Origin of the sequence: Streptomyces sp. NPDC050264, from assembly GCF_040655895.1 — a bacterium.
GTDB lineage: Bacteria > Actinomycetota > Actinomycetes > Streptomycetales > Streptomycetaceae > Streptomyces.
The window spans coordinates 57672-113461 of record NZ_JBFAKV010000029.1 but is presented as its reverse complement, the minus strand read 5'-3'; the positions used below and the strand labels follow the sequence as shown (position 1 = coordinate 113461).

Genomic DNA, 55790 nt, shown 5'->3' with positions numbered 1-55790 from the left:
AGGACAGCCCGGCGAGCAGCAGGATCGCGCCGCCGACGTCCAGCATGGCGAGGACGAGCAGCGAGCCGGCGACGCCGGGCACCAGGTCCACAAGGATCGAGCGGACCGAGCCGACTCCGGCGAGCCGGTTGGCGTGCACGAAGTCCGACTCGCGCAGCGAGAGCACGGTGGAGCGCACGGTGCGGGCGTATCCGGGCCACCAGACGAGAGCGCCCGCGAGGACGGAGTTGGGCAGGGACGGGCCGAGCGAGGCGGCCACGGCCATCGCCAGGATGATCACCGGGAAGGCGAAGACGACGTCGGTGATCCGCATCAGGACCTCGTCGACCCAGCCGCCGAAGAAGCCGGCGACGAGGCCGACGACCGTGCCGATCACGGCGGTCGCCGTGATGAGCAGCAGGCCGACCGGGACGGACAGCCGGGCGCCGTACAGGACGCGGGAGAGCACGTCGCGCCCGGCGGGATCGGTGCCGAACCAGTGCGCGGACGACGCGCCTTCGAGGGGCGCGGCGTTCTGGTCGAGCGGGTCGTACGGAGCGAGCACGGGGGCGAGGAGGATGACGATCAGCCACAGGAGCAGTACGCCGACGGCGATGCCCTGTGCGGGGTTGCGGCGTGCCCAGCGCCAGGCGCCGGCCACCCGTCCCGTACGGCGGCCCGGCGCGGTGACCGGGGTGAGAGTGGCGGTCATGACAGGCGGATCCTCGGGTCGAAGGCGGCGTACAGCAGGTCGGCGGCCAGGTTGACCACGACGAAGACCAGGGCGATGAGGATGGACACGCCCATCACGGCGGGCAGGTCGAGGTTGGTCGAGCTGCGGAACGCGTACTGGCCGATGCCGTTCCAGGAGAACTGCTGCTCGATGTAGACGGTCGCCGCGAGCAGCAGGCTGAAGGAGAGGGTGGTGGCGGTGATCAGCTGGCCGGAGGCCGAGCGCACCGCGTAGCCCCACAGGACGCCGCGTGAGCGAAGTCCCTTGGCGCGCCCCGCCTTCACGAAGTCGGAGGAGAGCGCTTCGAGTACGGCGCTGCGGGTGAAGCGCAGCACCATGCCGATGACGGACAGGGCGAGGACCGAGGCGGGCAGGACGAGATGGGCGGCGGCCGAGGCGAAGGCGTCCAGGTCGCCGGCCAGGAGCGCGTCGGCCGTGTAGAAGCCGGTGATCCGGGCCGGTGGATCGAGGGCGGGGGCGAGCCGCCCGGACCCGGGCAGGATGCCGAGGTTCTTGACGAACAGCACGGCGGCGACCATGCCGATCCAGAAGGTCGGCAGGGAGACCCCGGTGAGCGACAGGGTGCGGGAGATCCGGTCGAGGCGGCCGCCGCGCCCCTTCGCGGCGAGTACGCCGAACAGCACACCGATGACGATGGCCATCACGGTGGCGACGACGACCAGTTCGAGGGTGGCGGGCAGCTTCTCGGCGAGGTCGTCGAGGACCGGGCGCTGCGTCTGCTGCGAGGTACCCAGGTCTCCGGTGAGCAGGTTGCCGAGGTAGGAGGCGTACTGCACCGGAAGCGACCGGTCGAGGCCCTGATCGGCGCGGTAGCGGGCGACGATCTCGGGATCGTCGAGGGCGCGCTGGCCGAGGTTGGCGGTGGCCGGGTCCGCCGGGACGACGGAGCTGAGCAGGAAGGTCACCAGGGTGACACCGAAGACGATCAGCACCGAGGACGCGATGCGGCGCAGTGCGTACGCCAGCAGGGGAGGCATCCTGCGGCGGGCACGGGGCGTGTCCTTCGCAGAGCCCGGGGGACCCGCCGGCGCGGGAGCCGGTCCGGCGAGGGCCGTGCCGGAGGCGGTATCGGTCATGAGTTCACCCCTCCGAGCGGCCGAGAGAGGCCAGATCGAGGTAGTAGAGCGGGTTGCGGACAAGTCCGGTGACCTCGGACGAGGCGACGGTCACGAAGTTCGGCTCCAGCAACGGGACGAAGGGGCCGTCCTCGTTCATCGCCCGGTTCCACGCCGTGTAGGCGGTGAGCCGGTCCTGCTCGTCGACCGCGCCGTACGCCTTCTTCGTGAGGGCGGCGAGGCCGGGATCGGCCTTCGCCGGCCAGTGCACCCGCTTGGAGAGGAAGTCGCCGGGCGCGAAGCCGAGGACGTTCTGCGGGTCGAGGTAGTCCGGCGGGTAGGACCACAGGGCGAGCTGCGTCTTGCCGTCCACGTACCGCTGCAGGGAGGTCGACGTCGGCGAGGGGCGGAGCGTGACGGTGATCCCGATCTTCCCCAGGTCGCTCTGGACGCGCTGGGCCATGACGCCGTAATCGAGGCCGGCCAGCCGGTGGTAGTCACTGGCGTAGTCGAGGGTCAGCTCGATCTTCTTCAGGCCCTGTTCCTTCTTGGCCTTCTCGACGAGGGCGCGGGCGGCGCTTGGGTCGTAGGCCGCGGCGTCCGCCTTGCCGAGACCCCCGGTGAAGACGGTCGGCAGGATGCCGGTGGCCTGGGTGGAGCCGGGCCCGGCGACCTCGACGAGGCCCTCGTAGTCGATGCCGAGCCGGATGGCCTTGCGCACGTCGTCGGAGGCGGTGGAGAGGTTCTTCGCGCGGCTGACCGCGAGATAGAGCACCTCGGCCGCCCGGCTGTTGTCGATGGTGAGGTTGTCGCCGTGCAGGCCCTTGGTCTGCAGCGCCGAGATGTCGAGGGCGATCTGCGCGTCGCCGGACTGCACCCCGAGCAGCTGCTGCTGCGCCGAGGGTACGTTCCGGATGATCACCCTGGGGTAGGCCGGTGCGTCGCCGGCGTACTCCGGGTTGGTCTCCAGGACGATCTGCGAGGAGTTGCTGTAACTCTTCAGCCGGTACGGACCGGAGCCCGCCGACGCCGTGTTCAGCCAGGACTCGGCCGAGTCCTCGGAGGCCGCGTTCTTCGCGTCGGTGCCGCCGTGCGCGCGTACCGCGTCGGCGTTGAGCACCCCGAACTGCGGGGTGACCAGCAGGGCGGGGACATCGGCGCGGGGGGTCTCGGTGGTGAGGACGACGGTCCGCGCGTCCTTGGCCTCGACGGAGATCCCGGCCATCAGATAGGCGGGGCTGGCGTCGACGTGGCGCAGCCGGTCGAAGGAGAACACGACGTCGCTCGCCTCGACGGGGGTGCCGTCGGAGAAGCGGGCGTTCTTCCGGAGGGTGAACGTCCAGGACTGCCCGTCCTCGGAGCTGGACCACGACGAGGCCAGCCCGGGCACCGGGGTGCGGAGGTCGTCGCCCCGGTAGGTGGTCAGCGTCTCGTACAGGGCGTGGTCGACGAGGTAGTCGGTGGGCTGGTAGACGCGGGCCGGGTCGATGGACTTGGCGTTGAAGGCGGTGTCGACGACGAGGGTGTGGCGCGCGGCTTCGACGGACACCCCCGCGGTCGCGCAGGAGGTGAGCGAGGCCGTCAGGGCGGCGGCCAGGGCGAGGGCGGCGAGGGTACGCCGCCGGGGCCGGGGCCGGGGCGGCAGGGCGCCCGCCGGTGGACTGGGGCGGTGGGTCATCGGGGTCTCCGCTCGGAGAGACGGGAAGGGAGGAGGCGGGGAAGTCACTCCTGGGTGGCGTCCCGGGGCGGGGCTCGCACCGGGGTGCGTCCGGCGGATGGCGGGTGCCCTCGGCGTGTGGGCCCGGGGCGGCCCGGCGAGGGACGGGTGGTCCGCCGCCGGGCCGGGCGGTCAGGCCGAGGCGGTCACGGGTACGGCCGGCGGGCCGCCCTGGAGGTTCACGTCGATGGTCTGCCGGTACAGGCGCAGCCAGTTGCCGCCGCACAGCTTCTCGACCTCGGCGGAGCAGAAGCCGGCCTTGGCCAGCCCGTCGGGGATGTTGCCGAACTGGGCCGCCGTCTCGAACCACTCCGGGTCCGGGACGACCGGCGACTGGCCGGGCTTGCCCGCCCCGTACTCGGGGCCGCGCGTCCAGTGGCCCTTGCGCATCTCCACCATGTGCTCCTCGGTGAGGAAGCGCCCGAGGTCGGAGCCGACACCGACATGGTCGACACCGATCCGCTCCACGGTGCGGGCGACCAGCTCGCACCAGCTCTCGACGGTCTCGCACCACTCGCCGGCGATGTTCGGGTACATCGTCAGGCCGAGCACCCCGCCCCGTTCCGCGAGTGCGTCGATGACCTCGGGCCGCTTGTTGCGGGCGTGGTCGAAGAACTCGCGCGGATTGGCGTGGTTGACCGCCACCGGGACGGCCGACGCGTGGATCGCGTCGTACGAGGTCCGGTCACCCACATGGGAGCAGTCGACGAGGATGCCGCAGCGGTTCATCTCCTCGACGGCGTTGCGGCCGAAGCGGGTCAGGCCGGCGTCGGTGGTCTCGTAGCAGCTCGCGCCCAGGGTGTTCTGGATGTTGTAGGTGAGCTGCATGACCCGCAGGCCCATGCGGGCGAACAGCTCGATGTAGTCCAGCCGGTCCTCGATCGGGGACGCGTTCTGGGTTCCCATGAGGACGGCGGTGCGGCCCTCGGCCGCCGCCGCCTCGATGTCGGCCGTGGAGTACGCGATCCGGATGAGATCGGCGTTATGGCGCTCCATGCCGTACCAGTCGGCGAGGGCCTGCATGGTCTCCGCCGCGTTCTCCCAGAACGCGATGGTGTTGGTCACGCAGTCCACGCGCCCGCCGCGCAGCTCCTCGAAGACCGTCCGGTTGAAGACGCCGCACTCGAGTCCGTCGATGTTCATCGCTGCTCCTCGTCCTTCTTTGCCGTGCCGCCGACGAAGTCCTCGTCGTCGGTGAGGTCGGGTTCGATCACGCCGTTCTCGTCGACGGCGGTGGCGCCCGCGTGTTGGAGAGAGGTCACCGACTCGGTGGACAGCGCGCGCGCGGAGTCCTCGAACAGTGACCACCACAGGGCGGCTGGGGTCTCCACCCCGGTGCGTACCGCGCGGGCGGCGGGCAGTGAGCCGATGAGCGGCAGCAGACGCAGCAGTTCGGGGTCCTCGGGCAGTTCGGGTGCGCGGCGCTCCATGACGAGGAGTACGCCGTCACCGGCCAGGGCCTCGGGCAGCGGGGGCAGCCCGGCGGCCGGTGCGGCATCCGCGGCGGCGCGCGTCACCGTGAGGACTACCCCCCGGTCGGTGCCCTGGTGTTCCAGCACGGTGGCAAGTGCGGCGTACTCGATGCGGCCGGCCCACAGGGTGACCCGCTCGCCGGGCTCCGACTGGAGCAGGTCGAGCAGTGCGGGGGCGACGACGAGGGCGCTCTGTCCGAGACAGTCGACCACGAGCGCGCCCGGGGCCTCAGCGGCGATCTCCACCCGGCCCGAGCCGTCGCGGTCGGCCTCGCTGAGCCCATCGGAGAGGAACTGGAGGGCGGGCAGCCCGGCGGCCTGGGCGTGCAGCACCAGGTCGCGTACGGCGTGTACGGCGCCGAGCGCCAGGCCCTGGGCCTGGAGGAGCCGCTCGGTGATGAGCCGCAGTTCGCGCAGCGACAGCCGGAGGGTCTCGGCGTCGGAGGCGTTCTGCCAGGTGCGGCCGAGGCGGTCGGCGGCGCCGTCGCTCCCGGGGCCGCTGGTGAGCGTGGCGGAGGTCATCGGGTGGATCCGTTCGAGGAGGCGAGTGCGGGGGCGACAGTGCCGGCGGGGCGCGGCACGGCGGGCCAGAACCACGGGCCGGCGTCGGTGCCGCCCAGGTCGGCCGCGGTGGGAGCGCCCTGGAAGATCACGCCGCGCAGGTCGCGGCCCAGGTAGTCCTTGGTGCGTTCCAGGCCGTAGAGGGCGGCGTTCGCCAGGCGGATGAGCTGCGCGGGCACGAAGGCGGCGTCACGGATGTTGGTGTGCGGGACGGCGTACGCGTGCCCGGCGAGGGACTGGAGGCGCTCGACGGCTCCCCGCAGCTCGGGCCGGCGTGCGAGGAGGCGTCCGACGGGCAGGACGGGGTCCACGGTGGCGAGTACACCGTCGAGGTGCTGGACCATGCCGGGGATGTCCACGGTGAGATCGACGGTGCCCTCGGGCAGTTCGGCGGTGGCGCCGCACCGGGGCTCCTCGGCGGACCGGGACTTGTACCAGGTGTTGGCGACCGCGCCCGGCGCCGTCCGGTCGACGGCGAGAGCCCAGGCGTACCGGTCGGCGAGCAGCGTGCGCAGCTCACCGGCGGCCATCGAGCCGTCCCGGCGGAACGTCTCGTTGACCGTGAGGTCCGCCGCGAGCCGGTCCGACTCCGCCGGATCCAGCTCGGTGAGCACGGAGTTGACCACCTCGGCGGCCTCGTCGCAGATCCCCTCGACGCCCTCGACGCCGTCGACCAGCTCGGCCACCGTCGGCACCCGGCCGTCCGCCCCGGCCGCCGCCGCGCGCACGGGTATCGCGTCGAGGACACGTCGCAGGTCGGCGACGATCCGGGCGGCGGGGGTGAAGCAGGTGTACTCGTTGACGTCCTCGCTCTGGTAGAGAGCGGCCCGCTCCAGCAGGGCGACCAGCGTGTCCGCCACACCGGAACCGGGCGCCGCCGCGAGGCCGCGGGCGTGGGCGAGGGCCTGCTCGCGCAGCGAGATCCAGCGGTCCACCAGCACCGGGTGGTTGCCGACCCACAGGACCAGGCCGAGCGCGGAGCTGTTGCCGACGCCGAGGAAGCGGCGCACCTGCGGATCGAGGGTCACGGCCGTCTCCGAGCGGCGGGCGGCCAGCGCCTCGACCAGGTCCGCGCTCAGCTCGCGCATCATGTACGCGGACAGCAACTGGGCGTGGTACGGCACCGCGAGCGGGTGGTCGTCGCCGTACGCGAGGAACGTACGGGTGCCGAAGGTGCCGTTGCCGTCGAGACCGATGTTGCGCATCAGATAGCCGACGCGGGCGAGCGCGACGGTGTCGGGCTGCTGCCCTGCGGCCAGCGCCTCCACGACGTGCTCGAAGACGCGCAGCGAACGGTTGGCGCGGCACCAGGTGAGCGTGTGCCCGGTGGCGCGGCCGTGGTAGAGGCGCGGCATCTCGTTGCGGGTGTGCTCGACGTCCTCGGCCGTCGCGGGACCGTCAAGGAGGGCGCCCATCATGTCCCAGCCGAGGTCGAAGATGCGCAGGGTGCGCTCCTGCGACGAGGGCGGGAAGGCGAAGGCCACGAAGTCCATCACCCGGTCCGCGGTGTGGATGCGGTAGACGGCCTCGCCGCTGCCGTCCGCCGCGACGGTCAGTGAGCGGCGCTCGACGCGCCAGTCCTCGCGAAGCATCCGGCTGACCAGGGAGCGGGCCGACGAGAGGCGCCCGGCCTGCAGGGAGGAGAGGGCGGCCGAGGTCATGATCTCGGCGGCCGGCCGGCCGGCGGGCCCGGCCAGGCTGGGCTGTGGTGCCACGGATGGTTCCTTTCGTGCGGGTCATGCGGTGCGGTGCCGGTGTTCCGGCTTCCTCGGGGCGACAGAGCGGGGGCAGGCCGAGCGGACAGGGCGTTGGGGCAGCCCGGGGCCAGGCATGCGGATGTACGGAGGGCGCGGCCGCCCAGGGGGTGAGGTCCGGTCGCGAGGTGGTGTGCGGGGTGGCGGCGCGGCGGGGCACGCCCCGGTCAGGGGCGGCGGCGCCGGGGTGCCGCGGCAGGGTCCGGGCGGATGAGGGCCGGGACCGTGCGGTGGGGGGGGAGGGAGGGCGGTGCGTACAGGGGTCCGGGTCAGGGCCCGGTGGTGAGGGAGTGGGGTAGGGCTGTGGCAGTCACCTGCTCCCGGAGACGATCTTGCTGACGCGGGCGGCGCACGCCACGGCGTCACCTGCCGCCGCCTCTGCGTCGAAGCGGACCATCGGGCCGACCACGGACAGCGCCGCCATCACGCGGCGCCTGGCGTCGAAGACCGGGGCCGCCACGGCGACCGTCGGCTCCAGCCGGTTGGGCAGCGAGATCGCGTAGCCAAGGTGCCGGACGTGCTCCAGCTCTGCTTCACCGGCGACGGAGACGCCCGCCTCCCGCAACGCGGCCAGATCGTGCGGCAGCGCCCAGGCGGTGAGCACCCGGCCGGAGGCGGTGTCGGAGATCGGCATCCGCGCCTCGATCCGGGAGTCGACGCGCAGCAGCCGGTCCACCTCGACCCGCTGCACTATCCGCGCCGAGTCGCCGTCGAGGACGGCCAGTGACACCGTCTCGTCGACCAGGGCCGCCAGTTCCTCCATCGCCGCGGTGGCCCGGTGGCCGAGTCCGGCCTGGGCGAACGCGGCGTCGGAGAGCCTGGAGACACGGAGGCTGAGCCGGTAGGTACCGTCCTCCGCCTGCTCGGCCCAGCCACCGGCGCACAGCGTCACCAGCTGCCGGTGCACATAGCCCCGGCTGCCGCCGGTGCGACGGGCCAGCTCGGAGACACCCACACCCTGCGGCTCGTCGGCCAGGGCGGCGAGGACCTCCAGCGTCTTGAGCGAGGAGGTGAGGATCTGAGTGGCCAATGCACTGTCTCCTATATGAGGACACTGTCTCCGATTGAGATGCGTCACTTAAACATCGCGCTCACCGGACCGTCAATGGGCGCCGGAAGAAAAACATCAGACACACCATCAGGTGCGGGTTCACCGGAACATGCCTTGGATTTCACCACCGAGACCCCGCCCGACTTGTGAATGCAAGGCGCAGGCCGGCTCTCACGGGACCGGCGTCCGGCGGCCCGGCACCGCGGCGGGAAGTGCCGCACACGGGCCGGGAGGCGCCGGGCGTAAACGCCCGGCGAACCATCACGGTTACGTGATCACGAGCGGCGGAAGCACTCAACCCCCGCTATTCAACGGCCAGTTGTGGCCACTCGTTGAGAGCGCCGGCGGCGCGGGTTCCCGCTGCGGATATGCGGGCCGAGTCCCGTCAGCACGAAGATGAGACTTCGAGTCCCGCCGCGGTTCCGTCCGTCCTGCCAGCGCGAGCACAGCCGCATAGGGCCGTTCGCCCTCGGCGAGCTCCGCCGCGGTCTTGACGGCCCCGCCGTCGATGAGGTGGTCGGATCCGGTGGTCGCGGCGGCGCGAGGTGAGGCGAGGCAGGTGATGAGGGCGGCGGCTCGTCGGGTTCGATGAGCCGGTTGACGAGCATGCCTGGCGCGGTAGGCAGGTTGGTGTTGAGTTCGGTGCGGGGCTCGTTCATGGCGGCAGTGACGAGTTCGGCGCCGTAGCCGGTGGGGCTTTCCCACATGTCGGTGCGGACCGGCCCGGGGAGACGGTGCGTGGCGGAGGTGCGGCCCTCACCCAGCCACCACAGCTCGATCGCGGTCACGGTGGTTCCGTCCGTCTTCGGCCAGGGCGTCGTCGTCACGGCGCAGCACTCTTGCCTCGCCCCACGCCGGCGGGGCGGCAGCGACTGCCTCGTCCAGCGTCGTGCCGAGCCTCAGCGGAGCCACTCCGCGCGGCGGGTCGCGTACCAAGTCCATCGGTTGCTTCCCACCTCGCGCTCGAGCGATGGGCCAAGGTCATTTGAGAAGGTCGTTCTCCATCGACCAGTTCTTCTTGGTCAGCACGGCCCAGACCACAAGAAGTGGACCAGGGCCTCAACTCGCGTACGCAGCCAGTGTTTTCTCCCTGGTGTCCGAGCCAGGACTACAGGGCTCGTAGACCCTGTAGTCCTTGGGGACAACGGAACCAGACCGGCCTTGCGACGGCCCCGCCCGGGCAGCCCGCACCGCTCAGGTGATGCGCGTCGGCGGCCAGGTGTGGATCTTGTACCCGCGGTCCCTGCAGCGGCGACGCGCGAGCTGCTGCCTGACGTGAGGTCAACTGGCCGATTCGGTCCCTGGCGATTTGCGGCAACTCGAACTCTGATCTGTGAAGTCGCCCACGGCCGGCATCCACGCGCGAACCCGACCGCCTGCCCCGGGCACGACCCGTACGAGACGAGAGGGAGCCACCACAATGACCTCCACCGTGTGCGTGCCTGTCCCCGCGGCGAAGCGCGCTCTCTACCTCACCACCCTCGCCCTGCCGATGGCCGGCTGGGCCGTCCACGCCGTCACTCTGCACCGCAAGCTCTCCACCGCCCGCCTGGACCCGCTCACCGGACTGCACACACGGGACGGATACACCACCCGCTCCCGCTCCTTGACAACCCGTCACCCCAGCGAGGCCCTCGTCGTACTCGTCGACGTCGATCACTTCAAGCAGATCAACGACACGTACGGGCACGCCACCGGCGACCTGGTGCTGTCCGAAACAGCCAACCGGCTGCGCGTCTGGGCGGCAGGCAACCGTGGCATCGCGGGCCGCCTGGGCGGCGACGAGTTCGCACTCACCGTCCGTATCAGCCCCTCCCAGCGCCGCGCGCGCCTGCGGGAACTCACCGCCGCACTCGCGCAGCCCGTTGCCATCGGTGGCCAGTCGGTCGACGTCGCCGTGTCCGTCGGCGCCGCCCCCGCGGACACGCTCGGCACCACCGACCTGTCGCAGCTGCAGCGCGCCGCAGATGCCGCGATGTACGCCGGCAAGCACACCGGCATCGCGATCATCGCCGACCCCTCCCACACCCACGTGCCGTCCATCCACGGGCGCCGCGCCGGCCGATCCGGCGCCGGAATCCTCAGGACCGCCGCATAACCGCGAAGCAGCCGGCACCGGACGGCAGCCGCGAAAGCACGCAGCTATTGCTGCGACTCCCCACCTCACAGACCGGACCAGGAGATCAGCGAATGACCCGTTCAGGCGTCGCCGAGCAGACCGGATTCCTTACCCCCGACCCGCGCTTTCCGTTCCCCCACAGCGAGACTCCTACAAGCTACGCAACCGACCCAGGCCTCTTCGACCTCGACTATGACGAGCGCGGCCGTGAACGGGCCGACATTGACTAGCAGTTGCCAAAGGCCCGTACCGTCTGCGCCGGCTGCCCCCTCGTCACCGAGTGCCTCAAGAGGGCACTCCTCCAAGAAGGAATCACGCGCGTCGGGATCCGGCCAGCCACTGACCCTCGCCAACGCGCCAATTTACGCGAGCGCATCAAAGACCGGCTGGGCCCTGACCGGAAAGATCAGTTGGCCGCACAGGGCCGGGCCCGCCGGGAGCGAACTGCCACGGTGCAGCACCATCTCCCGACCGTCAACGCGGCACGGAACGTTCGCCTGGACCATGCCCTCAACTGCCCCATGCCTGCCAGCCCTTCAATCACCCCCGCACAACACCAACAGCACAACGTCATCCGGCTCCAGGCCGCCCTCGAGGCTGCCTAGACCTGCGACACATCCCGCAAGGGCGTGGGCCCTCTGCGAGACCCCCGCTGGCCCGGGCAGCCGGGTCCGGGGCATCACGATCCGTCAGCCCTGGGCGACCTGCGTCCTCGCCGGGAAGGACGTGGAGAACAGGCCCGCCCCCTGGCTTATGGATAGTTCAGCAATGGTTCATGGGGTCTGATCTGGTGTCTTGCGTGGTGGACATGTCCGTGACGGATTCCCTCCCCACGGGATCTGGTTCTGATGTTGTCTGCCCTGGCACGGAGGCCGGCTGTTCTCGAGTTGGCCCAAAGTCGGGTGACGAGATCCCGGTCATCATGGTGATCGCCGGGGTCTCCGTCGCTTCCGCCGCATGGTTGGAGGCATGAACCGCCGGATGCCACCGCGCGACCTTGCCCGCGCCCCTGAAACCTGGCCCGAAGCCGACCTCACGAACCCCGGTGCCGCCACCGTCCAGCACATCGCCCGCGCCCTGAGAGAGGTGATGAGCGGGCGGCGCCCAGGTGCTCCTGGCGCAACGGCCTCATACTCGGGGCGTTTCCGTGACGCTGTCGTTAAATGTCAGCGCGGCGGCATGGTCATCCTTCTCGGTCGGTTGATGGGGGGGTGTGGGTAGGACGGACCGAGGCGAAGGTTGTGGCGAGCTGGTCGAGCAGGGGCGCTGCGGAGGGGTGGGGGGCACGGCGTGGTGTGATCGCGTAGATGCCACGAGTCGGAGGATCGACGAGAGGCATGGTGGTGACGCCGGTCCGGAGCGCGCCCGTCAGCACGCCGGGTATGAGCGCGATGGCGTGACCGGTTGCGACCAGAGCCAGCTTGCCGGCCAGATCGGCTGCGGTGAGGTCGATGCGGGCGCTTACCCCGGCGCGGGCGGCGTGTTGGCGCAGAAGCGCCGCCGATCCGTCGTTGTCCTCGACCCAGGTCTGGTCGGCCAGCGCCTGCATGTGCACCGGGCCGCGCCCGGCCTGCGGATGGCCGACGGGCAGTGCGACGACCATGTCGTCCAGCCCGAGGAACCGGCGTTCGACCCGGGGGTCATGGGGCAGCCCTGGCGGTGCATCGGTGACAACAGCGATGCCGAGATCGCCGGCGATCACGCGGTTGTGTAGTTGCGCGCTCAGGTCCGGCAGCAGGTTCCACCGGATGGATCCGGCTCGCTCGAGCAGCCCCCGGATGGCCTCGGGAACGATTCCTGCGGCCAGAGACGGTGTCGCGCCAATAGAAAGCGGCCGATTGAACGTCCCGTCACGAACGTCTCGTACGGCACGAACAGCGCGGTCAGCCTCGTTGAGCGTGGCCACGGCGTGGTGCCGGAACACCTCGCCGGCAGACGTCGGACGCACACCGCGCGCATGGCGTTCCACCAGAGGCACGCCGAGTTGCCGCTCCAGCCCGGCGATCTGCCGTGAGACGGCCGACTGCGTGTGATTGAGCTCGGCGGCCGCCGCCGACAGTGACCCGAGTCGGCACACGGTCACGAAGGTGCGCCACACCGCCAGTTCCATGGCGTCAGTATGCCCGGCTGGCATGCGTCTCCGGCATGGCTGACCTGCACAATATGCGCTTGTCGCAGTCTTCCTGGTGCGCCACTGTGGCGTGCATGACCACACCGCACACGATCGCCGTCCTCGGCCTGGGGCGCATGGGTGGCGCGATCGCGACTCGACTCACTGCCCAGGACTGGGACGTCGTGGGCTGGACACGCTCAGGGCGCACATCAGGCGCCGTCAAGACGATCGGCGATCCGAATGAGGCAGTGGCAAGGGCCGATCTCGTGCTCCTGGCGTTGTTCGACGGCCCGGCCTGCCAGCAGGTCCTCGACGACGTCCGTGACTCGCTGCGACCGGACACGATGGTGCTGAACACCAGCACCATCGCCCCTGCCGAGGCGTCGAATCTGGCCCGGCAACTCGGCCCGTCCTATGTCCACGCCCCCGTGCTCGGCTCCGTGTCGGCTGCCGCCGCGGGCGCCCTGCAGATTCTCGCCGCCGCCGACCAAGACGCGCTCGATCGAGCCCGACCGGTTCTGGAAACCCTCGGCACCGTGCGGCGCGTCGACGACGCCTCCACCGCCGCCGCGCTCAAGTTGATCGCCAACAACAGCCTCGCCGGCGCTGTCCTCGCACTGGGCGACTCACTTCGGCAGGCCGACTCCCTCGGCTTGCAGCGCGCCCAGGCACTGGACGTCCTCGAACTCGGCCAGCTCGGCGGGCTCGTGGCCCGCAAACGCCCCTTCCTCGATGGTGAGCCGCCCGCCGGCACCGCCGACTTCACGATTGGTGCACTGGCCAAGGACATGGCTCTGCTGGCCGACGCGTCGAACACGCCTCTGCGCAGCGCCGTCGGTCTGGCTGACACCCCTGCCGCCCCCGATGCCGACATCGCCCTTGCCGCCACGGTCCCCGCCGTGTCGGACGCCGTTCTCGAACCGCTCCGCGCCTACATTCGCGGACATGCCACCGGCGAGCCCACCCACTTCCGCGACGCGTTCCTGCCCACCGCCCACATCGAGGGAATCCGGGGCGGCGCTTTCGTCTCGTGGCCTCTGGACGAGTACTGCGCTCTCTTCCACGGCCACTCGGCCCCGGACGAACCGACCCGCTCTCGCCGGATCGACACCGTCGACGTCCACGGCACCATCGCGACCGCGACCATGACGCTCCAGCACGGCGCGGACACCTTCACCGACATCTTCCTGCTGGTCCGCGTCGACGACAGTTGGCGCATCGCCAACAAGGCTTATCACCGACACTCATGAGAGAGCGAGAAGCGATCCCTCGCCCGTTTCAGCGTCGCGTCGGGGACAGGTGTTCGCTGCGCGCACAGGGAACGATCTTCGGCAAGCCGAGAACTCATCAGGGCAACGACCGTCCGCTGCGGAGCCTTCGAATCTCACCGTATGCGGTCTCCAGTCGTCGGGCGAGGTCGTTGTTCTCCGCTCGTAGCTGCTTGATACGCCCGAGCGCGGCCTCGAGTCGACGCCGAAGGGAGTCGACCGACGCGGGCTGTGAGCCGGTCCGTTCGAGCTTTGAGCCCCTTCACTCGGGCGGCGTTGACGTTGCACTCACGGGGAACGACACGCACCTCCCCGGCCCGCAGCCGCAGGTCCTCGTGCCGCAGCCCGAGCGCCTCACCGATCCGCAGCCCCGTCTCCGACAGCAGCACGATCAGGAACCGGTCCCGCAGGTTGGCACAGGCGTCGACCAGGCGCCGGATCTCGCCGGCGGTCACCGTGGCCGGCGCCTTGGGCGCAGTGGCGATGCGGATCGGGCTGTAGGACTCCGACCCCGGCCCGTGGCGACGGGTGTGCGCGAGCATCGGCACGTACCGGCCCATCGGCCTCGGCCCGGTCAGCTCCCCCAGCAGGGCCGGCACCGTCTCATCCCGGCGGGCGTGGAACCGGTAGAGCCCGGCAAGTGCGGCCCGCTTGCGTACGAGCGTGGTGTTGCCGACCGCGGGCGGTGTTCCCGGCAGTTGGTACACGCCCGGCTGGCGCGCCGGGCGCGATCGTTGAAGCCAGGCGAAGAACTCCGCGAGGTCCTCGAGGCCCAGGTGCCGGAAGTCGGCGTCGCGTTGGCTGGTCCACTTGAAGAAGTCCCGCAGGTCGTGCGCGTACGCCTCCACGGTGTGGGGCGAGCGTCCCGTCGCGGTGAGATGGCCCAGGTACACATCCGCCGCCTCGACGGGCAGTCCGCTGCCGTCGATGACGGTGTACGACACCCGATCCGAGTCCGGAACCCGCACCCGCTGAACTCGCATAGCTCCCCGCCCTGCGTCGACGACACGACCGCACCGGGTGTCTTCAACGGAGCCTCGGCGCTGCCCACTTCAACGACGAAGGCGTCGAAGACGGCACGCAGCGAGCTGTTCATAACCACCTCCTGGCGGGGTCTCGCGCTGCTGCATGCCGGGGCCGTGACGAGCCGGGGTCTAGTGAACGCTGCCCTGCTTGGACTTCGACGACGGAACCGGCCCCGGCACGGGACAGTCCTTGTGCGAGGCGGCAGAGGCGCCGGCCCCCGAACCCACCGGCATGACGCGCCTCTCCACCTCCTGGCCTACCGTGATGGGCTTCGTGCAGCGCCAGCAATCGGTCATGCCTTCTCACCTCCGGAGAAGTCGGCCAGGGATCTCAGGGCTGCGGTCATCGGCGAACCTTTCGCATGGAGTTGTCAGTGGCGAGATCCGCTTTGCGTTCGCCGAACGAAGCCGGCTCGCGCACCGCACTGTCCTGCGGTTCGATCGTGAGGCCGCCCGCGGACACGGAGAGCTTCGCGAACCTCTGCACCTTGTCGCCCGGCAGCAGGGCTGATTCGCCGTGCCAGCAGAACGTGCCACCCTCCGCAGCAGTCATGACGCGCCGTCCCGCGAACTGATCCAGGGCGCGAACGCAGCGCACAAGCTCTGACGAGCGGCATCAGGCGCCGGATCTCAACGCGCAATGCGCCGTCGAGCCGGCTGCGCCGTTCCGGGCCAGGCCGGGTTCGCGTGGCCGCACCGGCTTCGTCGAGCAGCTGGTGCGGTCTGTCCGTCACGGTCAGTGGTGGGGGGTCCTGGATGGTGGTCATGACACTCTCCGCGGGATAGGGCGGCGTGTACTGCCGTGCGCCATCGACGCTAGAGAGACGCCGCGCGCACATTCCACTGCCGTGCATGGATGTGCATGAAATGCGGCAACCTGCCAGTAGAGCGGTTGCGGTCTTGACCTTCGCTCCCGAACCAGCGGACGGTGGTGCGCATCTGAGCACAGCTCACGAGGAGAGGGCAGCCATGGCCTTGGAGTTCATCGGCATTGACCCGAACACGGGGCAAAGCGGGTCCCCGACCGTGTGGGTCGACACGAGTACCGCCGACATCGTGTTGCAGAGCTACACCGCCGACGACGCAACCCGCGCCGAGTGCATCGAGAACTCTGCGCCCGGGCACGCGAAAGGCATCCCCGCCCACGAGACGGTGATCCGTATCCCGGCTCACCTCGTGTCCATGCTGAGGGAGGCATGCGATGCCGCAGAACGCGCTGAACTTCAACGACCTGCTTGAGGCCACCACGAAATCCGCCGTCCATCTGGAGATGCGCGACCTCTACGGTGTCGGTGACGAAGCCGACGACTTCGGGCACTGGCGACAGACCGGAGAACGCGACGCCGACCCCGCCTCCGCCTACTGGGCACCCTGGGTCGGCCTGATCTCCCGAGCCACCGCGCGCGGCGTACAGGTGCGCCGGGCCCGCATCATCGCCGAGCCCGTCACGGACTACATCCGCTACGAGCACGCCGGCACTGACGTCAACGTCCATGCAGGCGAAGACGTGCGCTGGCTACCACGACGCCGGGCGGTCGATCTCCTCGTTCCCGGCTGCGATCTCTGGATCCTCGACGGGGAACGCGTCCTGTTCAACCACTTCACCGGCGACGGGAACTGGTCGGACCCAGGCCTCGAACTGCGCACCGAGCCCGCACTCGTGCAGCAATGCGTCGACGCGTTCGAAGCCGTATGGGAACGGGCAACCCCGCACGCCGAGTACAAGATTCACTGACGTCGAGACCGGATTGGCCAGCCCATGACCGCATCCCCATCGACATCCGCGCAGACGGCCCGCGAGGCCGTGGCCGGACGCCTGCGCGGCATACGCAGGACGAAGGGGCTCACGGTGGTTGGGCTGGCCCACCGGTGCGGCTGGCACCACGCCAAGGTGAGCCGTATCGAGAACGCGAAGACACCGCCTTCGCCCACAGACATCCGGCTGTGGTGCACCCATTGCGAAGCCACGGACCAGGCCGAGGACTTGATCGCCGCATCCCTCAACGCAGAGTCGCTGTACACCGAGTGGCGACGGCGAACTCGGCATGGACTGCGACAGCTTCAGGACAGCTACCTCGAACTGTTCCGGGCAACGCGCCTGTTCCGCGTCTACACGCCGACGCTGGTCCCCGGCCTGCTCCAGACCGAGGGATACGCGCAAGCACTCCTCAGCCTGAACGCCGACCTCCTCGAAGCGCCGAACGACGCTGAGGCCGCAGCGAAAGCACGAGTCGAACGGTCCCGGATCATCCACCAGTCAGGGCATCGCTTCCTGCTCGTCATGGAAGAAAGCGCGCTCCGCTTCCAGCTCGGCAACCATGACGCGATGGCCGGTCAACTCGGCTACCTCCTGACCGCCGGGGCTCTGCCTGCCGTGTCGCTCGGCATCATCCCGTCGGACACTCCCGAGCGGATCCTGTGGCCGCAGGAGTTGTTCCACGTCTACGACGACACACTGGTCTCTGTCGAACTGCTGTCAGCCCAGGTGAACGTGACCCAGCCGTCCGAGATCGCCCTGTACCTGAAGGCGTTCGAGCAGCTACGGAGCATGGCCGTGTACGGGGCCGATGCTCGATCCCTCATCACCCGCGCCATCGGAGCGCTCGACCGCACTGAGCGTGACGAAACGCCCCCACCGCCCGAAGGCGAAAAGGGCATCTGAGGCCGCGAATGACGCCCCAGGTAGAGGTGGGCTCCTATCCGCGGTCCGGTGGTCCCGGTCGGCGAGGTCGTCGAGGGCCAGCTGGACGGTGGCCATGTGCACTCTCCCGGCAAGTAGTTGGGCCAGCGGTTCCAGGAGCGGCGCAAGCGGGGGCTGGAGGGGGTAGGTGGCACGCCCTGCTCGGTGGAGGCCCGAGTAGGAGCGCGGGTGTCATCGGGTCTTCCTTCGGGGGTAACTGGGGCGAATGGAGCAGTTGGAGCTGAGAGGCAAGTCCCTGAAGCAGCGCCTTGTTTGGGCGGTGGCCGGGTCGGTGCTGTACGCGGTGATCGGGTTGCCGTTCAACGGGTATCCGTTCTGGCCGGACGCGGTGGTTCGCTTCGTGTACTTCGGCGGGTTGCTGGTCTTGCTCCTTCTGGGGTTGGAGTTCGCTGCCCGTCGGCAGAGGCGCCGGAAGAAGGGCTGACGCAGGGCGCGCCTGCTCGCTGGAGTGCGAGCAGGCGCGAGGAGAAGGGCCGGACGTTCAGCGCGACGCCGAGGGGGAGGTCACTGCGCGTCGTCGGCCGACCTCGGCGTCACGCTCCCCGCCACCTCCCGCGCGAACGCGACGCCCACACCGCCGAACCCACCGTCTGGACTCAGCCGCCCAGGCCTGTCCGATGGGCCGTGCGCGCTGGTCAGGGCCGCGTCCTGGTGCCCGGCGGCCGGCCGCGCTGACCCGTCACTCACCCCACCGCGCCCCAACCCGTCGCAACGGCCCTCAGACGACGTCGAATTCGTTGCCCTCTGGGTCCTGCAGGGCGGCGGCGTAGAACCCCATGCCCGGTTCATCCCTGATCCGTTGCACGGTGGCACCAGCTTTCACCAGCCGTTCCACCGCGGCCCTGACCCGCTGTGTGCGGGCGTCCAGTGGGACGTTGGGGCCCCCACCGACCTTCAGGTCGAAGTGCCACCGGTTCTTGGCGGCCTTCGGCTCCGGAACCTGCTGGAACCACACCCTCGGTCCACGTCCCGCGGGATCGACGATCGACTCCGGAATGTCCCCGGCGCCGGCCGGCAACTCTGCCTCGGGCACCCCCGCCGCCGCCCAGTGAGCACGCCACGTGGCGTGCCCGTCCGGCGGGGGCTCGGGCACGTAGCCCAGGGCCTCGGCCCAGAAAGTCACCATGGTCTGCGGATCGGAGCAGTCGATGGTCAGCTGCACTGTCATCTCCATGCTCGGAGCATCCCAGGCAGGTCTGACAGATGATTCACTTCCGCACCAAGCCCTTGTAGCGCGGCTCTTGAGATGGCCCCTGTAAGCGTTCTCGCGGCTCTTCCCCTCTCAATGAGTAGCCGGGGCGTTCCTGGCATCTGATGGAGGAGGACGAGCGGACGGTGCACACTGTGTGGGCCTGGACTTCTGCAGCGGTCTGCTTCAGCGCAGCAGCTGTGGTGCGGGCGTATGCCTATCGGATCCGGGAGCGGGGCAGACGCGAGACCATCACCGTCGTACTCCAACACCTGGGTCAACAGGGAGGGTTCGCCCACGCTGTCGACCAGGACGGCCTCTCCTGGACCATACGGGTGCCCGCAGCGCGACAGCAGACTGGAAGCCCGGCAGACGGCCAAGTACAGAGGGTGAGAAGCGCGGGGCATGTCGAGTGACCACATCGGGCCCGCCTTCGACCAGCTGTACCGGGCGTCGTACCAGAGGATGCTCGCAAAGAGCATTGTGGTGTGCGGTGGAAACTCCGCCGTGGCCCAGGACGCGGTGCAGGAAGCCTTCATCCGGTGCTGGCGGCGTATGAACGATGTTCATGGCCCACCCGTAGAGAACTGGCATGCGTGGCTGTCCACGGTTGTCGTGCGTGAATGTCTTGCAGCCCTGCGTCGCCTGCCGAGCACTCTTCCCTTGGAAGGCCGGGACTTCTCGGCCACCGCACCGGAGTTGGCAGCGCACCTGGATCTCAAGGACGCGTATCGTCGAGTCTGTGGGGCGATCGCTCAATTGAGTGAGCAACAGCGTGCGGCTGTCGCGCTGTGCTGCCTGGCGGATCTCGATGCCAAGCGGGCGGGGGCGGTGATGGGCGTCGAGGCGGCAACGGTACGCGTTCACCTGAGCAGAGCCCGCAAGACGTTGGGGCCCCTGTGGGCGGAGTTCAATTCCTTGGGGGTCTTTGACGACCAGTGGGAAGGCGGGGCGTGATGAGTGACAGCTCGGACTACACCACGATCCGGCACCGCCTGGCTGGTCCACTACGGCGCGTGGGCGCGGACGATGACGACGATGCGCGCCTGCGCGGCACGGTCCGTAGCACCGAGGACGCCATCCATCACGCACTCGGACCGATCGTGGATGTCGAGCAGTCCCTGGCCACCCTCAAGCAGCGTCTGGAGCAGGGCCCTCCCCCAACAGCCGGGGAAACATCGTCCATTACCTCTGTCCTCGACCAGATCCCGGCTCTCGTCGCCCTCGTCCACGGCCCGGAGCACCGTCTCGCATACGTCAACGACGCCTACGTGACGGCCTTCGGCGTACGCCCTCTGGGCGAACCGGCCCGTGAGGCGCTCCCTGAGCTGAACGAACTGGGCCTGCTTGCCCTCCTCGACCAGGTCCTGCGCAGCGGCAAGCCTCGTACGCTCAAGTCCCGCAAAGCACTCGACGGCCGGTCGTACACCTTTACGTGCACCCCGGTGACCGAAGGCGGCGACGGGGTGATGGTTTTCGCGACCGACGTCACCGACCACGCCGAAGTGGCCGAACGCCTCCGCGCCGGCGAACGCCGTCAGCGCGAGACGGCCGTGACCCTGCAACGGTCCCTGCTCCCACAGGAGTTGGAGCAGCCCGACGGCCTGCGCGTCGCCGCCACGTACCAACCGGGCGGCACGGAGGGCGCGGTCGGCGGCGACTGGTACGACGTGATCGCCCTCGGCGGCCGCCGTACGGCCCTGGTCATCGGCGATGTCATGGGCCACGGCGTACCGGCGGCCGCGGCCATGGGGCAACTCCGCACGGCGGTCCGCGCGTACGCCCGCCTGGACCTCCCTCCGCACGAGGTGCTGCAGCTCCTGGATGCTCTGGTCGCAGAGATCGACGTCAGCCAGATCGCCACCTGCGTGTACGCCGTCCACGACCCCGATGAGGGCCGCCTGGTGTATGCCTCGGCCGGCCACCTGCCGATCCTGGTCCGTGACGAGAGCGGTGCGGTCCTGCGCGCCGACGAACCCACGGGCCCGCCCTTGGGCACGGGCGGCTGGATTCACGCGTCGGGCTCGATCGCCCTCGGCCCCGGCTCCACGGCGGTCCTCTATACCGACGGCCTGGTCGAACGTCGCGACGAGGACCTGGACGAGGGAATCGCATCCCTGGAGCGGGCGCTCGAGGGTGCGACAGGCAGCCCTCAGGTGATCTGCGACCGACTGGTCCGCTCGGCGGGCGTCACGGCGGAACACGACGACGATATGGCGGTCCTTGTGGTCCAGCACAAGGACATGGGCACAGGCAACTCCCCGTCGGCCCTGCCTCATTGAGGCCTCCGGCCGACCATCTCCCGTGTTCCCCGCGGGACGCAGCTGCGGGTTTACCGCGGTAAGGCCGCAGCCGGTCTGCCGACTCGCCGCGTGGTGCCTGTGCCGAGCTCTACCGCGGTAGAGCCGCGGCTCCCCGCCCGCCGCGGCGCGGATCGTCGAGGCCGTGCACGCGAACCTCTGCCCCACCCTCTGACCCGGTCACGGGGGACGGCCCGGCGACACCCTCCGGTCGCCGGGCCGCCGGCCGGGCGCCGCCGACCGCGTGGAACTCCGTCGGCGTGCGTAACGCGGGCCGGTCAAGATCGTTGGCCGAGCATGACCAACCTCATGCGATCCTCACTCGCGCGCACCGTCCTGGCGGCCGCGCTGTCGGCTCCCCTGTTGGCGGGCATTGCGGGTACGGCATCCGCCGCTCCCGCGCAGTCCGGCACTCAGGCGCACAAGCTTGACTCGAAGCCGCCGTACACCTACGCGAGCTGCCTCCAAGCCGTCAAGGAGCAGCGGAAGGAGACCGGCTCTCAGGCCAGGTGGCACTGCGACCAGTTGGTGAAGAAGGGCTGGGTCGCACCGCCGGTTCGGTGAATTGAGACAGGCCGTGTACGGGCCCGCGCCCCTTGGGTGCGGGCCCGCCGCCGTTTGGGCTCCGGGCGCTCGCGGGTCATGGCGCCGCTGTCCTCGGGGTGGGCAGCGCCGTCGATGCCGACTGGCCTGTGCGCGCTGCCAGAGCGATGCGCCTGCGCAGTTCCTTGCGGCGGGTGGTGAAGGCCGCTGTGGGGGGCATGGCGGTGGTGTCGTGGTGGATGTCGCCGAACGCGGTCAGCATCCGGTTGAGGCGGTGTGTGGGCGTCTCGAGCAACTGCGGGCCCTGGTCGGGTTCTTGGTCGGTGGCCGCTTCCCAGTGCGGCCTGAAGAAGGTGGGTTCCCCGTCCAGCGCCTGGATGAGGGCCGCGACCATGGGCCATTCGGCAGGGAAGCCGTGGAGGACTTTGCGGATGTCCTCGGGGGTGACAGCGCCGCCGGTCGCGGCGGAGAGGATGTAGGGCGAAGGGGAGCCGCCGCGCTGGTAGAGGTGGCGTAAGCCCCGCTCCAGGGACGGTTCGTGGTCGTCGGACTCGGGGGGCCCGATGTCATCGGCTGTGCTGTCGCCGGCCGGTTCCGGGGGCGGGGTCGCTTTGAGGGTACGGGCGCGGCGTTTGTGCTCGTCGTCCCAGACCTTGTGGACGGCTTCCGTGTCGGCGCCGAGCCCGAGGGCTATCTTCTCCGTGCGTTCCCAGGTGGGGAACGCCTCGCCGCTCAGTACCCGGGAGAGGTAGCTGGCCGACACCTGGGCGCGGCGCCCCAGTTGGCGCAGGGGAAGGCCGCTGGCCCTCTGCAGGCGGGACAGCACGGGGGCGAGCTGGTTCGCGGCGCGCAGTGGCCGCGCCACGGAAGAGGGTGTCGGTTCGTCGTCCTCGTCGTCCGCTGTTTCCGGGAGCGGGGCGGGGCGGGCCGCCGTGGCGTAGTGATCCAGACGGCGTTTGATGTCGTCGTCGCGGAAGGCGCGGCGCGCGGTCTCGGGGCTCATCCTGAGGATGCGCGCGAGGACTTCCCAGGAGATGTGGCGGCGGCGTGCCAGCAGGATGATGCCGGCGGTGAGGGCCTCCTGGCGGCGCTGGAGGGCGACGGCGTATTCGAGGATCTCCAGGGCGGAGGCGTTGGCGGGGCGCGTCAGCAGGCGGCTGAGGTGGCGGAACTCTTCCTGTGTGTCGGTGGCGAGTTCCTGGAGTTGTTCCTGTTCGGGGAAGTCGCTCGTGACGGCGGGGACCGGGCGGGAGTGGGCGTCGTCGCCGTCGGTCAGTTGCTTGCGGCGCTGACGGTCGCGGTAGGCGGCCTGCCGGCATGGGCGTCCGCAGTATTCGGCGGGCCTGCCGCGTTGCGGGTTGGGGTCGCGGTCCAGCGGGCTGCCGCAGTTCAGACAGGCGGGTTCTGGCAGGTGGGGTGAGATCATCAGGTCAGGCGTTTCCTGTGCGGCGCCGGACTGGACTCCGGCGAGCCGGGTTGTCGGAATTCCGTCACACCGGCGGTGTAATTCTGCCTTTTCGTAGCGGAACCATCGCCGGGTCGCGCCGGGGAGTGCATAAATGCACTCCCCGGCGCTTGGATCAGGCCACGCGGCGGTACTGGGCGGTGAAGTTCCACACCAGGCGGCCGATTGCGGCGGTCAGGGATACGGCGACCGACGCGAGAAACGAGTCCGTGGCAACGGCCGACGGCGAGCAGATCACGATGACCGGCACCGCGGGGATCGCGATGAAGGGAATGTGAACCATCCGTCCGTGACGTTGGGGATTTTCGTCACGCCTGTTAGTGTCGAAAAAGCGGAACCGCCTCCCACGTGGGGGTTTGGATCGCTTGGGGGCGGGGGACGACCACATGTGCGTCTCCTTGCTCTGTATTGGTTGGTTGATTACGGCAGCGTGGATCCATCACCGGGGCTACACCCCCTCCGGATTCACGTTGCCGTGACCTTAGCCTCACGGAAAGTGTTGCGCCAACTACAGGCAAGGCCACCGATTCACGCTTATTTAAGCGGCATATCCCGAAATCAAATCGGACAATTGTCCGCGAATTGGTGCACCTTCTTTGCATTCTGGCGTAGATATTCCACGATTTTCCCGAACGAGCGCCGTTGCGTAGCTGAATTGTGGTAGCGAACCGTTTCTCCAGGTCAGCCCGACATGCCCGTGCGAACCGGCACCGCATCGCCGCCGCCGCGTGCTCACCGGGGCTGGCCGTAATCCGTACGGCGCGCCCCGGCAAAGGTGATGCATCGCGGTCGTACGCCGCTGTCCGTCAACGGCCCGGCCGCTCTGCCCCGTCGCGGGGCTCCGTGCGGTGGTCGAAGTACGCCCACGCGAAGATGCCGCCGACCGCGACCAGGCCCACCGCCACGACTTGCACGGCCGTCGGGGCGTTCCGGGTGAGGTAACCGGTCCCGCCTGCCGCCAGCCCGCCCGCGAGCATCACCATCCGGCTGGCGAAGCGCTGTCCCGGGTCGACGCCGTCACGCTCGGCGAACAGGCCTCTCGCCGCGGCCTTCGCCGGCCGCGCCGCGCCCCCGCGCCGCTTCGTCCGGTACTCCAGCCCGTAACCGATCACCAGATACAGCACGAGAATTCCGGCGAACAAGGCCCAGTCGGACGGCTGGTCCAGGCCCCCTCCGCGTGCCAGCACGGTGGACGACATCGTCGGTTCCATCCGGCATCCCCTTCGCTCTCGTACGTCCAGAGCTCTCGAATGCCCCCGCGCCGTCGTTCAACTACCCCCGGAAGCCGCGGCGCGTGACGTCTGCCGGGGTCACCGGCTGCCCTGGGCGCGGTCCCTGACGGACCGTTCGATGGTGTACGCGGTCGCGGTGAACGCCTCTGCCTGCTCTGCCGTCAGGTCGCGTACCGAGATCTCCTCCAGGCTGCGCCACATGTCCGCGATGGGCTCCTGCATGGCGCGGCCCTTGCCGGTGAGGTGGACGATCATGACGCGCCGGTCGTGCTCGGCCGGCTCGCGGGTGAGCAGCCCGGCTTCCTGCATGCGGCGCAGCGACTTGGAGACCGTCGAGTGGTCGAGGCCGACGGTCTCCAGCAGTTCGGACTGGGTCTGGCCGTCGCGGTCGAACAACTGCATGAGCAGCAGTTCCTGACCGGGGTGCAGGTTCATGTCGCGGAGCATCGCGGCGGCGTGACCGCGGTGGGCGCGGGCGAGTTGGAAGACGGCGTAGCTGAGGCGCCCGTCGCGCGCCGTGTTCGGGGGCGTTGGCGCGGGCTTGGTCATCGTTGCTCCTCAGGCGGTGCGGGTGGTACGGGCGATGCGACTGGTGTGGAAGGTGGCCGGATCAGGGGTGCTCAGCGGCGCTTTGGAGCGTATCCGGTCGGGCTCGGCCGGTGCCCTCGTGCCGACGCTGATGACGTCGGCCACGGCCCCCGCCCCTCGTGTCTCGGGCGCGAGGGCCGTATGGATGCACGGTGGGTGCGGGGCATGCGGGCAGGCCGAGCAGCGGTGGGATGTGGTCGGACGCGGTCGTTCGGTGCCGGCAGCGCCCGTAGGGGCGGTCAGCCGACCGTGAGGACGAGCTTGCCGCGGCTGTGGCCGGCGTCGCTGGCCTGCTGGGCCTTGGCCGCGTCGGCCAGGGGGTGGGACGCGCCGGCGGTGGTGACCAGGGTGCCGTCGGCGGCCTGCCGGGCGAGTTCGGCGAGGCGGTCGGCCGAGCGGCGCTGGGGGCCCTCGGAGAAGACGACGCCGAGCTCGCGGGCGCGAAAGTCGGCGGTGGTGACGATCCGGTCCGTGCCGCCGCGCAGGGTGATCGAGTCCTCCAGCGCGCCCTTGCCGGCGGCGTCGAGCACCGCGTCGATGCCGCTCGGGGCGAGCGCACGGACCCGCTCGACCAGGTTTTCGCCGTAGACCAGCGCGGTGGCGCCGAGCGAGGTCACGTACTCCTGGTTGGCCGGGCCCGCGGTGCCGATGACGCGGGCGCCGCGGGCGACGGCGAGCTGGACGGCGATGGTGCCGAGTGCGCCGGACGCGCCGTGGATCAGCAGCGTCTCGCCGGCCCGGACGTCGAGCAGGTCCAGCGCCCGGTCGGCGCCGTCACCGGCCACCGGCAGTGCGGCGGCGTGCGTCCAGTCAAGGCCGGCCGGCTTGTGGGCGAGGACGGTCGCCGGGGCCAGTGCGTACTGGGCGTAGGAACCGGTGTCCGACCAGCCCAGCACTTCCTCGCCCGCCTTCGGCCGGTCGACGCCCTCACCCACGGCGTCGACGACGCCGGCGATCTCGCCGCCGGGGACGGCCGGCAGCGTGGTGGGGAAGATGTTCTCCATGGCTCCGGAGCGGATCTTCCCGTCGACCGGGTTGACGCCGATCGCCCGGATGCGGACCCGGACCTGTCCGGGGCCGGGCCGGGGGGTCTCGATCTCCGCCTCGTGGAGGACCTCGGTGCCGCCGAACGTGTCGAAAACGATGGCCTTCATGACGCTGTCTCCTTCAGGGGTGTTCCGCCGACCCAATTATGTGGCTGGACACATAAAACGTAGCACCGATTACGTGGCTAGCCAAGTAATTCGCTGGACTGCGGCGCCTCCGCAGGTCGGGGACAGGTCTCGTCAGGCGATCGGGACGTCCAGGTAGGACGGGTCCGCGTCCGGCGACGTGACGGTGAGCGTGGTGCCCCGCTGGCCGACCTTGGCGTAGAACGGGTCCACGGTGTCCAGGACCAGCATCAGACGGTGGCCGGCCGCGACGTCGTAACCGGTCACCTGGAGCGGGACATGGACGCCGCCGGGCCGGTCGGCGGGTGTGCTTCCGGGCCGGGTGAAGGGGGCCTGCGTGACGATGTGCGCGCTGGCGTCGGGCGATACGTCGAAGAGGTAGGCGACGAACATCGACGGACCGCTGCTCGCCGTGCAGGTGAGGTGCAGTTCGGGGATGCCGCGCAGCCGGGTGGTCCTGGTGAGCGGCGCGGTGACCCAGACCCCGGCGTCGGAGCGGCTGATGTCGCCCGTCGGATACACCTTGGGGTCCCCCGCCAGCTCCGCGTACCCCCGCTTGATGATGGCGTCGGCGACCGTGGCCGGGGTATCGGTGCCCACCCTGATGGTGCGGGTCCAGCCGGTCTCCGGCTTGTCGATGAGGGCGGCGTCGCCGCCCGCGCCGGCGCCGGTGAGATGGAACCGGTGCGCCTTCCCGGTGGCCTGCTGCCAGTTCGGCGACGCCTCCAGGGTGCTGCTCCACATGATCTGGCTGAGCAACTGGCCTTCTTCGTCAATGCCGTTGGGCTCCTGCTTGACGAAGTGGTCCATCCAGCGGTGCGCGTCCCGCCAGATGCGGTTGGGCAGTCCGAGGAAGCCGCTCATCTCGGGGCACGAGTGATCGCCGATGGAGAGGTTGATCCGCTTCGGGCCGGTCAGCGCGTTGAACATCTGCAGGGTCTGGTTGCCGGGAAAGAGCGTCTCGTGCCACGCGTTCGCGAAGAACACCGGTACCTGGCGCTCGTTGAGGCGCTCGCGGTACGCGTACGGGGAGCGCTCCGCCGCCCACTCCAGGGTCTCTTCCATGTCCCCGCCGCCCAGCAGGGCGTCGAAGGCCTGCTGCGTCCGTGCGCTGAGCCGGGCGTTCGCGGCGGCCTTGCGCAGCACCCGCGCCGAGGCCACATGACGGGTGTCGTTCTCGTAGAAGGCCTGCCCGAGGTCGCCCCACGTGCTCATCGCCGCCACCGCGTTCACCCGGTCGTCGTGCGCGGCGACGAGCTGGCTGATGCCCGAACCGTAGGAGTCGCCGACGAACCCCGCGCGGGTCGCCGCCCCGCCGGCCTCCTCGTACAGGAAGGTCAGCGCGCTGCTCCCGTCGGCCACGTCCAGCGGTCCCGCGACCTCGACCTCGCCCTCGGAGTGCCCGAATCCGCGGGCCGTGTACGCCAGGACGTGGTAGCCGTCCAGCGCGAAGCGCGTACCTTGCATGGCGTACGCGATCCAGCCCAGGTCCGTCCACGGTGACGGCATCACCACGACCGGCCGGTCCTGGCTGTCGCGGTGCTTCCACAGGAAGCCCGCGAGATGCACCCTGCCCGCCCCCGGCACGCGCACCCGCCGCAGCTCGAGCCGGGCCCGCGCCTCCCCGGCCTGCGCCGTACGGTCGGTGGACAGCCCTGTCGTGTCGCCGCTCTCGAGAGCCCGCACGAACTGTGTCAGCGCCGCTTCGTCGAGCTGCGGGTAGAGACTGACCGGCACCTGATCCTGTGTCCGCTCTTGCGCTGCCATGCGCCAACTCCTCTTGCCCCGGGCCGAGTTCCGACGCGTCGAGGGTCCTACGGTGCCGCGCGGGGAATGAGTGGGCGGCCGGATTCGGCACGAGAATGACCGAAAGGGTGTTGTTCGGGCATGACTGATGCACGTCGCCCCATTTGGGATATCTCCAGCTCCCGGGTTCCCGGGTGCGAGCCGCCGGAGTCCCGAGGCGCGGTGGTGTGCCGCAGTTCACCCGCGGACGCGGCGCCGGCAGGGAACATCTGTGTACGTGGCATCGTTCATGTGAGTGTGGCTGCGGAGGGGACAGTGTCCCCGGGCCTCACCCATGGCCCATGGGGACGATCGTCCGGCTGAAGCCCCATGGAGCCTTTCGCCGCGAGGCGACCGCCCTCCGCCTGCCACACCTTTACGGCCCTGGCTGGTCTCCCCCGTCCAGCCAGGGTCCTTTTTGCGTCCGGTGACGGCCGTGCGGAGCGGCGCGGCCGATTCCCGGCGCGCCGTCCGGCGTGGCCAACTGTCGCGCGCTAGCGAGGCGTTAGCGGGCGGCGATCATTCGTTAGCGGCGCCGGGCAGAGTCGTGGTCGTACCGGGGAGACACCGACACCGACCGCCTCTGGGGGACCCGAAATGCGCTCCGACACCACCACCGCCCGTACCGCCCGCCGCCGTAGCCTGCGGATCGCCGCCGCGACCCTGACGGCGGTCGCGGGGCTGGCGCTGACCGCCTGCTCCGGTTCCGACACCGGCGCGAAGTCCGGGGGCCGCGCGGACATCGGCATGGCCGCCGACCAGGTCAAGGACACCGGGTCCCAGGCGCAGGGCTCCGACGCGCAGGCCAACGGTGTCGGTGCCGGCAAGGAGTCCTCCGCGGGCAAGCAGGCGGCCGGCGCGCAGAGCGCCGGGAAGAGCAGGGCGAGCATCGAGCGGTGCCACACCGCCAACCTGAAGGCATCGTTCAACACCGGCGGGGACGCGGTGCCGGACCCGGACGCGGACGGGGCGACCACCACCAGCGTGCTGCTCACCAACAAGGGCGGCGCCGCCTGCACGATCGGTGGCTTCCCCGGTGTGGACCTCGCCACCGAGAACGGCGTGGACCCCGCAACGGGCGGTGAGGGCGGGCGCTGGTCGCTGGCCCGCTCCTCGGCCACGTACAGCAAGATCACCCTGCAGCCGGGCGACAGCACCGACTTCACCATCAACGTCGCCCTGACCGACGACGACGAAGGCTTCTGGGCGCCCGCCTACGCACTCATCACCCCGCCCAACGAGACCACCTCGATCACCCTCGCCTGGCCCTGGAGCCCGCTCGTCGACCAGCGCGGCGCCACCCGCCCCGCCACCTTCGTGAACCCCATCGGCTGACCCCAGGCCCGCCCGCCCGGCCGGTCGTCCCGGCCGCTGCTCCCAGGCTGACCTGCGGCGTATGAAGATCTCATGTCCGTGGGAGCCCAACATTCACCCCCTTCTCGTGCCTCCCTCACTGTCGGCGCTCCGATGCCGCGTGCCAGGCTCGCGCCATCCAGAGGGAAAGGAACTGGCATGGCATATCTGGGGATTGGGCTGCTGGGGCCGTTCGCGGCTTCCGTCGGCGGTGTGTCCATCGTCCCGAGCGCGAGCAAGCAGCGCAGGCTGCTCGCGCTGCTCGCGATCGGTGCCGGCAGCGAGGTCGGCATGGGCGCGATCGCGGAGGAGCTGTGGCAGGGGTGCCCGCCGGCCGGTCCCTCGGCTGCCGTGCAGACGTACGTGAAACAGTTGCGGCAGCGGATCGCCGCGGCGGCTTCGCGGCTCAGCCCGTGCGTCGACGCCAAGGAGATCCTCGTGCGCGGGCACAGCGGATACCGGCTGTTCATGTCCGACGTCCGGGTGGACGGGCGGGAGTTCGAACTGCTGGTCCGCCAGGGGCACCAGGCGCTCGCCGACGGGGAGGACGAGCGCGGGGTGCGGCTCCTGTCCGAGGGCCTCGCGATGTGGCGGGGGCCCGCCCTGGGCGATGTACGGATGTCGGGGACCCTGCGCGCCGAGGCCATGCGCCTCGACGAGGTGCGGCTGGCCGCTGTGGAGTCGCGCATCGAGGCCGAACTGCGGCTCGGCCGGCATGTTCACCTGGTGAGCGAGCTGACCGCGCTCACCGCCCTGCATCCGCTGCAGGAGAGCCTGCACGCGCAGCTCATCGTCGCGCTCTACCGCAGTGGCCGCACGTCACAGGCGCTGGAGGCGTTTCGGCGGTTGCGTGAGGCTTCGGTGCGGGAGTTGGGGATCGAGCCGTCGCGGCGGCTCCAGGAGCTCCACCGTTGGGTGCTGGCCGGTGAACCGCTGCTGGACGCACCGGCCCGTACGCTGGCCGCGTTCTAGCCGACGGCAGGCTCCCTCGAGAAAGAAGGGTGGGCAATGCACGACATGCCTGCTGACATGGTGACGGTCCACCTCTGCTCCCTGTCCGAGGATGTGATCGTCGAGCACGACGAAGGCCACGACCGGCTGGTGCTCAAGAGCCGGTGGGGCGTGGACCACGTGGAGCGGCCCGACACCGCCGTGCGGGAGGCTCTGCGGCGGATGGAACTGGGGCCCGTGGTCCTCGCCAACGCCACGGACGCGCAGGTCGACCTGTACGCGGTGATGCTGCCGGCGCTGAGCCGGCTCTCCCACCTGGTGGTGCACACGCTCGGCGTCGACGATCTGCGGGGCCCGCTGCTCTCGGTGTTCCCCGTGGCGCAGGACGCGCAGTTCACCCTGGTCTGGCTGTCGGGAGAGCGGCGCCTGCAGCTGCCGCGCCGGGTCGTGGTGACGATGGTCGATTCGGGGCTCGCGCTCGAAGCGGCCGGCAGCCCGCACCGGGTCGTGCTGCACCGGCCGGAGGCCGCGCTCGTGGCGGCGATGCTGGCCTGGCCCATCACGCCGGACAGAGCCTCGGCCGAGCTGCCGCTGCCACCGGCGATGACCGAGGGCATCATCCGCTATCTGGCGGCGGCGGGGATGGCGGCTCCCGCGGACGATCCCGCGTACGACGCCTCGTAGGGCCCCCTCAGACCAGCCAGCCGGCGTCGCGGGCGATACGGATCGCGTCGACCCTGTTGCGGGCGTTCAGCTTGGTGACCACCGTCGTCAGGTAGTTGCGCACGGTTCCGGTCGACAGGTGCAGCGTGCCGGCGATCTCCTTGGCCTCCGAGCCCTCGGCGGCCAGGCGCAGCACCTCGGTCTCGCGCTCGGTCAGCGGGCTCTGGGCGCCGCTCCACGAGGCCAGTGCCAGCTTGGAGTCGATGACCCGGTGCCCGGCGACAACACGCCTGATGGCATGCGCCAGTTCGGCCGGTGACTCGTCCTTGAGGAGATAGCCGTCGACCTCCGCGGCCAGCGCCCGGCGCAGAGTGCCGGGGCGGCCCAGGCTGGTGAGCATCAGGGTCTTGCAGCCGGGCAGGCGTTCACGGAGCTGAACCGCGGCGCTGAGACCGTCCAGGCCCGGCAGGTCGATGTCGATCACGGCGATGTCGGGCTTGATGTCGATGGCCGCGTCGAGGATCTCGTCGCCGCGCTCCAGTTCACAGACGACTTCGAGATCGGTCTCCAGGTTCAGCAGCGCCACGAGCGCTCCCCGGACCATGTTCATGTCTTCTGCGAGCAATATGCGAATCACCGCAGTGCACCCCCCTTTGGCACAGCGATTTACCGTCATCACCCTATCAACTTGGCTGGAACAGCGGGCTGTTCGCGGTTCACGCAGCGGACCGGCCGTCCTCGGCGCGGTCCACGGCGGACACCGCGGACGCGCCGTGCGAGCCTCTCTGCTCGGGCACCCTGGCCACGAGACGGAAGGTCTGGGCGTCCTGGTCCACGGTCAGGGCGCCCTCGACGGCGCCGAGGCGCGTCTGCAGGTTGCCCAGGCCGCTTCCGCTGTGCGGGGACGTGTCCCGATAGCCCGCCGTCACACCGTCGTTGACGATGGTCAGCCGCATCTGGCCGGCGCTGCGCTCGGCGGCGATCTCGCAGTACGTGGCACGGCTGTGACGCAGCACGTTGGTGACCGCCTCGCGCAACACCGTCGCGAGCACGGTGTCCAGTTCCTGCTCCAGCTGTCCGACGCGCACCTGGGCGTCGACGCGTACGTCGGCGGCGCTGAGCACGGACTGGGCCGAACTGATCTCCTCCCGCAGTGACATGTCGCGGTAGCCGCTGGCCACGCTGCGCACATCGGCCAGGGACTGGCGGGACATCGTGAGCACGTCCTCGACCTCGGACTTGGCGCGCGCGGGGTGCAGGGGCAGCAGGCGGTGGATCAGCTCTCCCTTGAGGGTGATCGCGGAGAGGCTGTAGCCGAGGAGATCGTGCAGGTCGCGGGCGAAGCGGAGGCGTTCCCTGGTGACCGCGACGCGGGTGAGTTCGCCCCGGGTCTCGTGCAGGACGCGGATCAGGTCGGCGAGCCGGGTGAGGCCGTAGACCACGAGGCCGGTGAGCAGGGTGGACTGGACGTAGTAGAACGTCTCCACCACGCCGAGGTCGCTGAGCAGCGGCGGCACCAGCATCGATCCGCCGACCACTCCGTACATGAGCCAGGCCTGGCGTGGGGGCAGGAGCAGGAGCAGGGAGCCGGCGAGGAAGCCCGCCATCGAGCCCCACTGCGTGCGGAAGACCAGGAGGGGGAGGTAGGTGAGAAGTGCCTGGGCGAGCAGGGTGAGGGTCTTCAGGCGTACGGACCTCAGCTGTGCGCCGGGCCTGGAGTGCAGCAGCTGCAGTCCGAAAATGGCGACCAGGCACAGGATCGCGGCGGTGACTTCGGCGACCGAGGCGTGCGAACTGAGAATGTTCAGCAAGGTGATGCTGAAGTAGCACAGCAGCGCGGCGAGCAGCACGAGTCGGCCCAGCCGCGGTGCGGGGAAGTTGCCGCTCGTGACGAGCAGTTCGTCCGGCTGCCCGGAATCCTCACCCACCTCTGGCGCGGATTTGTGACGGCACATCATGTCCGGATCCCCTCTCCCCCACCCCGTCCCCGTGCGGAGCATAAGCGAGAGATTTGTGGATCACGTAGGGATCCCCGCACCCCGGACAAGTGCGTGGCAGGGCCAGCTTTTTCTCAGGAGCGCACCAGCAGCCCCTTCTGCAGGGCGACGACGACGGCGCGCGTGCGGTCGCTGACGTCGAGTTTCGCGAAGACCCGCAGGAGGTGTGTCTTCACCGTGGCCTCGCCGATCACCAGGCGGCGGCCGATCTCGGCGTTGGACAGGCCGTCGGCGACCGCGCGCAGCACCTCCCGCTCGCGGGCCGTCAGGGCGACCGGTTCGGGACGGCGCATCCGGGCCACGAGCCGTTCGGCGACCTTGGGCGCCAGGACCGTCTCGCCGCGCGCCGCCGAGCGGATGGCGTCGGCGAGCTGCTCACGGGTGGTGTCCTTGAGGAGGTAGCCGACGGCGCCGGCCTCCACGGCGCGTTCGATCTCGACGTCCGTGTCGTACGTGGTGAGGATCAGTACCCGGGTCGGCGCCGGCAGGGCGACGATCTCGGTGGTGGCGGCGACCCCGTCCAGCACCGGCATGCGCAGGTCGACGAGGGCCACGTCGGGTGCGAGCCGGGCCACGAGGTCGACGCCCTCGCGGCCGTCGCTCGCCTCGCCGACGATCTCGATGGTGGGCTCCGCCGTGAGCAGCGCGACGACCCCGGCGCGCATCACCGCGTGGTCGTCGACCACGGCCACCCGGATCCGGTCGTTCGTGGCGTCGGTCATGATCCGTCCTGGGGTTGTACGGGGAGGGTGGCGAGGACGCGGGTGCCGTCCCCCAGGGAGCTGGTGACGCTGAGTTCGCCGTCCAGTTCGGCCATGCGCCGGCGCATCCCGTCGAGGCCGAAGCCGTGGGACTCCTCGACGACGAAGCCGCGGCCGTCGTCGGTGATCTCCAGCTCGACGCCGCCCGGGAATCCGGCGAGGACGACGCCGACGGTGCCGGCGCCGGAGTGCTTGCGCACGTTGGCGAGGGACTCCTGGGTGCAGCGCAGCAGGGCGACCCGGGTGCGCTGGTCCAGTTCGAGGTCGGGCAGTTCGGCGGTGACGGTGAGGCCGGTGTCCTGGACGAAGCGGTCCAGGGTCCGGCGCAGGGTGGTGGCGAGGGAGCCGGGTGCGACGCCGCTCTCGGGGGCGGAGCCGACCAGTACGCGGGCCTCGGCGAAGTTCTCGCGGGCGGTCTGTTCGATGGAGGTGAGCTGCTGGGCGCAGCGTGCGGGGTGGGTGTCCGCTGCGGAGCGGGCGGCCTCGGCGAGGACCACGATGGAGGCGAAGCCCTGGGCGAGGGTGTCGTGGATCTCGCGGGCGAGGCGTTCGCGTTCCTCCGCCGCGCCCTGGCGCTGGTGGGCGGCGGCCAACTCCTCCTGTGTGACGGCGAGTTCGGCGGTGAGCTGTTCCTGGCGTTCGTTGCTCTGGCCGATGAAGCGGTGCATCCACAGGCCCAGGCCGACGCCGGCCGCGTAGGCGACGACGGTGAACACGGCGTTCCCGGTGAGGAACTGGGGGCTCCAGCCCTGGCCGAGGGTGCCGCCGAAGACGGTGAAGAGGGCGGCCGCGCCGCTGAGGGTGATGGCGTCGCGGGGGGCTCGGGTGAAGAGCCAGAACTGCGGCAGGGAGACGATGTAGAAGGCGGCCCCGCCGTCCAGGAGGTAGGAGGCCGCTCCCAGGACGAGGGCGAGGACGCCGAGGTAGGCGCGGGGGTGCAGAACGGGGTTGCGGGGCCGGGTCAGGACGACGGTGTGGCACAGCGCGATCAGGGCGAGCAGGCCGAGCAGCCAGTACTTGCGGCCGGGCGGCGCGTCGAGCACGGCGACGGCCGTCGGCAGCACGCCGAGCAGGATCCAGACGCCCGTGTTCCAGCGGCGGATCTGGTGCAGGGTGAGCCGGTCGCCCGGCTGCTGCCACTGAGTCACTGTGATTCACCTCGTACGGAGAGGAGTTGCGGAGGTCGGGGACGTGGACGCCGGGCCGGTCAGCTCACCGGCGCCAGGGGGCGCGGGGCCGGTTCGGCGGCGGTGCGGGCGCGGCGTACGGAGCGCGAGGGCCACCAGTTGGCCTCGCCGAGCAGGAGCATCAGGGACGGCAGGACCAGCATGCGGATGATGAAGGCGTCCAGGAGGACGGCGACGGCGAGGCTGAAGCCGATCTGCTTCATCTCGATCAGGTGCAGGGCCGCGAAGCTGGCGAAGACGGTGACCATGACGGCAGCGGCGCTGGTGACCACGCCGGCCGAGCTGCCGATGCCCTCGATCACCGCCTTGCGGGTCGGGACTCCGCGCAGGGCCGCTTCGCGGATCCGGCTGATGACGAAGACCTGGTAGTCCATCGACAGGCCGAACAGGATCACGAAGAGGAACAGCGGGACGCGGGAGCCGATCGAGCCGGTGGAGGTGAAGTCGACGACGCCTTCGGCCCAGGTGTGCTGGAAGACCATGACCAGGATGCCGAGCGAGGCGGCGGCGGACAGGAGGTTGAGGACGATGCCGACGAGGCCGAGGACCACGGAGCGGAACGCCCAGACGGTCATGGCGAAGGTGACCAGCAGGAGCGCCCCGATGATGAGCGGCAGCTTCTGTTCCTGGTGGGTCGGGTAGTCGGTGTAGCGGGCGACGTCACCGGTCACGGCCGTCTCGGCGCCGGCCACCTTGCCGACGGTCTCGGGGACGTATGTGTTCCGGATGTCCTTGAGGGAGGTCTGCGCCTCGTCGCTGCTGACGTAGTGCGGGACCTGCAGCTGGAGCATGCTGATCCGCTTGTCCTGCGACGTGGTCAGGGTGGAGGTGCCGCTCAGGCGCGGGTCGTTCTTGACGTCGGCGGCGAGTTCGCGCAGGGCGGCACTCACCTCGGGCGAGCGCTCGGCGTCGGCGCGGACGACGACCTGGTGCATCGACTTGAGGTCCGGGTAGGCCGCGTTGAGACGGTCGTAGACCTGCATGGCGACGATGGAGCGGGAGTGCGTCTCGCGGCCCATGTCGGTGAGTTTGAGGCCGAGGACCGGGGCGGCGAGGGCGAGCAGCGCGACGACGGTGACGGTGAGGGTGGCGGCGGGGTGCTTGGCGACGGGGCGCAGCACGGCGGCGGTCAGCCGGCCGGGTCCGTTCTTGTGCGCCTTCTGCTTCTTCGGCGCGAGTCCGCGGGCCGCGCGGCGCTCGGCGCGGCGCTGGGCGCGCATGCCCATCGAGGCGAGGAGGGCGGGCAGGACGGTCAGGGAGCTGACGACGGCGACGAGGGTGACGAGGATCGCGCCGGTGGCGATGGAGGAGAAGATGACGTCGTCGGCGAGGTAGAGGGTGGCGCTGGAGATGGCGACGGCGAGGCCGGAGAGGACGACGGCCCGTCCGGAGGTGGCGGCGGCGAGTTCGACGACGGCCTGCGGGCTCAGCTTGCCGCCGGCGCGGGCGCGTTCCTCCCGTTCGCGCTTGAGGTAGAAGAGCGTGTAGTCGACGCCGACGGCGAGGCCGATGAGCAGGATGACGTTGGTGCCGACGCCGGCGTCGGGGAAGACGTGCGAGGCGACCATCGACAGGCCGACGGCCGAGGCGATCGAGGAGAGGGCGAGCAGCAGCGGTACGAGGGCCATCGCCACGGAACTGAAGACGAGCAGCAGGGTGATGAGGGTGACCGGCAGGGCGATGACCTCGGTGCGCGAGAGGTCGTCGCTGCGCAGTCCGTCGACGCCCTTGCTGATCGAGGGCGATCCGGTCTCCTCGACGCGCAGGCCGGGGTGGGCCTTCTGTACGGCGGCGGTCTGTTCGAGCAGCGGGTCGACGTGCTTCTTGCCGTCGAGCTCGGGGCCCTTCATGGTGACCGTGACGCGCACGGCGGTGCCCGCCTCGTTGCGCACCGGGTCGGCGACGGTACGCACCTCGGGCAGTCGGTCCATCCGGGCGGCGACATCGGCGGCGGCCGCGTCGGCGGCGGTGATGTCGAACTTCCCGGTGCCGGGCTTCGCGGTGATCAGGACGTGCTCGACGGGCCGCTGCTGCAGTCCGCCCTCGGCGGCGATCTCCTCGCCGCGTCCCGCCTCGCCGATACGGAAGTCCTCGGTGGTCGCCGCGTTGGTGCCGACCGAGATGCCGATGCCGAGGCACAGGACGACGAACACGAGCCAGCCGACGATGCCCCGCCACGGGTGGGCGGCGCTCCAGCGTGCCATGCGTACAGGAAGATTCTTCATGCCATCGATCCTCTTCGTGGGGGGTGTGGTGCCGACAGCGGCGACCGGTGGAACTTGGGGTCCACCACCTGGTGGACCCCCGCGCGGATCTCAGTGGAAGCTGAGGGTGTGGTAGACGGTCACGTTGCCTTCGAGTTCCTGGCAGCGCTGGGCGGCGGCGGCGAGCCGGGCCGCGTTGTCGGGGGCGGTGGTGTCCAGGAGGATGCCGAGCGAGGTGCCGCTGTGGCCGATGACGACGCCGAGGCCGCCGATGGCCTCGCAGATGCGGATCATCGGCTCCAACGACCTTTTGTGGCGCAGCACTTGGTTCATCCGGGCGCTCTCGGTGGCGACCCTGCCGACCTCGGCCAGGTCCCTGCGGGCCACGGCGCCGGTGACGCGGTCCAGGAGGCGGACGTAGCGCCGCCGGTCGGCGGCGGTGAAGGGTTTCGGGATGGCGTTGAAGGCGACCGTGTCGACCGCGCCGCCCTCGTCGATGCCGACGACCGTCATCGGGGGCAGCGAGCCGAGTTCGGCGCGCAGCCGCACGCTGCGGTGGTGGAAGGCGACGATCGCCGGGTACAGGACGCCGTCGGTGGGTTCGATGCGGGCCAGGTACGACTCGATGCGGCGCGGTGGCATGGGCTCGCCGAGCGCGTTGGCGACGGCCCGTGCCGTGGCCACCAGGTCGGCGGAGGAGCTGGCCAGGCCCTTGCCCTCGGGCAGGGTGCTGTCGATGTGCAGCGCCCCGCCGCCGGGTCCGGGGGCGTCGTCGAGGATCATCCGGGCCAGCCGCAGCGCCTTCTTCTTGTGGACCGGCCCGACAGTCAACTCCGCTTCGTCCGGGGTGAGTTCGAAGCGGGCCGTGGACCAGCGGGCGACCGGCAGGGTGACCAGGAAGTCCCCGTCGTCCTCGGGCAGCACGCCCTGCAGCAGTTCACCGAAGGTGCCGAAGGCGGTGCTGACGCCGGTGGCGGCGACCCGGCGGTCCTCGATCGTGGTCACGTGCGACTCCTGTCCTGTCCGCGGGGCGGGGCGAGCGCCGCCCGGATCCGGGCCGCGCTCGGCGCGGGCCTGGTGCCGATGAAGTAGTGGCCGCCGCTGTCCAGTTGGTGGAGCGTGACCTGCTGTGCGAGGGCCCGCCAGGCGCCGGCGGCGCGGGCCGCGTCGGGGGTGGCCGGGTCGTCGCGGGCCACGACGACGTCCACCGGGGCGGCCAGGCGGTGCGGGCGCGGCTGTTCCCGCAGCCGGATGAGGTGACGGTGGGAGGTGTCGACGTCGTGCCGGTAGGCGCGGTCGGCGACCTCGGCCCGCTCCGGCTGGTACGCGTCCAGCTCCACGAAGGCCCGTCCGCCGCGCAGCCGGCCGAGCAGGGTGCGCCGGTCCACGGCCGCGACGTCGGCGAGTTCGGCCCTGAGCGCCGTGACCTCGGGGAGCAGGGGGGCGCCGAGGAAGACCCGTTCGGCCGGGCGGCCCGCCTCCTCCAGGAGCCGGGCGGTCTCCAGGGCCGCCGCGCTGCCCGCGCAGTGTCCCCAGAGCAGGACGGGCGTGGTGACGCCGGCCAGGATCTCGTCCCGGGCGCGGTGCGCGAGCGTCGGCACGTCCTGGAGGGGTTCGTCGGGGGCGGCGAAGTCGTGGCCGGGCGGCTCGACCCCGTACACGGCGATGCCGTCGCGCTCCAGTTCTTCGGCCAGGGCACGGAAATTGACCGCGTTACCCGCCGCGTACGGGAAGCAGACCAGGGTGTGGTGCGGGGTGCGTACCGGGAGCAGTGGATGCAGCAGCCGGGGGCGGGGCGCGTGGGCCGCTCCGCCGTCGCGGCGGCGGGTCAGCACCCGGGCCAGGTCGCCGAGGACCGGGTGGGCGACCAGGTCGGCGACGGTCAGCCGGCGGCCGAGGTGGGCGATGAGCCGGGCCGCGGCCAGGGAGGTGCCGCCGAGCGCGAAGAAGCTGTCGTCCTTCCCGATCCGTTCCAGGGGGACGGCGAGCACCTCGGCCCAGGCCACGGCGAGGCGCCGCTCGTCGGGGGTGACCGGGGCGGTGCGGGGTGCGCCGCCGTGGCCGAGGGTGCCGGCGAGTTCGGTCAGGGCCGCCTTGTCGACCTTGCCGTGGGCGGTGAGCGGGAGGCGCTCCAGGCGGTGGTAGTAGGCGGGCACCATGTAGCCGGGCAGCAGCGCCGCGAGGAAGTCGCGGGCCCGGGCGGCGGCGTCGGGCAGGACCGGGGCCGTACCGGCGAGGGGTTCGGCGGCGGTCGCGTCCGGGGCCCTGTCCGTCGTGAGGAACGCGGTGAGGGTACGGGCGGCGCCGGGGCCGCCGTCGATGACGACCGCGGCGTCCCGCACGCCGGGCATGGTCGCCAGCTGGTGTTCGATCTCGCCGAGTTCGATGCGGTAGCCGCGGATCTTCACCTGTTCGTCGTGGCGGCCCAGGAACGCCAGGCGGCCGTCGGGCAGCCTGCGGCCGAAGTCGCCGGTGCGGTACATGCGGGTGTGGGCGCGGAACGGGTCGGGGACGAAGGCCTGCCGGGTGCGTTCCTCGTCGTTGATGTAGCCGCGGCCCACGCAGACGCCGGAGAAGACGATCTCGCCGGTCGTGCCGAGGGGCACCAGCTGCAGATTGTGGTCGAGGACGTAGGTGTGGACGTTGCGCAGCGCCCTGCCCAGGGGGACGAAGCCGTGTTCCGGGACGCCGTCGAGGATCTCGTGCATGGTGTCGTCGCAGACCTCGGTCGCGCCGTAGGCGTTGACGAGCCTGATGTCCGGCTGCGCGGCGAACCAGCGGCGGACCAGCTCGTGGCCGAGGACCTCGCCCGTGACGCAGAGGGTGTGCAGGGGGCCGAGAGCGCGCGGGCGGCGTTCCAGGTCGCGCAGCAGTACGTCGAGATAGGCGGGGACGGTCTGTGCGACCGTCACGCCGCCGTCGGTCAGTTCGTCGAGGAATCCGCCCACGTCCAGCAGGACGTCGGTGTCGATGATGCGGGTGGCGGCGCCGGTCAGCAGCGGCGCGGCGAACTGCCACAGCGAGATGTCGAAGCCCTGGGACGCGGTCTGCGCCACGACCTGGCCGGGGCCCGCCGCGAGACCCATGTCGTCGATCTTGGCGTGGAGGTGGTTGACCAGGCCCGCGTGTTCGCACAGGGCGCCCTTGGGGGTGCCGGTGGAGCCGGAGGTGAAGTAGATGTAGGAGGCCTGGTCGGGGGTGGGCGGCGGCGGCACGGGTGTGTCGCGCCCCTGTTGCGCCTGATGGGCCGTCAGCACGGCGGGGCTGTCGTCGAGTTCGGCGCAGGCCTTGCGGACGAGGGCCTCGCCCCGGTCGTCGGTGAGGACCAGCACGCAGACGGCCTCGTCGAGCTGGACGGTGACGCGCTCCACGGGCAGGTCGGTGGGGACCGGCAGATACACGGCGCCCGCCTTGAGCACACCGATGGCGCTCGCGATCCAGTCGAGGGTGCGGTCCATGACGACCGCGACGACGTCCTCGGCGCCCGCGCCCGCCGCTGCCACGGCGCACGCGACGCGGTCGGAGCGTTCGTCGAGCTCCCGGTAGCTCCAGGTCCGCTCGCCGTGGGCGGCGGCGGGCGCGTCCGGCAGCTCCTTCGCCCGGCGCCGGAACAGGTCCACGAAGGTGAGCGCGGACCCGTCGTCGACACGCGGGCCGGCCAGTGCGTAGAGCTGGGCCGCGGTCTCCTCGGGCGAGAGCAGACTCTGCCGGTCGTGGCGGGCGGCCGGGTCCTCGACGAGGAGGCGCAGGGCGGCCAGTTGGTACCCGGCGAGGCGGGCGGCGTGCTCGCCGTCGAACGCGCCGAGGTCGTGACGCACGTGCAGTACGACACTGCCGCCCGGCTCCCGCGCCCAGGCGAACCGCAGCACGGCGTCCGGGAAGTCGCCGGATGTGCCGGGTGTACCGCTCGTCAGGCCGGACAGGTCGAGTACGGCGTCGGGGGCGCCCGGCTCCGTCCGCGGCGCGACGGCGACGGCCCGGATCAGCTCGGCCCAGGCGGAGGGGGCGACGGTGAGCAGCAGGTCGCCCGGTGCACTCCCCCGCCGCGGCGGTACGTAGCCGCAGCGCACGCCGCGTTCGGAGGTGAGGGTGGCCAGCACGCGGGCGTGCGCGGCGAGCAGCAGGGCGGGCAGGTCGGTGCCGAGGGCGCCGGCGGTGCGCCGCAGGCCGTCGGCCAGGCCCGCGGGGAGCGGGGCGCGGTGGGTACCGGTTCCGGGACCGCCGCCGTACGGGGCGCGCCAGCGGGGCACGGTGGCGGTGTGGCCGGCGGGGTCGGGCCCGCGGCCGGGAAGGCTCGGCTGAGTCATCGGGTGGCGGCCCTCTCTCGGGAAAGACGCGGGGCGGGGACGGGGTCCAGGTCGATCTCGATCAGGTCCGCCGCCGCCAGTGCGCGGCGGGCCGCCCGCAGGGGGTCGGGGGCCGCGGCCACCACGCAGGCCAGGCGGTCCTGGAAGGAGTGCGTGATGCGGACGTCGCGGCCGGGGGCGGTGGTCGCGTGGGCGGCCAGGACGCCGGGGGACGCGGCCGCCGCGGGCAGTCCGCGCACCGCCGTCACCCGGCCCGGCCGGGCGGCCCGGACGAAGCGCACGGCGGCGTGGCCCGCGCCGGGCGCGGGAGCCGCCGCGGGCAGGTCCGCGGCGCGGGCCACCACCGCGTCGACGAGGTCCACGCCCAGGGCGGCCCGCACGGCGACCGGGATCATGCCGCCCGCCAGGCGCGGGTTGACCTCGATGACCACCGGGCCGCCGAGGGTCCAGCGCAGTTCGGTGTGGGCGGCGCCCCAGCCGAGGCCGAGCGCGCGCAGGGCGTGCACGGCCGTCTCGCCCAGGGCGTCGGCCGTGGGGCCGGGTGTGGCCGCGGGGATGTCGTGGCCGGTCTCGACGAAGTACGGGGCCGGGCCGAGGTGTTTGGCGACGACCGTGACGACCTCGCCGTCGAACGTCTCGACGGAGAACTCCGGCCCCGACACCGCCTCCTCCACCAGGATGCGGGCGCCGGTGCCCTCGGTGAGGAGCCGGCGGGCCCAGTCGCGGGTGTCCTGTGCGTCGCGGCACAGGCGCACCCCGGCCGACCCCGAGCCGCTGACCGGTTTGAGGACGACGGGATAGCCGATGGCCCCGGCGGCGGCGAGCGCCGCCTCGACGTCCGCGACGGCCCGGAACCGGGGCACCGGTACGCCGGCCGCGCGGTGCCGTGCGCGCTGGACGTCCTTGGCGCGGCAGGCCTGCACCGCGTCGCCGTCGGGGCCCGGCAGGCCGAGCCCGGCGGCCGCGCGGGCCGCGTCCGCGACGTAGTACTCGGAGCTGGAGGTGACACCGGCCAGGCCGGCGTCGGCGGCGAGGCCGCGCAGCGCGCTCAGCACCGCGTCCGGGTCCGCGGTGTCCAGGGTCAGGGTGTCGACGGTGTCCTCGGCGGCGTACGGGTACCGGCCGGGATCGCGGGCCAGGAGCACGGGCCGCAGACCGCGTGCGCGTGCGGCGGCGCAGAACTCCCGCCCCGTTCCCGTGGTGTTGCTCTCCAGGAACGCCATCCACCGGCGGCTCATCGTCCGTCTCCCGTCTGCGGGGCGTACCGCGCCACGACCGCCCGGGTCTCGGCGTCCAGGCGGTGGCTCGCCTCCCGCAGGCGCGCGCGGTGGGCGGCGGCCCACCGCGTGTGTTCGCCCAGGCGTCCGCGCAGGGTGTCCACCGCCTTGGCGCACTCGCCCGGGCCGCCGCCGCGGTCGAGGTCCGCGACCATTTCGTGGAGTCCCGGCAGCGGTGCTCCCGGGCCATCGGGCCAGTCGACGTCGGTGAGTTCACCGGCCCCGGACTCGACGGCGCGGCGCACGGCCGCGCCGACGACGTGGTGCGCGGTGCGGAACGGCACGCCCTGGGCGACCATCCGGTTGGCGACCACGGTGGCCGTCACGAAGCCCTCCTTCGCGCGGGCCTCCATCCGCTCGGCGACCGGCCGCGCGCCGGAGACCAGGACCTGGCCGAGCAGGACCGCGTCCCGTACGGCGGCCAGGGCGGGCCAGGCCACGGAGACGGCTTCGGTGCCGACCTCGATGGAGTTGGTGAACGGGGTCGACTTCATCGCCGAGGCCGCCGCCGTCCACGCGCCGACGGCGAGCGCCGCCTTGGCCTTGACGTGTTCGAGCAGGAACGCGTTGCGTTTCTGCGGCATCGCGGAGCTGCCCCCGACGAGCCGTTCGGGGAAGTCGACGAAGCCGAACTCCTGGGTGCTCCACAGCTGCAGATCGGTGGCGAGCCGGCTGAGGGTGACCGCGGCCGACGCGGCCACGGCGAGGGCGCGCAGCACGGTGTCGCGGGCGGCGACGGCGTCGGTGGCGTGCAGCGGCGGCGCGGTGAAGCCGAGCAGGAGGGCGGTGCGCTCCGGGTTGATGGGCAGGTCGGTGCCGGCGACGGCGCCCGCGCCCAGCGGGCAGCGGCCGAGTTCGTCGATGGTGTGGGCCAGGGCCGCGAGGTCACGGTCGAGGGCGGCGGCGATGCCCGCCAGGTAGTAGCCGTAGCTGACCGGCATGGCGGGCTGGAAGTGGGTGTAGACCGGCATGACGACGTCGGCGTGCGCCCGGGCCCGGGACAGCAGGACGCCCTGCTGGCGCGCCAACTGCTCGTACAGGCCGCCCAGTTCGTCACGCAGCCGCATCGCGGTGACGGTCGCCTTGATGTCGTTGCGGGAGCGGGCGGTGTGCAGCTTGCCGCCGACGTCGGCGCCGAGCTGCTCCGACAGGTGCCCCTCGTACATGAGGTAGGCGCCGCGCGGCGCGTCCAGGCCCGCCAGCTCCCGGAAGCCGCTGTCGCGCAACTGCCGTACGGCGGTGATGAGCCGGGCTCCCGCCTCGCCCGGGAGCAGTCCGCTCTCGACGAGCATCACGATGTGCGCGAGGTCGACCGTGCTGATGGGCCGCAGTTCGCGGCGGATGTCGTCGGGGCCCTGCTCGCCGTAGACGATGCGGCGGGTGCGGGGCGCGAGGGTGCGGGTGAGCCGGCCGGTGTCCTTGGTCTCCCGGGCGCTCATGACAGGACCCCGTCCGCCAGGGGCAGGTCCCCGGCGGTGCGCGGGACCGCGCCCGGCACCGCGTCGTAGGAGCGCCGTCGCCACACCAGCCGGGACCACCGTTCGCCGGCGGCCGCCGGGTCGGTGACGCGCTGCGGCTGGGCCGGGCGGGCCACGGCGCTGTGGCCGCCGGCGGCGAGCCAGGCGTCGTCGTAGACGGTGGCCTGGTAGCGGTAGCCCTCGTCGGGGAGCATCACGACGCAGGTGCGGTCGGGGTTGCGCTCGGCCCACCAGCGGGCGACCTGGTAGGCGGCGCCGCTGGTGGGGCCCTGGAACAGGGCGTGCCGGGCGTGCAGCGCGCGGGTGGAGGCGTACGCCTCGGCGGCGGACAGCCAGTGGACCTCGTCGAAGACGTGGTGGTCGAGGTTGGCGGGCCACAGGCTGTTGCCGAGGCCGCGCAGTTCGCGCGAGCCGTCCCGCTGGCCGAACAGGACGCTGTGGTGGGTGTCGACGCCCAGCGCGACGGTGCCGGGGGTGTGCTCGCGCAGGGCGCGGGTGGTGCCGCACATCGATCCGCCGGAGCCGACCGGGCCGACCAGGCAGTCGACGGCGGGGAGGGTGCGCCGCAGCTGGTCGGCGACGATGCCGTACGAGCGCGGGTTGTCGGGGTTGCTGTACTGCTCCGGGCAGAAGGTGTCGGGCAGTTCGGCACGGATCTCGGCGAGCCGGTTCAGGCGGGCCGTCTGGTAGCCGCCGACCGGGGCCGGCTCCTGGCAGATCTCGACGCGGGCGCCGAGGTCGGTGAGTCTGCGGTACAGGTTGGCGTCGATCGCCGGGTCGCTGACCAGGATCAGCTTGCGGCGCATCAGGGCGGCCTGCATGGCCAGGGCGAGTCCGAAGGTGCCCGAGGTGGTCTCCACGATGACGGTGTCGGGCCCCAGATCACCCCGGTCTCTGGCGCGTTGCAGGATGTAGTGCGCCGGCAGGAGCTTCATCAGGGTGAAGACGGCACCATAGAGGTTGGGGCCGATCCGGACGAGGCGCGGCATCATCGTGGCCTCGGTGATCGAGGGGTAGGTCGAGGTGACCGGCGGCATGGTGCTCCTCTGGTCGTGGGCGGGCACGTGCGTTTCATGCTCGCGATCCGCCCTGACAGGTGACTGACACTCCTCGGTGAGACGTCAGCGGCGGTTCAGCGGGGCGTCAGCGGGGCGCGCGACGATCGCCGGGGCGCCGCGGTGGGTGCCGCGGCGGAGCGAGGACCCCTGGGGGCGGGATGCTGTGGACGCAGGTCGTGAAACCGAGGCCGTTCGCCGGGCAGCGCCTGGTGTGCTGCGCGCACGCGGGTGGTTCGCCGTACTTCTTCCGCGGCTGGGGCCGGGCGCTGGACGCCGTCGAGGTGCACGCGGTGTGTTACCCGGGGCGCGCCGAGCGGCTCGGTGAGCCCTTTGCCACCGACCTCGTCACGATGGCGCGCCGGATCGCGGCGGAGCTGCTGTCCACCGACGACGACCGGCCGCTCGCCCTGTTCGGTCACAGCATGGGCGCGACCGTCGCCTACGAGGTGGCGAGGGCGCTGGAGGCGGCGGGCCGTCCCGTGGACCATCTGTTCGCCTCGGGCGCCCGCGCTCCGCAGCTGCAGGTGCCCGACGCCGCGGCGGCGACCACCTGGGACGAGGCCGCGATCATCGCGACGCTGGTCGAACTGGGCGGCACCGACCCGGAGCTGCTGCGCAATCAGGCGTTCGTGGACCTGGTCCTGCCCTACATCGGCGCCGACTTCCGGATGCTCGCCGCCTACGGGCGGGGCCCTGCCGAGCCGCTCGTCTGCCCGGTCACGGCGCTGGTCGGCACGGCCGACCCCCGGGTGAGCACCGACCAGGCGGCGGCCTGGCGGGAGGTCACCCGGGGGGCCTTCCGGTTCCGGGCGATGCCCGGTGCGCACTTCTACCTGGAGCAGGACCCGCCGTACGGCATCGTGGCCGACACCCTGGCCGGGCCGCGTCACCGGTCGCGGTACATCTCCGCCAGCAGGAACGCCAGGTCCAACGACTGTGTGTGATTCAGGCGCGGGTCGCAGGCCGTCTCGTAGCGGGCCGGCAGGTCCGCCGCGAGGAGTGCGTTGCCGCCGCCGACGCACTCCGTGACGTCGTCACCGGTCAACTCGACGTGGATGCCGCCGGGGTGGGTGCCGAGCTCGCGGTGGACCTCCACGAAGCCGCGCACCTCCTCCAGCACCGTCTCGAAGCGGCGGGTCTTGTGTCCGCTGGGCGCCGTGGTGGTGTTGCCGTGCATCGGGTCACTGACCCAGCACACCTGCGCGCCCTCGGCGCCGACCTTCTCGACCAGGACCGGCAGCACGTCCCGTACGCGGTCCGCGCCGGCCCGCACCACGAACGTGAGGCGGCCCGGCTCGCGGTGCGGGTCGAGACGGTCGATCAGCTTGAGGACGTCGTCGGCGGCGGCGCGGGGCCCCAGCTTCACGGCGATGGGGTTGTCGACGCGGGAGAAGAACTCGACGTGCGCGCCGTCGAGTTCGCGGGTGCGTTCGCCGATCCACAGCAGGTGACCGCTGCCCGCCCAGGTGCGCCCGGTGCGCGGGTCGGTGCGGGTGAGCGCGGCCTCGTACTCCAGGAGCAGTCCTTCGTGGCTGACGAAGAACTCGGCGGTGCCCAGCTCGCTGGTGTCGACGCCGCACGCGTGCATGAAGGCCAGGCTGCGGCCGATCTCGTCGGCGAGCGCCTCGTACCGCTGCCCCGCCTGTGAGCTGGCGACGAACCCCCGGTTCCAGGCGTGCACCTGGCTCAGCCCGGCGAAGCCGCCCCGGGCGAGGGAGCGGACCAGGCCGAGCGTGTCCGCCGACGCCTCGTACATGGTGCGCAGGCGGGCCGGGTCGGGTCTGCGGGACGCGGCGGTGAACTCCAGTCCGTTGACCGCGTCGCCGCGGTACGAGGGCAGCGCCACGTCGCCCTGCCGTTCGAGCGGGCTGGAGCGCGGCTTGGCGTACTGGCCCGCCATCCGGCCGACCTTGACGACCGGCAGGGCGGTGGCGTGGGTGAGGACCACGGCCATCTGCAGCAGCGTCCGCAGCTTGCGGCGCACCGAGTCGGCGGTCACCTGGGCGAAGGTCTCGGCGCAGTCGCCGCCCTGCAGCAGGATCGCCTCTCCGCGGGCCACGGCCGCCATCCGCCCGCGCAGGTCGTCGCACTCGTCGGCGCCGACCAGGGGCGGGGCGGTGGCGAGCCGGCCGGTGACGTCGCGCAGCGCGGCGGGGTCGGGCCAGTCGGGTTGCTGCGCGGCGGGAAACGCGCGCCAGGATGCGGCGGCATCGGCGGCTTCACCGCTTTCAGCGGCTTCGGCGTATTCAACGGATTCGGCGGTGCGTCTTTCCAGGACTTCCATGGCCGTACCTTCCTGCGGGCGTCCAATAGGCGCCCACTACATATCCGACCCGGGCGCCCGGTCAAGCAATTCAGGAATGGACCGCATCGGCTCCCCGGAATTGGTCTGGCCCCGTTCAGGGGCCGTTGCTTGACTCGTCCTGCCATGACACACATCGCGGTGGGGAGTTCGTCTTGAACGGAACGCAAATCATGGAAGTGCGGGTCGCCTCCGCCCCGCTGCCCCGGCACGAACCGCTGGCGCTCTACACCTGGTTGACCGGCGGCCGCCCCTCGGCGGACGTGTTCCTCCTGGAGAGCCTGGCCGACGGCGGCGAGCGCCGGGGCCCGGCCGTCGTCGGCGTCGGACGGCTCGCGGAGATCCGGGTGTACGACGGGCATCTCGACATCGACGGCGGGCCGGCCGTGGCGGCGGCGCTCGCCCGGGCCGTCGCGTCCGCGGGGCTCGCGCGGGACGCGCCGCCGGGCCCCGGGCCGGACCCCGATCCGGGCACGCACCGGCTGCGCTTCACCGGCCAGGACATGCTCTGGGCGGCTCTCGGCCGGGCCCGGCAGGTCTTCGAGGTGAGCGGTGAACTGCCCGCGCAGGGCCACGCGTTCGGGTTCCTCGCCTCGTTCGCGTACGAGTCCGCGTGGCACATGGAGACGCTGCCCGCGCGGACCAAACGGCCGCACGGCCCGGACATCACGCTGACACTGTTCCGGGACACCGTCCGCTACGACGACGCGGGCGGCGCCCCGCACCACCTGCGGGCGCACTGCGAGCAGTTCGCGACGGCGGGCCCGGCGACCGACATCGCGGCGGCCGCCGCCGCGGCCGCACGGGCGGAGACGCACGAGGCACCCGGGGCGCCCGCACCGCGCTCGGTGCGCGACAGCGTCAGCCGGGAGACGTTCCTCGGCTGGGCCGAGCGCTGCCTCGAACACATCGGGGTCGGCGACCTCTACCAGATCCAGATCGGGCACCGGATCGACGTCACCACGGACCTGGAGCCGCTCGACGTCTACCGGCGGCTGCGCGGCCGCAACCCGTCGCCGTACATGTACGTGATGCCGAGGGCGGGCGGCACGCTGATCGGGGCGAGCCCGGAGCTGTTCTTCAGCATCGAACCCGACGGGCGCGCCGGGGACGAGATCGTGATGCGGCCCATCGCGGGCACGGCACGGCGCGGCCCCGACGACGAGGAGAACCTGCGCCGCGTCAAGGAGATGCGCGAGTCCACCAAGGAGCAGGCCGAGCACATCATGCTCGTCGACCTGTGCCGCAACGACATCGGCCGGGTCAGCAGGCCCAGCACCCAGCCGGTGGACCGGCTGATGGAGGTGGAGAGCTTCTCGCACGTCTTCCACCTGGTGTCGACCGTGTCGGGCCGGCTGGAGCCGGACGTGGACGTGTGGCAGGCGGTGCGCGCGACGTTCCCCGCCGGAACGATGACCGGCGCGCCCAAGGTGCGCGCCATGGAGATCATCGACGGCCTGGAGGACGAACGCCGCGGCAGCTACGCGGGCGCGGTCGGGCTGATCGACGTCCGCGGCCGGGCCGAACTCGCCCTGTGCATCCGCACGATCGAGCACGACGGCGCCGCCTACTCCACGCAGAGCTCGGCCGGCCTGGTCGCCCAGTCCGATCCGGCGGCCGAGTGGCGGGAGACCCTCGCCAAGATGGGCGCGGCGTACTGGGCGCTGACCGGCGAGGAACTGCAGTGAGGAGGGGCACCGTGACCGCGGTGACCGGTGAGGGGACACGTCCGTGAAGGTTCTGCTGATCGACGCCTACGACAGCTTCGTGCACATCATCGACCAGTACCTGCGCACCCTCGGCGCGGACACCCAGGTGGTCCGCTCGCTGACCCGGACACCCGCCGCCCTGGCGGGCCTGGAGCCGGATGCCGTCGTCCTCGGGCCGGGCCCCGGGCATCCGGCCGACTCCGGACACGTGGAGCTGGTGCACGAGTTCGCGGGGCGGGTGCCGCTGCTCGGGGTGTGCCTGGGACACCAGGCCATCGGGCTCGCCCACGGCGCGCGGATCGAGGTGGCCGGGCAGGTGATGCACGGGCGCACCAGCACCGTGCGGCACGACGGGGCGGGGCTGTTCCACGGCCTCGGGCACACGCTGGAGGCGACCCGGTACCACTCGCTGCTGGTCGCCGACCCGCTGCCGGACGCACTCGAGACCACGGCCGTCGCCGCCGACCACGGGTACGTGATGGGGCTGCGGCACCGGACGCTGCCCATCGAGGGCGTGCAGTTCCACCCGGAGTCCGTCATGACGACGGGCGGGCTGACCATGATGCGCAACTTCCTGGAGCTCAGAGCGGCCCCGGTCGGCTGAGCACGCTGCCCAGGACCGCGACGGCGTCCACGATGCCGGTACGCGGTAGCTGCGCATGGCCCACCACCAGGCCGGGCGGCCCCTCCCCCGCCCGCGCGTGGAACGCCGCCGCGCCCCGCACCAGCACGGAACGGCTGAGCGCCGCCGCCACCAGCGCCGCCTCGTCGGTGTGCGGGGGCAGCCGCAGGAAGGCGTGCAGACCGGCCGCCGGGCCGAGCACCTCGGTGCCGGGCAGGTGCCGGCGCACCGCCGTCTCCAGGACCTGACGCCGGTCGCGGCACAGGGAGTTGAGGCGGCGCAGATGACGGTCGTACAGGCCGCTGCGCAGGAACTGCGCGAACGCCAGCTGGGCCAGACTGTCGGTGCCCAGGTCGTGCCGGGCGCGGGCGCGCAGCAGCGGGTCGAGGACGGTGCGCGGCGCCGCCAGCCAGCCCAGGCGCAGGCCCGGGGCGAGGGTCTTGCTTGCCGTTCCCGCGTAGACGACGTGGTCGGGGGCGAGGCGGCGCAGGGCGAGCGGCCGGGGCGTGCCGCGGTCGTACCAGAGGCCGCCGTCGTAGTCGTCCTCCACGATCCAGCCGCCGGTGTCCCGGGCCCACGCGGCGAGTGCGGCGCGGCGCCGTGCGGACAGGGTGACGCCCGTCGGGTACTGGTGGGCGGGCGTGACCAGGACGGCGCGCACGCCGGACGCCGCGAGCGCCGTCACGTCCAGGCCCTCCGCGTCGACGGGCAGCGGCACCGGCCGCAGCCCGCACTCGCGCACGAACCGGCGCTGGCGCGGATGCCCCGGGTTCTCCATGCCCAGGGCGTCCACCCCCAGTTCGGGCAGGGCCGCGCCGAGCAGCCCGAGGGTCTGGGCGAAGCCGGCGACGACCATGATCTGGTCCGGGGTGCTGGGCACGCCGCAGACCCGGCCCAGGTAGTGGGCGAGTTCGATGCGCAGCGCCGGTACGCCGGCGGGCGGTGGGTAGTCGTGGTCGGACGCCTCCGCGCACTGCAGCGCCCGCTGATAGCTGGTGAGCCAGTCGCGGCGCGGGAAGTGCGGGAACGCGGGGGCTCCCGGACGCAGGTCCCAGCGCACGTCGGGCACCCGGCCGTCGTCCAGCAGGGTGGGCACGACGGGTTCGGGGCGCAGGTGCGGGACCACCCGGGTGCCCGCGCCCTGCACCGCCTCCAGGTAGCCCTCGGCGACGAGTTGTCCGTACGCCTCGACGACGACGCTGCGCGAGACGCCGAGGTCGTCGGCGAGGCTGCGGCTGGAGGGCAGCCGGCTGCCGGGGTGCAGCACGCCGGCCGCCACCTCGCTCTTGATGAATCGCTGGATCTGGGACGTCAGGGGGACGTCGGAGTCCCGGACGACGTTCATCGCCACGTGCATGCTGCTCGATCTCCCTTCCCCGGTGCGGATTCGCCGGTACGGGTTTTCCGATACGGGTTCTCCGGCCGGGAATTGGACCGCATCGGCAACCCGGTACTGGTCTGGAAAGCGGTCGGCGCGTTTTCCAGAATGAACGGCGAATCCCTTTTCGGCTCCGAGGAGACCGCCGTGACCAACTGGCCGCAATTGCTGAACACACTGCTGGACCGCCGGAATCTGTCCACGCGGCAGGCCGAGTGGGCGATGGACCAGGCGATGACGGGTACGGCCGGCCCCGCGCGGCTCGCCGCGCTGATGATGGGGCTGCGCGCGAAGGGCGAGACGGCCGCCGAGATCGAGGGCCTGGCGCGCGGCATGCTCCGGCACGCGGTGCCGCTGACGGTGCCGGGGCGCTGCCTCGACATCGTCGGAACCGGCGGCGACGGCTCCGACAGCGTGAACATCTCCACGATGTCGGCCCTCGTGGCGGCCGGCGCCGGCGCCCGGGTCGTCAAGCACGGCAACCGCTCCGCGTCCTCGGCCTGCGGATCCGCCGATGTGCTGGAGGAGTTGGGGGTGGCGCTCGATCTGCCGGCCCACGAGGTGGCCGCCGTCGCCGAGGAGAGCGGCATCACCTTCTGCTTCGCCCCGCTGTTCCACCCGGCGATGCGGCACGCGGCGGGACCGCGCCGCGAACTCGGTATCCGTACGGTGTTCAACGCCCTCGGCCCGCTGACCAATCCGGCGCGGCCCGCGGCCCAGGCGGTCGGCGTCGCCGATCCGGCGCTCGCCCGGCTGATCGCCGAGGTGCTCGCGCGGCGCGGCACGGATGCGCTGGTGTTCCGCGGGGACGACGGGATGGACGAGCTGACGGTCACGACTACCTCCACCGTGTGGTCGGTCTCCGGCGGCGAGGTGCGCCGGGAGTCGTTCGATCCGCGGGACATCGGTGTGCCGCGGGCTGCCGCGGACGCCCTCCGTGGCGGGGACCGGGGCCATAACGCCCGGGTGGCCCGTGAGGTCCTGGCCGGGGCGGCCGGGCCGGTGCGGGACGCGGTTCTCCTGTCGGCCGCGGCGGGGATCGCCGCACTGGACGGTGGGGGCGGGCCGCTCGCCGAACGGTTGGCCGCCGGGTTCGAGCGGGCCGCTCGGGCGGTCGACTCGGGGGCGGCGGCCGGGGTGCTGGAACGGTGGGCCGAGGTCTCGGCCGGGCGGATGGCCGTGGCGGCCTAGGGCCTGTCGTCGCCGGGCGCGGGGAACTGCGCGACCGGCCACGACGGCGCGGCACCCGAAAACCGCGCCCCGCCCGCCCGCACCCGGCGACGAGGCCTCAGCCGGCCAGACTCCGCACCGCCGCCACCGGATCCGCCCCGGTCACCAGCGCCTCGCCCACCAGCACCGCATCCGCCCCGAGCCCCGCGTACGCGGCCACGTCGCGGATCCCGCGGACACCCGACTCGGCGACGCGCACGACGTCGTCGGGGAGGAGGGGGGCGACGCGGCCGAACGTCGAGCGGTCCACGCGCAACGTGCGCAGGTCGCGCGCGTTGACACCGATCACGCGCGCGCCGGCGGCGAGGGCGCGCTCGGCCTCCGCCTCGTCGTGGGTCTCGACCAGGGCCGTCAGACCGGCTTGCGTCGCGAGCGCCAACAGGTCGGCGAGGAGCGGCTGTTCGAGCGCCGCGACGATGAGGAGCAGCAGATCCGCGCCGTGTGCCCTGGCCTCCCAGACCTGGTAGGGGTCCACGACGAAGTCCTTGCGCAGCACGGGCAGGCCGACACCGGCCCGCACCGCGTCGAGGTCGGCGAGGCCCCCGCCGAACCTGCGGCGCTCGGTCAGCACGCTGATCGCCGCGGCGCCGCCCTTCTCGTACGCCGCCGCGAGCCGGGCCGGGTCGGCGATCTCGGCCAGCGGTCCGCGGGACGGGCTGGCCCGTTTGACCTCCGCGATGATCCTGGGGCGCCCGTCCACCGCCCGCAGCAGCGGGACGCAGTCGGCCCCGGGGCCGAGCTCCGCCGCCCGCCGCCTCAACTCGTGCTCGGACACCTGGTGTCGACGGTCGGCGAGATCCTCGCGGACCCCCTCGACGATGTCGTCCAGCACGGTCATCCGTACCACCTCCCTCTTCTGTGCCGGCCTCGTCGCTGGTCTCCCGCTCAGGTCATCGAGACGACGACCTTGCGGGTGCCCGTGAACGCCTCCCGGCCGTGCAGCACGGACATGTTGTCGACGATCATCACGTCGCCTCGCTGCCAGGGTTCGACCAGCCGGTGCGTGCGCTGCGCCGCGCGGACCTCGGCCAGGTCGCCGTCGCTCAGCGGTGTGCCGTCGGCGTACGTCACCCAGTGCGGGAGGTCGTCGACCGAGTCGGTCAGCTCCAGCAGCAGTTCCCCCTCGTCGCCGGGGAGGTTGGAGGGGTGCCACTGGTCGGCCTGGTTGAACCAGGTGTCGCGGCCGGTGCGCGGGTTCTTCAGGACGCCGGGACGGTGCTGGCTCACGCGCAGACCGCCGTCGCCCGCCCACTCGAACGCGGCGCCGGACTCGGTGAGGAACGCCTCGACGACCGCCTTGTCCCGCGTCTCGAACGTGTCCTGCCAGGACTTGCCCAGCCCGGCCCCGCCGTGCAGGTACTGGCGGTAGACGACGCCGGAGGCGAACCGCTCGCGCACCTCGGGCGAGAGCGCGCCGAGCAGCGCCTCGCCGTCGCAGACGGGGGTGGCGCCGCCGGTGTCGGGGGCGTCCAGGCAGCAGAAGTACAGGCGGTCGGGCCAGCTGCTCGCGTACGACAGCTCGTTGTGCAGGGTGATGTCGTAGCGCGGCGGGTACTCGGTGGAGGTGAACACGCCGTCGGCGAGGGTCTTGCGGGGAGTGTTGCCGCCGCGGTAGCTCTCGATGAGGTCGCTGCCGAAGCCGCTGACGGCGGCGTGGAACGCGGCCGTGTCGGGAATGTCGGCGCCGCGCAGCATCACCACCCCGTACGCGTCGAGCAGCGCCCGCACCCGCTCGCGCACCTCGCCCCAGCGTGCCTCGTCCCAGCTGTCCGCCGGGGTGGCGGTGTGCAGGACGGCGAGCTGTGTGCCGCCCGTGGTCTTGATCTCGTGCCGCATGTCAGCGAACCTCCCGACCGGCCGGCTCCGCGCGCAGTGCGACGGGCAGGCCGCTGTAGCCCTGGATGAAGTTGGAGTAGAGGCGCTGCGGGGCGCCGAGCAGCGTGATGTCGGCGACCATGGCGCGCAGCGCCTCCACCATGGCGTTCACATGCACCCGGCCCAGGAAGGCGCCGAGGCAGAAGTGCGGGCCGTGGCCGAAGACCACGTGTTTGTTCGGGGTGCGGCCGACGTCGAAGAGGTGCGGGTCGGTGAAGACGTCCTCGTCGAAGTTGGCGGACGCGTTCCACAGGGTGACGACGTCGCCGGCCTTGATGACCTGGTCGCCGAGGGGCACGTCGACCAGGGCGCGGCGCCCGAAGTGCATGGCGGGTGTGGTCCAGCGCAGGATCTCCTCCGTGGCCGACTCCGTGGTGACCTCGCCGCTCTTGAGGCGGCGCCACTGCTCGGGGTTGTCGGCCAGCGCGATGAGACCGCCGATGATCGACATCCGCGTCGACTCGTCGCCGCCGAGGATGAGGCTGTAGCTGTTGAGGACGATCTCGTCGTCGGTCAGCGGTTCGCCGTCGATGGTGGCGGTGGCGAGGGTGCTCAGGACGTCGTCGCCCGGGTTCGCCCGGCGCTGCTCGGCGAGCCCGGAGATGTAGAGCAGGATCTCGTTGCGCGCCATGAGCGATTCGAACTCGCTCTCCTCGGAGCTGTGCCGGGACAGCGTCCGGGTGTTCCACTCGACCAGCTGCGGGCGGTCCGCGGCCGGGAGGTCGAGGAGATCGCCCATGGTGTGCATCGGAATGTGGTCGACGACGTCGGTGACGAAGTCGACGCGGTCCGACTTCGTGGCGGCGCCGAGGAGTTCACGGGTGTGCCGGTGCACGCCGTCCACGACGGGTGCGAGGACGCGCGGCGAGAAGGACTTCAGCATCAGGTTGCGGATCTCGCGGTGGCGCTTGCCGTCGGTGACGGCGAGCATCTTGCCGGCGGCCGAGTCCCCGCCCTGCAGCAGCGTGGTGAGGACGGTGCCCTTCTCCGAGGTGAACCGCTTGTTGTCGCGGTAGACGGCGACCGCGTCCTCGTAGCGGGAGATCACCCAGAATCCGGGGGTGCCCGGACCTGCCGGGTGCCGGTGCACGGGGCTCTCGGTGCGGAATCTGCGCCACATCGCGTGCTGGTCGACGTCGAGGAAGGTCTGCGGGTCGGTGAGGTCGAGCGAAGCGGGCGGCGGTGCCGCCGCGCGTTCGGTGACAGGCATGGTGGAGGTTCCTTTGCGGTTCGGGCTCAGGGCTTGCGGAATCGGCGCAGGCTGACGGCGCAACAGAGCGTGAAGAGGACGCTCAGGGTCACCGCGACGACCACCAGCGGGTGCTCGCCGACGAAGCCGGGGCTCGTGGTGGCGGGGTTGCCCCACAGGTCGCGGCAGGCGGCGATGACGGCGCTGACCGGGTTCCATTCGGCGATCGGGCGGATCGCGCCCGGCATGGACTGCGGGGAGAGGAAGGCGCTGGACAGGAAGGGCAGCACGATGACGATGAACGGCGCGACGACGCTGATCGTCTCGATGCTGCGCAGTGTGGTGGCGAGCAGCACGCCGAGCCACAGCATCACGTACGTGAAGACCGCGACCAGGGCGAAGCCGG

At 71.6% G+C, this 55790-nt stretch carries 51 protein-coding genes and 1 pseudogene (2 of these 52 cut by a window edge); 18 read left to right on the top strand and 34 right to left on the bottom strand.

Features of this window, described 5'->3' with window-relative positions:
• The 7 genes from AB0J02_RS37010 to AB0J02_RS36980 form a co-directional block, all read right to left on the bottom strand.
• Positions 1–691, bottom strand: the 5' portion of a protein-coding gene (locus AB0J02_RS37010) for an ABC transporter permease (RefSeq protein ID WP_363198252.1). It extends 197 nt beyond the left edge of the window; the window shows 691 of its 888 coding nt (coding positions 1–691); its start codon is at positions 689–691; its stop codon lies off the left edge, out of view.
• Positions 688–1809 (bottom strand): ABC transporter permease, encoded by a 1122-nt coding sequence (locus tag AB0J02_RS37005; RefSeq protein ID WP_363198251.1) that lies wholly within the window; start codon positions 1807–1809, stop codon positions 688–690. Before AB0J02_RS37005 ends, AB0J02_RS37010 begins: the two co-directional genes overlap by 4 nt.
• A 4-nt stretch (positions 1810–1813) precedes the next feature.
• Complete coding sequence (locus tag AB0J02_RS37000; protein WP_363198250.1) at positions 1814–3466, bottom strand: ABC transporter substrate-binding protein; 1653 nt, start codon at positions 3464–3466, stop codon at positions 1814–1816.
• Between the two features lie 171 nt (positions 3467–3637).
• Positions 3638–4648: a membrane dipeptidase gene (locus tag AB0J02_RS36995; protein WP_363198249.1), complete on the bottom strand. Its 1011-nt coding sequence runs from the start codon at positions 4646–4648 to the stop codon at positions 3638–3640.
• Positions 4645–5499, bottom strand: coding sequence for a hypothetical protein (locus AB0J02_RS36990; RefSeq protein ID WP_363198248.1), 855 nt, complete (start codon positions 5497–5499; stop codon positions 4645–4647). The genes AB0J02_RS36995 and AB0J02_RS36990 overlap by 4 nt, the downstream gene beginning before the upstream one ends.
• Complete coding sequence (locus AB0J02_RS36985; protein ID WP_363198247.1) at positions 5496–7253, bottom strand: hypothetical protein; 1758 nt, start codon at positions 7251–7253, stop codon at positions 5496–5498. The genes AB0J02_RS36990 and AB0J02_RS36985 overlap by 4 nt, the downstream gene beginning before the upstream one ends.
• Positions 7254–7602: 349 nt before the next feature.
• Entirely contained in the window at positions 7603–8322 is a 720-nt protein-coding gene (locus tag AB0J02_RS36980; RefSeq protein ID WP_363198246.1) for an IclR family transcriptional regulator, read from the bottom strand.
• A 1441-nt stretch (positions 8323–9763) separates the two neighbouring features.
• Here AB0J02_RS36980 and AB0J02_RS36975 point away from each other — a divergent pair.
• The 3 genes from AB0J02_RS36975 (at position 9764) to AB0J02_RS36965 (ending at position 11067) form a co-directional block, all read left to right on the top strand.
• Positions 9764–10441 (top strand): GGDEF domain-containing protein, encoded by a 678-nt coding sequence (locus AB0J02_RS36975; protein WP_363198245.1) that lies wholly within the window; start codon positions 9764–9766, stop codon positions 10439–10441.
• Positions 10442–10533: 92 nt separating this feature from the next.
• Positions 10534–10692, top strand: a complete 159-nt coding sequence (locus tag AB0J02_RS36970; RefSeq protein ID WP_363198244.1) for a hypothetical protein — start codon at positions 10534–10536, stop codon at positions 10690–10692.
• Between the two features lie 3 nt (positions 10693–10695).
• Complete coding sequence (locus AB0J02_RS36965) at positions 10696–11067, top strand: WhiB family transcriptional regulator (RefSeq protein WP_363198243.1); 372 nt, start codon at positions 10696–10698, stop codon at positions 11065–11067.
• 578 nt (positions 11068–11645) lie between these two features.
• Here the strand turns inward: AB0J02_RS36965 and AB0J02_RS36960 are convergent.
• Positions 11646–12572 carry a LysR family transcriptional regulator gene (locus AB0J02_RS36960; protein ID WP_363198242.1) on the bottom strand — a complete coding sequence of 309 codons (927 nt, stop codon included), beginning with the start codon at positions 12570–12572 and terminating at the stop codon, positions 11646–11648.
• 95 nt (positions 12573–12667) lie between these two features.
• On the opposite strand from AB0J02_RS36960, the gene AB0J02_RS36955 reads away from it, so the two are divergent.
• Positions 12668–13825: a nuclear transport factor 2 family protein gene (locus tag AB0J02_RS36955; protein ID WP_363198263.1), complete on the top strand. Its 1158-nt coding sequence runs from the start codon at positions 12668–12670 to the stop codon at positions 13823–13825.
• A 134-nt stretch (positions 13826–13959) separates the two neighbouring features.
• Here AB0J02_RS36955 and AB0J02_RS36950 read toward each other — a convergent pair whose 3' ends face one another.
• On the bottom strand, positions 13960–14787 hold the full coding sequence (locus tag AB0J02_RS36950) for a site-specific integrase (RefSeq protein WP_363198241.1): 828 nt from the start codon (positions 14785–14787) through the stop codon (positions 13960–13962).
• A gap of 424 nt (positions 14788–15211) precedes the next feature.
• Positions 15212–15421, bottom strand: a complete 210-nt coding sequence (locus AB0J02_RS36945; protein ID WP_363198240.1) for a hypothetical protein — start codon at positions 15419–15421, stop codon at positions 15212–15214.
• Between the two features lie 416 nt (positions 15422–15837).
• On the opposite strand from AB0J02_RS36945, the gene AB0J02_RS36940 reads away from it, so the two are divergent.
• The 4 genes from AB0J02_RS36940 (at position 15838) to AB0J02_RS36925 (ending at position 17993) form a co-directional block, all read left to right on the top strand.
• The gene (locus AB0J02_RS36940) at positions 15838–16107 is read left to right on the top strand and encodes a hypothetical protein (protein WP_363198239.1); all 270 of its coding nucleotides are present in this window, start codon (positions 15838–15840) and stop codon (positions 16105–16107) included.
• Entirely contained in the window at positions 16070–16603 is a 534-nt protein-coding gene (locus AB0J02_RS36935; protein ID WP_363198238.1) for a DUF6879 family protein, read from the top strand. The genes AB0J02_RS36940 and AB0J02_RS36935 overlap by 38 nt, the downstream gene beginning before the upstream one ends.
• Before the next feature lie 24 nt (positions 16604–16627).
• Positions 16628–17530, top strand: a complete 903-nt coding sequence (locus AB0J02_RS36930; RefSeq protein ID WP_363198237.1) for a helix-turn-helix transcriptional regulator — start codon at positions 16628–16630, stop codon at positions 17528–17530.
• A 244-nt stretch (positions 17531–17774) separates the two neighbouring features.
• Positions 17775–17993 (top strand): hypothetical protein, encoded by a 219-nt coding sequence (locus tag AB0J02_RS36925; protein ID WP_363198236.1) that lies wholly within the window; start codon positions 17775–17777, stop codon positions 17991–17993.
• A 294-nt stretch (positions 17994–18287) separates the two neighbouring features.
• Here the strand turns inward: AB0J02_RS36925 and AB0J02_RS36920 are convergent, their stop codons facing one another.
• Positions 18288–18743 carry a VOC family protein gene (locus AB0J02_RS36920; RefSeq protein WP_363198235.1) on the bottom strand — a complete coding sequence of 152 codons (456 nt, stop codon included), beginning with the start codon at positions 18741–18743 and terminating at the stop codon, positions 18288–18290.
• A gap of 420 nt (positions 18744–19163) precedes the next feature.
• Here AB0J02_RS36920 and AB0J02_RS36915 point away from each other — a divergent pair, with 420 nt between their 5' ends.
• The 3 genes and pseudogenes from AB0J02_RS36915 to AB0J02_RS36905 all read left to right on the top strand — a co-directional run bounded on the left by AB0J02_RS36915 (position 19164) and on the right by AB0J02_RS36905 (position 21622).
• Complete coding sequence (locus AB0J02_RS36915) at positions 19164–19715, top strand: sigma-70 family RNA polymerase sigma factor (RefSeq protein ID WP_363198234.1); 552 nt, start codon at positions 19164–19166, stop codon at positions 19713–19715.
• Positions 19715–20995 (top strand): annotated as a pseudogene (locus AB0J02_RS36910) (SpoIIE family protein phosphatase); the annotation flags it as partial. The gene AB0J02_RS36915 and the pseudogene AB0J02_RS36910, both read left to right, overlap by 1 nt.
• Before the next feature lie 372 nt (positions 20996–21367).
• Positions 21368–21622, top strand: coding sequence for a hypothetical protein (locus tag AB0J02_RS36905; RefSeq protein ID WP_363198233.1), 255 nt, complete (start codon positions 21368–21370; stop codon positions 21620–21622).
• Between the two features lie 76 nt (positions 21623–21698).
• Here AB0J02_RS36905 and AB0J02_RS36900 read toward each other — a convergent pair whose 3' ends face one another.
• The 7 genes from AB0J02_RS36900 to AB0J02_RS36870 all read right to left on the bottom strand — a co-directional run bounded on the left by AB0J02_RS36900 (position 21699) and on the right by AB0J02_RS36870 (position 27825).
• Positions 21699–23027, bottom strand: a complete 1329-nt coding sequence (locus AB0J02_RS36900) for a helix-turn-helix transcriptional regulator (protein WP_363198232.1) — start codon at positions 23025–23027, stop codon at positions 21699–21701.
• Between the two features lie 154 nt (positions 23028–23181).
• Positions 23182–23349: a hypothetical protein gene (locus tag AB0J02_RS36895; RefSeq protein ID WP_363198231.1), complete on the bottom strand. Its 168-nt coding sequence runs from the start codon at positions 23347–23349 to the stop codon at positions 23182–23184.
• A gap of 523 nt (positions 23350–23872) precedes the next feature.
• Positions 23873–24277, bottom strand: a complete 405-nt coding sequence (locus tag AB0J02_RS36890) for a hypothetical protein (RefSeq protein ID WP_363198230.1) — start codon at positions 24275–24277, stop codon at positions 23873–23875.
• 99 nt (positions 24278–24376) lie between these two features.
• Positions 24377–24847 carry a MarR family winged helix-turn-helix transcriptional regulator gene (locus AB0J02_RS36885; RefSeq protein ID WP_363198229.1) on the bottom strand — a complete coding sequence of 157 codons (471 nt, stop codon included), beginning with the start codon at positions 24845–24847 and terminating at the stop codon, positions 24377–24379.
• A gap of 9 nt (positions 24848–24856) precedes the next feature.
• Positions 24857–24991, bottom strand: coding sequence for a hypothetical protein (locus AB0J02_RS36880; protein WP_363198228.1), 135 nt, complete (start codon positions 24989–24991; stop codon positions 24857–24859).
• Positions 24992–25125: 134 nt separating this feature from the next.
• Positions 25126–26040: an NADP-dependent oxidoreductase gene (locus AB0J02_RS36875; RefSeq protein ID WP_363198227.1), complete on the bottom strand. Its 915-nt coding sequence runs from the start codon at positions 26038–26040 to the stop codon at positions 25126–25128.
• Positions 26041–26172: 132 nt separating this feature from the next.
• Positions 26173–27825: an alpha/beta fold hydrolase gene (locus AB0J02_RS36870; protein WP_363198226.1), complete on the bottom strand. Its 1653-nt coding sequence runs from the start codon at positions 27823–27825 to the stop codon at positions 26173–26175.
• 615 nt (positions 27826–28440) lie between these two features.
• Here AB0J02_RS36870 and AB0J02_RS36865 point away from each other — a divergent pair.
• From AB0J02_RS36865 to AB0J02_RS36855, 3 genes are all read left to right on the top strand, one after another.
• Complete coding sequence (locus tag AB0J02_RS36865) at positions 28441–29178, top strand: DUF4232 domain-containing protein (protein ID WP_363198225.1); 738 nt, start codon at positions 28441–28443, stop codon at positions 29176–29178.
• A gap of 177 nt (positions 29179–29355) precedes the next feature.
• A complete protein-coding gene (locus AB0J02_RS36860) occupies positions 29356–30168 on the top strand; it encodes an AfsR/SARP family transcriptional regulator (RefSeq protein WP_363198224.1) in 813 nt (270 codons plus the stop codon).
• Positions 30169–30204: 36 nt separating this feature from the next.
• A complete protein-coding gene (locus AB0J02_RS36855) occupies positions 30205–30831 on the top strand; it encodes an NADH oxidase (RefSeq protein ID WP_363198223.1) in 627 nt (208 codons plus the stop codon).
• Positions 30832–30838: 7 nt separating this feature from the next.
• Here the strand turns inward: AB0J02_RS36855 and AB0J02_RS36850 are convergent, their stop codons facing one another.
• The 10 genes from AB0J02_RS36850 to AB0J02_RS36805 all read right to left on the bottom strand — a co-directional run bounded on the left by AB0J02_RS36850 (position 30839) and on the right by AB0J02_RS36805 (position 45058).
• A complete protein-coding gene (locus tag AB0J02_RS36850) occupies positions 30839–31486 on the bottom strand; it encodes a response regulator transcription factor (RefSeq protein WP_363198222.1) in 648 nt (215 codons plus the stop codon).
• Between the two features lie 40 nt (positions 31487–31526).
• Positions 31527–32738, bottom strand: coding sequence for a histidine kinase (locus AB0J02_RS36845; protein ID WP_363198221.1), 1212 nt, complete (start codon positions 32736–32738; stop codon positions 31527–31529).
• Between the two features lie 143 nt (positions 32739–32881).
• Positions 32882–33529: a response regulator transcription factor gene (locus tag AB0J02_RS36840; RefSeq protein WP_363198220.1), complete on the bottom strand. Its 648-nt coding sequence runs from the start codon at positions 33527–33529 to the stop codon at positions 32882–32884.
• Positions 33526–34716 (bottom strand): sensor histidine kinase, encoded by a 1191-nt coding sequence (locus tag AB0J02_RS36835; protein WP_363198219.1) that lies wholly within the window; start codon positions 34714–34716, stop codon positions 33526–33528. The genes AB0J02_RS36840 and AB0J02_RS36835 overlap by 4 nt, the downstream gene beginning before the upstream one ends.
• A gap of 59 nt (positions 34717–34775) precedes the next feature.
• A complete protein-coding gene (locus AB0J02_RS36830; RefSeq protein ID WP_363198218.1) occupies positions 34776–36980 on the bottom strand; it encodes an MMPL family transporter in 2205 nt (734 codons plus the stop codon).
• 90 nt (positions 36981–37070) lie between these two features.
• A complete protein-coding gene (locus tag AB0J02_RS36825; protein ID WP_363198217.1) occupies positions 37071–37964 on the bottom strand; it encodes a kinase in 894 nt (297 codons plus the stop codon).
• Positions 37961–41266: an amino acid adenylation domain-containing protein gene (locus AB0J02_RS36820; RefSeq protein ID WP_363198216.1), complete on the bottom strand. Its 3306-nt coding sequence runs from the start codon at positions 41264–41266 to the stop codon at positions 37961–37963. Before AB0J02_RS36820 ends, AB0J02_RS36825 begins: the two co-directional genes overlap by 4 nt.
• Positions 41263–42504 (bottom strand): ATP-grasp domain-containing protein, encoded by a 1242-nt coding sequence (locus AB0J02_RS36815; RefSeq protein WP_363198215.1) that lies wholly within the window; start codon positions 42502–42504, stop codon positions 41263–41265. Before AB0J02_RS36815 ends, AB0J02_RS36820 begins: the two co-directional genes overlap by 4 nt.
• Positions 42501–43982 (bottom strand): argininosuccinate lyase, encoded by a 1482-nt coding sequence (gene argH / locus AB0J02_RS36810; protein WP_363198214.1) that lies wholly within the window; start codon positions 43980–43982, stop codon positions 42501–42503. Before argH ends, AB0J02_RS36815 begins: the two co-directional genes overlap by 4 nt.
• Positions 43979–45058 carry a cysteine synthase family protein gene (locus tag AB0J02_RS36805; RefSeq protein WP_363198213.1) on the bottom strand — a complete coding sequence of 360 codons (1080 nt, stop codon included), beginning with the start codon at positions 45056–45058 and terminating at the stop codon, positions 43979–43981. The genes argH and AB0J02_RS36805 overlap by 4 nt, the downstream gene beginning before the upstream one ends.
• Before the next feature lie 197 nt (positions 45059–45255).
• On the opposite strand from AB0J02_RS36805, the gene AB0J02_RS36800 reads away from it, so the two are divergent.
• A complete protein-coding gene (locus AB0J02_RS36800) occupies positions 45256–46023 on the top strand; it encodes an alpha/beta fold hydrolase (RefSeq protein ID WP_363198212.1) in 768 nt (255 codons plus the stop codon).
• Here AB0J02_RS36800 and AB0J02_RS36795 read toward each other — a convergent pair.
• Positions 45966–47363 carry a class II 3-deoxy-7-phosphoheptulonate synthase gene (locus tag AB0J02_RS36795; protein ID WP_363198211.1) on the bottom strand — a complete coding sequence of 466 codons (1398 nt, stop codon included), beginning with the start codon at positions 47361–47363 and terminating at the stop codon, positions 45966–45968. The two genes, AB0J02_RS36800 and AB0J02_RS36795, sit on opposite strands and share 58 nt — an antisense overlap.
• 173 nt (positions 47364–47536) lie before the next feature.
• Here AB0J02_RS36795 and AB0J02_RS36790 point away from each other — a divergent pair, with 173 nt between their 5' ends.
• Positions 47537–49069, top strand: coding sequence for an anthranilate synthase component I family protein (locus AB0J02_RS36790; RefSeq protein ID WP_363198210.1), 1533 nt, complete (start codon positions 47537–47539; stop codon positions 49067–49069).
• A gap of 43 nt (positions 49070–49112) precedes the next feature.
• A complete protein-coding gene (locus tag AB0J02_RS36785; RefSeq protein ID WP_363198209.1) occupies positions 49113–49694 on the top strand; it encodes an aminodeoxychorismate/anthranilate synthase component II in 582 nt (193 codons plus the stop codon).
• Here AB0J02_RS36785 and AB0J02_RS36780 read toward each other — a convergent pair.
• Positions 49672–51069 carry a PLP-dependent aminotransferase family protein gene (locus AB0J02_RS36780; protein WP_363198208.1) on the bottom strand — a complete coding sequence of 466 codons (1398 nt, stop codon included), beginning with the start codon at positions 51067–51069 and terminating at the stop codon, positions 49672–49674. The genes AB0J02_RS36785 and AB0J02_RS36780 overlap by 23 nt on opposite strands.
• A 129-nt stretch (positions 51070–51198) precedes the next feature.
• Between AB0J02_RS36780 and trpD the strand changes: the two genes are divergently transcribed.
• Positions 51199–52281 (top strand): anthranilate phosphoribosyltransferase, encoded by a 1083-nt coding sequence (gene trpD / locus AB0J02_RS36775; protein ID WP_363198207.1) that lies wholly within the window; start codon positions 51199–51201, stop codon positions 52279–52281.
• 97 nt (positions 52282–52378) lie between these two features.
• On the opposite strand, the gene trpC is transcribed toward trpD, so the two are convergent.
• The 4 genes in view from trpC to AB0J02_RS36755 are tightly spaced (at most 47 nt apart) and all read right to left on the bottom strand, a layout consistent with a single transcriptional unit that may run on beyond the window.
• Positions 52379–53158, bottom strand: a complete 780-nt coding sequence (gene trpC / locus AB0J02_RS36770) for an indole-3-glycerol phosphate synthase TrpC (RefSeq protein ID WP_363198206.1) — start codon at positions 53156–53158, stop codon at positions 52379–52381.
• 47 nt (positions 53159–53205) lie between these two features.
• Positions 53206–54156: a TauD/TfdA family dioxygenase gene (locus AB0J02_RS36765; RefSeq protein WP_363198205.1), complete on the bottom strand. Its 951-nt coding sequence runs from the start codon at positions 54154–54156 to the stop codon at positions 53206–53208.
• 1 nt (position 54157) lies between these two features.
• Positions 54158–55405, bottom strand: a complete 1248-nt coding sequence (locus AB0J02_RS36760) for a cytochrome P450 (RefSeq protein ID WP_363198204.1) — start codon at positions 55403–55405, stop codon at positions 54158–54160.
• Positions 55406–55431: 26 nt separating this feature from the next.
• On the bottom strand, positions 55432–55790 hold the 3' end of the coding sequence (locus tag AB0J02_RS36755; protein WP_363198203.1) for an ABC transporter permease. It continues 520 nt past the right edge of the window; only the last 359 of its 879 coding nucleotides appear in the window; its start codon lies off the right edge, out of view; its stop codon occupies positions 55432–55434.

Bases quoted from the DNA above. Each gene is read 5' to 3' on its own strand.
- AB0J02_RS36865 (WP_363198225.1), top strand. From the start codon at position 28,441: ATGCGCTCCGACACCACCACCGCCCGTACCGCCCGCCGCCGTAGCCTG.
- AB0J02_RS36930 (WP_363198237.1), top strand. From the start codon at position 16,628: ATGACCGCATCCCCATCGACATCCGCGCAGACGGCCCGCGAGGCCGTG.
- AB0J02_RS36935 (WP_363198238.1), top strand. From the start codon at position 16,070: ATGCCGCAGAACGCGCTGAACTTCAACGACCTGCTTGAGGCCACCACG.
- AB0J02_RS36830 (WP_363198218.1), bottom strand. From the start codon at position 36,980: ATGAAGAATCTTCCTGTACGCATGGCACGCTGGAGCGCCGCCCACCCG.
- AB0J02_RS36920 (WP_363198235.1), bottom strand. From the start codon at position 18,743: ATGGAGATGACAGTGCAGCTGACCATCGACTGCTCCGATCCGCAGACC.
- AB0J02_RS36815 (WP_363198215.1), bottom strand. From the start codon at position 42,504: ATGAGCCGCCGGTGGATGGCGTTCCTGGAGAGCAACACCACGGGAACG.
- AB0J02_RS36925 (WP_363198236.1), top strand. From the start codon at position 17,775: ATGGAGCAGTTGGAGCTGAGAGGCAAGTCCCTGAAGCAGCGCCTTGTT.
- trpC (WP_363198206.1), bottom strand. From the start codon at position 53,158: ATGACCGTGCTGGACGACATCGTCGAGGGGGTCCGCGAGGATCTCGCC.
- AB0J02_RS36840 (WP_363198220.1), bottom strand. From the start codon at position 33,529: ATGACCGACGCCACGAACGACCGGATCCGGGTGGCCGTGGTCGACGAC.
- AB0J02_RS36765 (WP_363198205.1), bottom strand. From the start codon at position 54,156: ATGCGGCACGAGATCAAGACCACGGGCGGCACACAGCTCGCCGTCCTG.
- AB0J02_RS36915 (WP_363198234.1), top strand. From the start codon at position 19,164: ATGTCGAGTGACCACATCGGGCCCGCCTTCGACCAGCTGTACCGGGCG.
- AB0J02_RS36795 (WP_363198211.1), bottom strand. From the start codon at position 47,363: ATGGAAGTCCTGGAAAGACGCACCGCCGAATCCGTTGAATACGCCGAA.
- AB0J02_RS36855 (WP_363198223.1), top strand. From the start codon at position 30,205: ATGCACGACATGCCTGCTGACATGGTGACGGTCCACCTCTGCTCCCTG.
- AB0J02_RS36995 (WP_363198249.1), bottom strand. From the start codon at position 4,648: ATGAACATCGACGGACTCGAGTGCGGCGTCTTCAACCGGACGGTCTTC.
- AB0J02_RS36940 (WP_363198239.1), top strand. From the start codon at position 15,838: ATGGCCTTGGAGTTCATCGGCATTGACCCGAACACGGGGCAAAGCGGG.
- AB0J02_RS36975 (WP_363198245.1), top strand. From the start codon at position 9,764: ATGACCTCCACCGTGTGCGTGCCTGTCCCCGCGGCGAAGCGCGCTCTC.
- AB0J02_RS36780 (WP_363198208.1), bottom strand. From the start codon at position 51,069: ATGCACGTGGCGATGAACGTCGTCCGGGACTCCGACGTCCCCCTGACG.
- AB0J02_RS36870 (WP_363198226.1), bottom strand. From the start codon at position 27,825: ATGGCAGCGCAAGAGCGGACACAGGATCAGGTGCCGGTCAGTCTCTAC.
- AB0J02_RS36990 (WP_363198248.1), bottom strand. From the start codon at position 5,499: ATGACCTCCGCCACGCTCACCAGCGGCCCCGGGAGCGACGGCGCCGCC.
- AB0J02_RS36955 (WP_363198263.1), top strand. From the start codon at position 12,668: ATGACCACACCGCACACGATCGCCGTCCTCGGCCTGGGGCGCATGGGT.
- AB0J02_RS36850 (WP_363198222.1), bottom strand. From the start codon at position 31,486: ATGACGGTAAATCGCTGTGCCAAAGGGGGGTGCACTGCGGTGATTCGC.
- AB0J02_RS37005 (WP_363198251.1), bottom strand. From the start codon at position 1,809: ATGACCGATACCGCCTCCGGCACGGCCCTCGCCGGACCGGCTCCCGCG.
- AB0J02_RS36895 (WP_363198231.1), bottom strand. From the start codon at position 23,349: ATGGTTCACATTCCCTTCATCGCGATCCCCGCGGTGCCGGTCATCGTG.
- AB0J02_RS36970 (WP_363198244.1), top strand. From the start codon at position 10,534: ATGACCCGTTCAGGCGTCGCCGAGCAGACCGGATTCCTTACCCCCGAC.
- AB0J02_RS36900 (WP_363198232.1), bottom strand. From the start codon at position 23,027: ATGATCTCACCCCACCTGCCAGAACCCGCCTGTCTGAACTGCGGCAGC.
- AB0J02_RS36890 (WP_363198230.1), bottom strand. From the start codon at position 24,277: ATGGAACCGACGATGTCGTCCACCGTGCTGGCACGCGGAGGGGGCCTG.
- AB0J02_RS36945 (WP_363198240.1), bottom strand. From the start codon at position 15,421: ATGACTGCTGCGGAGGGTGGCACGTTCTGCTGGCACGGCGAATCAGCC.
- argH (WP_363198214.1), bottom strand. From the start codon at position 43,982: ATGAGCGCCCGGGAGACCAAGGACACCGGCCGGCTCACCCGCACCCTC.
- AB0J02_RS36860 (WP_363198224.1), top strand. From the start codon at position 29,356: ATGGCATATCTGGGGATTGGGCTGCTGGGGCCGTTCGCGGCTTCCGTC.
- AB0J02_RS36875 (WP_363198227.1), bottom strand. From the start codon at position 26,040: ATGAAGGCCATCGTTTTCGACACGTTCGGCGGCACCGAGGTCCTCCAC.
- trpD (WP_363198207.1), top strand. From the start codon at position 51,199: ATGAACGGCGAATCCCTTTTCGGCTCCGAGGAGACCGCCGTGACCAAC.
- AB0J02_RS36960 (WP_363198242.1), bottom strand. From the start codon at position 12,572: ATGGAACTGGCGGTGTGGCGCACCTTCGTGACCGTGTGCCGACTCGGG.
- AB0J02_RS36905 (WP_363198233.1), top strand. From the start codon at position 21,368: ATGCGATCCTCACTCGCGCGCACCGTCCTGGCGGCCGCGCTGTCGGCT.
- AB0J02_RS36885 (WP_363198229.1), bottom strand. From the start codon at position 24,847: ATGACCAAGCCCGCGCCAACGCCCCCGAACACGGCGCGCGACGGGCGC.
- AB0J02_RS36820 (WP_363198216.1), bottom strand. From the start codon at position 41,266: ATGACTCAGCCGAGCCTTCCCGGCCGCGGGCCCGACCCCGCCGGCCAC.
- AB0J02_RS37000 (WP_363198250.1), bottom strand. From the start codon at position 3,466: ATGACCCACCGCCCCAGTCCACCGGCGGGCGCCCTGCCGCCCCGGCCC.
- AB0J02_RS36760 (WP_363198204.1), bottom strand. From the start codon at position 55,405: ATGCCTGTCACCGAACGCGCGGCGGCACCGCCGCCCGCTTCGCTCGAC.
- AB0J02_RS36805 (WP_363198213.1), bottom strand. From the start codon at position 45,058: ATGCCGCCGGTCACCTCGACCTACCCCTCGATCACCGAGGCCACGATG.